This is a genomic window from Streptomyces thermocarboxydovorans (assembly GCF_039524635.1).
GTDB lineage: Bacteria > Actinomycetota > Actinomycetes > Streptomycetales > Streptomycetaceae > Streptomyces > Streptomyces thermocarboxydovorans.
On sequence record NZ_BAAAGU010000056.1, the window covers coordinates 1 to 42,923 of the forward strand.

Annotated in this window: 36 protein-coding genes and 7 pseudogenes; 29 read left to right on the forward strand and 14 right to left on the reverse strand. The window is 73.2% G+C overall.

Annotated features, from left to right (window positions below; translation table 11 throughout):
• The 5 genes and pseudogenes from ABD198_RS23995 to ABD198_RS24015 all read left to right on the forward strand — a co-directional run.
• Nucleotides 1-415 (forward strand): annotated as a pseudogene (locus ABD198_RS23995) (DUF3459 domain-containing protein); the annotation flags it as partial.
• Complete coding sequence (treS, locus tag ABD198_RS24000; RefSeq protein ID WP_344005561.1) at nucleotides 412-2,130, forward strand: maltose alpha-D-glucosyltransferase; 1,719 nt, start codon at nucleotides 412-414, stop codon at nucleotides 2,128-2,130. The pseudogene ABD198_RS23995 and the gene treS, both read left to right, overlap by 4 nt.
• A 28-nt stretch (nucleotides 2,131-2,158) precedes the next feature.
• Complete coding sequence (locus tag ABD198_RS24005; protein WP_344005563.1) at nucleotides 2,159-3,517, forward strand: maltokinase N-terminal cap-like domain-containing protein; 1,359 nt, start codon at nucleotides 2,159-2,161, stop codon at nucleotides 3,515-3,517.
• Between the two features lie 4 nt (nucleotides 3,518-3,521).
• The gene (gene glgB, locus ABD198_RS24010) at nucleotides 3,522-5,750 is read left to right on the forward strand and encodes a 1,4-alpha-glucan branching enzyme (RefSeq protein WP_344005565.1); all 2,229 of its coding nucleotides are present in this window, start codon (nucleotides 3,522-3,524) and stop codon (nucleotides 5,748-5,750) included.
• Nucleotides 5,751-5,855: 105 nt separating this feature from the next.
• Complete coding sequence (locus ABD198_RS24015; protein ID WP_344005567.1) at nucleotides 5,856-6,944, forward strand: glutamate--cysteine ligase 2; 1,089 nt, start codon at nucleotides 5,856-5,858, stop codon at nucleotides 6,942-6,944.
• A gap of 39 nt (nucleotides 6,945-6,983) precedes the next feature.
• Here ABD198_RS24015 and ABD198_RS24020 read toward each other — a convergent pair.
• A pseudogene (locus ABD198_RS24020) lies at nucleotides 6,984-7,216 on the reverse strand (DUF6480 family protein).
• Nucleotides 7,217-7,368: 152 nt separating this feature from the next.
• On the opposite strand from ABD198_RS24020, the gene ABD198_RS24025 reads away from it, so the two are divergent.
• Complete coding sequence (locus ABD198_RS24025) at nucleotides 7,369-9,270, forward strand: AMP-dependent synthetase/ligase (RefSeq protein ID WP_344005569.1); 1,902 nt, start codon at nucleotides 7,369-7,371, stop codon at nucleotides 9,268-9,270.
• A gap of 335 nt (nucleotides 9,271-9,605) precedes the next feature.
• Nucleotides 9,606-10,040: an ATP-binding protein gene (locus ABD198_RS24030; RefSeq protein ID WP_344005571.1), complete on the forward strand. Its 435-nt coding sequence runs from the start codon at nucleotides 9,606-9,608 to the stop codon at nucleotides 10,038-10,040.
• A 19-nt stretch (nucleotides 10,041-10,059) separates the two neighbouring features.
• Here the strand turns inward: ABD198_RS24030 and ABD198_RS24035 are convergent, their stop codons facing one another.
• Complete coding sequence (locus ABD198_RS24035; protein ID WP_344005573.1) at nucleotides 10,060-10,389, reverse strand: ATP-binding protein; 330 nt, start codon at nucleotides 10,387-10,389, stop codon at nucleotides 10,060-10,062.
• A 16-nt stretch (nucleotides 10,390-10,405) separates the two neighbouring features.
• The gene (locus ABD198_RS24040; protein WP_344005575.1) at nucleotides 10,406-10,777 is read right to left on the reverse strand and encodes a PRC-barrel domain containing protein; all 372 of its coding nucleotides are present in this window, start codon (nucleotides 10,775-10,777) and stop codon (nucleotides 10,406-10,408) included.
• A 289-nt stretch (nucleotides 10,778-11,066) separates the two neighbouring features.
• Between ABD198_RS24040 and ABD198_RS24045 the strand changes: the two genes are divergently transcribed.
• The 6 genes from ABD198_RS24045 to ABD198_RS24070 all read left to right on the forward strand — a co-directional run bounded on the left by ABD198_RS24045 (nucleotide 11,067) and on the right by ABD198_RS24070 (nucleotide 18,413).
• Nucleotides 11,067-11,459, forward strand: a complete 393-nt coding sequence (locus tag ABD198_RS24045; protein WP_344005577.1) for an STAS domain-containing protein — start codon at nucleotides 11,067-11,069, stop codon at nucleotides 11,457-11,459.
• Between the two features lie 233 nt (nucleotides 11,460-11,692).
• Nucleotides 11,693-11,848 carry a hypothetical protein gene (locus tag ABD198_RS24050; protein WP_344005579.1) on the forward strand — a complete coding sequence of 52 codons (156 nt, stop codon included), beginning with the start codon at nucleotides 11,693-11,695 and terminating at the stop codon, nucleotides 11,846-11,848.
• A gap of 9 nt (nucleotides 11,849-11,857) precedes the next feature.
• Nucleotides 11,858-12,910, forward strand: coding sequence for an anti-sigma regulatory factor (locus ABD198_RS24055; protein WP_344005581.1), 1,053 nt, complete (start codon nucleotides 11,858-11,860; stop codon nucleotides 12,908-12,910).
• Entirely contained in the window at nucleotides 12,907-14,685 is a 1,779-nt protein-coding gene (locus ABD198_RS24060) for a PP2C family protein-serine/threonine phosphatase (protein ID WP_344005583.1), read from the forward strand. Before ABD198_RS24055 ends, ABD198_RS24060 begins: the two co-directional genes overlap by 4 nt.
• A gap of 67 nt (nucleotides 14,686-14,752) precedes the next feature.
• A complete protein-coding gene (locus ABD198_RS24065; protein ID WP_344005585.1) occupies nucleotides 14,753-16,114 on the forward strand; it encodes an NAD(P)/FAD-dependent oxidoreductase in 1,362 nt (453 codons plus the stop codon).
• A gap of 55 nt (nucleotides 16,115-16,169) precedes the next feature.
• Nucleotides 16,170-18,413 (forward strand): FUSC family protein, encoded by a 2,244-nt coding sequence (locus ABD198_RS24070; RefSeq protein ID WP_425580537.1) that lies wholly within the window; start codon nucleotides 16,170-16,172, stop codon nucleotides 18,411-18,413.
• 39 nt (nucleotides 18,414-18,452) lie between these two features.
• Here ABD198_RS24070 and ABD198_RS24075 read toward each other — a convergent pair whose 3' ends face one another.
• From ABD198_RS24075 to ABD198_RS24095, 5 genes and pseudogenes are all read right to left on the reverse strand, one after another.
• The gene (locus ABD198_RS24075) at nucleotides 18,453-18,881 is read right to left on the reverse strand and encodes a hypothetical protein (RefSeq protein ID WP_344005589.1); all 429 of its coding nucleotides are present in this window, start codon (nucleotides 18,879-18,881) and stop codon (nucleotides 18,453-18,455) included.
• A 48-nt stretch (nucleotides 18,882-18,929) separates the two neighbouring features.
• Nucleotides 18,930-19,208: pseudogene (locus ABD198_RS24080) on the reverse strand (DUF1206 domain-containing protein); the annotation flags it as partial.
• 67 nt (nucleotides 19,209-19,275) lie between these two features.
• Nucleotides 19,276-19,434: pseudogene (locus ABD198_RS24085) on the reverse strand (DUF5133 domain-containing protein); the annotation flags it as partial.
• A gap of 100 nt (nucleotides 19,435-19,534) precedes the next feature.
• The gene (locus tag ABD198_RS24090) at nucleotides 19,535-20,389 is read right to left on the reverse strand and encodes a SigB/SigF/SigG family RNA polymerase sigma factor (protein ID WP_344005591.1); all 855 of its coding nucleotides are present in this window, start codon (nucleotides 20,387-20,389) and stop codon (nucleotides 19,535-19,537) included.
• Between the two features lie 193 nt (nucleotides 20,390-20,582).
• Nucleotides 20,583-21,026 (reverse strand): ATP-binding protein, encoded by a 444-nt coding sequence (locus ABD198_RS24095; protein WP_344005593.1) that lies wholly within the window; start codon nucleotides 21,024-21,026, stop codon nucleotides 20,583-20,585.
• A gap of 157 nt (nucleotides 21,027-21,183) precedes the next feature.
• Here ABD198_RS24095 and ABD198_RS24100 point away from each other — a divergent pair, with 157 nt between their 5' ends.
• The 3 genes from ABD198_RS24100 to ABD198_RS24110 all read left to right on the forward strand — a co-directional run bounded on the left by ABD198_RS24100 (nucleotide 21,184) and on the right by ABD198_RS24110 (nucleotide 22,848).
• Nucleotides 21,184-21,405: a hypothetical protein gene (locus tag ABD198_RS24100; RefSeq protein WP_344005595.1), complete on the forward strand. Its 222-nt coding sequence runs from the start codon at nucleotides 21,184-21,186 to the stop codon at nucleotides 21,403-21,405.
• An 87-nt stretch (nucleotides 21,406-21,492) separates the two neighbouring features.
• The gene (locus ABD198_RS24105; RefSeq protein ID WP_344005597.1) at nucleotides 21,493-22,125 is read left to right on the forward strand and encodes an Orn/Lys/Arg family decarboxylase; all 633 of its coding nucleotides are present in this window, start codon (nucleotides 21,493-21,495) and stop codon (nucleotides 22,123-22,125) included.
• A 267-nt stretch (nucleotides 22,126-22,392) separates the two neighbouring features.
• Complete coding sequence (locus tag ABD198_RS24110; protein ID WP_344005599.1) at nucleotides 22,393-22,848, forward strand: cyclic nucleotide-binding domain-containing protein; 456 nt, start codon at nucleotides 22,393-22,395, stop codon at nucleotides 22,846-22,848.
• An 89-nt stretch (nucleotides 22,849-22,937) separates the two neighbouring features.
• Here ABD198_RS24110 and ABD198_RS24115 read toward each other — a convergent pair whose 3' ends face one another.
• Entirely contained in the window at nucleotides 22,938-24,230 is a 1,293-nt protein-coding gene (locus ABD198_RS24115; RefSeq protein ID WP_344005601.1) for an MFS transporter, read from the reverse strand.
• A 166-nt stretch (nucleotides 24,231-24,396) separates the two neighbouring features.
• Nucleotides 24,397-24,660 (reverse strand): annotated as a pseudogene (locus ABD198_RS24120) (LysE/ArgO family amino acid transporter); the annotation flags it as partial.
• Between the two features lies 1 nt (nucleotide 24,661).
• Here ABD198_RS24120 and ABD198_RS30785 point away from each other — a divergent pair.
• Nucleotides 24,662-24,778, forward strand: a pseudogene (locus ABD198_RS30785) (ArgP/LysG family DNA-binding transcriptional regulator); the annotation flags it as partial.
• A 59-nt stretch (nucleotides 24,779-24,837) separates the two neighbouring features.
• Here the strand turns inward: ABD198_RS30785 and ABD198_RS24125 are convergent.
• Nucleotides 24,838-25,533 (reverse strand): annotated as a pseudogene (locus ABD198_RS24125) (TetR/AcrR family transcriptional regulator); the annotation flags it as partial.
• Between the two features lie 185 nt (nucleotides 25,534-25,718).
• Between ABD198_RS24125 and ABD198_RS24130 the strand changes: the two are divergent.
• The 3 genes from ABD198_RS24130 (at nucleotide 25,719) to ABD198_RS24140 (ending at nucleotide 27,712) form a co-directional block, all read left to right on the forward strand.
• Nucleotides 25,719-26,939, forward strand: coding sequence for a saccharopine dehydrogenase family protein (locus tag ABD198_RS24130; RefSeq protein WP_344005605.1), 1,221 nt, complete (start codon nucleotides 25,719-25,721; stop codon nucleotides 26,937-26,939).
• A 106-nt stretch (nucleotides 26,940-27,045) separates the two neighbouring features.
• The gene (locus ABD198_RS24135; RefSeq protein ID WP_344005607.1) at nucleotides 27,046-27,297 is read left to right on the forward strand and encodes a WhiB family transcriptional regulator; all 252 of its coding nucleotides are present in this window, start codon (nucleotides 27,046-27,048) and stop codon (nucleotides 27,295-27,297) included.
• A gap of 58 nt (nucleotides 27,298-27,355) precedes the next feature.
• A complete protein-coding gene (locus ABD198_RS24140) occupies nucleotides 27,356-27,712 on the forward strand; it encodes a DUF488 domain-containing protein (protein ID WP_344005609.1) in 357 nt (118 codons plus the stop codon).
• Nucleotides 27,713-27,874: 162 nt separating this feature from the next.
• Here the strand turns inward: ABD198_RS24140 and ABD198_RS24145 are convergent, their stop codons facing one another.
• Both ABD198_RS24145 and ABD198_RS24150 read right to left on the reverse strand, forming a co-directional pair.
• A complete protein-coding gene (locus tag ABD198_RS24145) occupies nucleotides 27,875-29,548 on the reverse strand; it encodes an FAD-binding dehydrogenase (RefSeq protein ID WP_344005611.1) in 1,674 nt (557 codons plus the stop codon).
• 17 nt (nucleotides 29,549-29,565) lie between these two features.
• Nucleotides 29,566-30,207, reverse strand: a complete 642-nt coding sequence (locus tag ABD198_RS24150; RefSeq protein ID WP_344005613.1) for a TetR/AcrR family transcriptional regulator — start codon at nucleotides 30,205-30,207, stop codon at nucleotides 29,566-29,568.
• Between the two features lie 202 nt (nucleotides 30,208-30,409).
• On the opposite strand from ABD198_RS24150, the gene ABD198_RS24155 reads away from it, so the two are divergent.
• From ABD198_RS24155 to ABD198_RS24170, 4 genes are all read left to right on the forward strand, one after another.
• On the forward strand, nucleotides 30,410-31,048 hold the full coding sequence (locus ABD198_RS24155) for an alpha-ketoglutarate-dependent dioxygenase AlkB (RefSeq protein ID WP_344005615.1): 639 nt from the start codon (nucleotides 30,410-30,412) through the stop codon (nucleotides 31,046-31,048).
• Nucleotides 31,049-31,148: 100 nt separating this feature from the next.
• A complete protein-coding gene (locus tag ABD198_RS24160; protein ID WP_344005617.1) occupies nucleotides 31,149-32,423 on the forward strand; it encodes an acyltransferase family protein in 1,275 nt (424 codons plus the stop codon).
• Nucleotides 32,420-33,178, forward strand: coding sequence for an MBL fold metallo-hydrolase (locus tag ABD198_RS24165; RefSeq protein WP_344005619.1), 759 nt, complete (start codon nucleotides 32,420-32,422; stop codon nucleotides 33,176-33,178). The genes ABD198_RS24160 and ABD198_RS24165 overlap by 4 nt, the downstream gene beginning before the upstream one ends.
• 42 nt (nucleotides 33,179-33,220) lie before the next feature.
• Nucleotides 33,221-34,453, forward strand: a complete 1,233-nt coding sequence (locus ABD198_RS24170) for a DUF4032 domain-containing protein (RefSeq protein ID WP_344005621.1) — start codon at nucleotides 33,221-33,223, stop codon at nucleotides 34,451-34,453.
• Nucleotides 34,454-34,491: 38 nt separating this feature from the next.
• Here ABD198_RS24170 and ABD198_RS24175 read toward each other — a convergent pair whose 3' ends face one another.
• Entirely contained in the window at nucleotides 34,492-35,364 is an 873-nt protein-coding gene (locus ABD198_RS24175) for a universal stress protein (RefSeq protein WP_344005623.1), read from the reverse strand.
• A gap of 80 nt (nucleotides 35,365-35,444) precedes the next feature.
• Here ABD198_RS24175 and ABD198_RS24180 point away from each other — a divergent pair, with 80 nt between their 5' ends.
• The 5 genes from ABD198_RS24180 to ABD198_RS24200 all read left to right on the forward strand — a co-directional run bounded on the left by ABD198_RS24180 (nucleotide 35,445) and on the right by ABD198_RS24200 (nucleotide 42,821).
• Nucleotides 35,445-35,801, forward strand: coding sequence for a VOC family protein (locus ABD198_RS24180; protein WP_344005625.1), 357 nt, complete (start codon nucleotides 35,445-35,447; stop codon nucleotides 35,799-35,801).
• 129 nt (nucleotides 35,802-35,930) lie between these two features.
• Entirely contained in the window at nucleotides 35,931-38,891 is a 2,961-nt protein-coding gene (locus tag ABD198_RS24185; RefSeq protein ID WP_344005627.1) for a helix-turn-helix transcriptional regulator, read from the forward strand.
• A 246-nt stretch (nucleotides 38,892-39,137) separates the two neighbouring features.
• Nucleotides 39,138-39,815, forward strand: coding sequence for an AIM24 family protein (locus ABD198_RS24190; RefSeq protein WP_344005629.1), 678 nt, complete (start codon nucleotides 39,138-39,140; stop codon nucleotides 39,813-39,815).
• 92 nt (nucleotides 39,816-39,907) lie between these two features.
• Nucleotides 39,908-40,867, forward strand: a complete 960-nt coding sequence (locus ABD198_RS24195; RefSeq protein WP_344005631.1) for a threonine/serine dehydratase family protein — start codon at nucleotides 39,908-39,910, stop codon at nucleotides 40,865-40,867.
• 355 nt (nucleotides 40,868-41,222) lie between these two features.
• Nucleotides 41,223-42,821 (forward strand): serine/threonine protein kinase, encoded by a 1,599-nt coding sequence (locus ABD198_RS24200; RefSeq protein ID WP_344005633.1) that lies wholly within the window; start codon nucleotides 41,223-41,225, stop codon nucleotides 42,819-42,821.
• The last annotated feature ends 102 nt before the right edge of the window (nucleotides 42,822-42,923 follow it).

Here is a 42,923-nt window from a genome sequence, read left to right on the forward strand (position 1 = left end):
CCGCGACTGGGAGGCCGCCGAACGCGAGGGCCGCACCATCACCCCCCTGATCACCCGGCTCAACACCATCCGGCGCGCACACCCCGCGCTCCAGCGACTGAGGAACCTCCGCTTCCACGGCACGGACAACGACGCCGTCATCGCGTACAGCAAGCGCAGCGGATCCGACGTGGTGCTCGTGGTCGCCAACCTCGACCCCCACCACACCCAGGAGGCCACGGTCTCGCTCGACATGCCGCAGCTCGGCCTGGACCGGCACCGGACGGTTCCGGTGCACGACGAGCTCACCGGCGAGACCTACCACTGGGGCAGCGCCAATTACGTGCGCCTGGAGCCGGGGCGGGCTCCCGCGCACGTGCTGCACGTCCAGCTGCCGCCCGCCGCACAGCGAGACGGAGGGCCCACGACGCCATGACCGTGAACGAGCCAGTGCCGGACACCTTCGAGGACACCCCCGCCAAGGACCGGGACCCGGAGTGGTTCAAGCGCGCCGTCTTCTACGAGGTGCTGGTCCGCTCCTTCCAGGACAGCAACGGCGACGGCATCGGCGACCTCAAGGGGCTGACCGCCAGACTCGACTATCTGCAGTGGCTCGGCGTCGACTGCCTGTGGCTGCCGCCGTTCTTCAAGTCCCCGCTGCGCGACGGCGGTTACGACGTCTCCGACTACACCTCCGTGCTGCCCGAGTTCGGGGACCTGGCCGACTTCGTGGAGTTCGTGGACGCGGCCCACCAGCGGGGCATGCGCGTGATCATCGACTTCGTCATGAACCACACCAGCGACCAGCACCCGTGGTTCCAGGAGTCCCGCCGCGATCCCGACGGGCCCTACGGCGACTTCTATGTGTGGGCCGACGACGACAAAGGCTACCCGGACGCGCGGATCATCTTCGTCGACACCGAGGCGTCGAACTGGACCTACGACCCGGTTCGCAAGCAGTACTACTTCCACCGCTTCTTCTCGCACCAGCCGGACCTCAACTACGAGAACCCGCGCGTGCAGGAGGAGATCCTGGCCGCCCTGCGCTTCTGGCTCGACCTGGGTATCGACGGATTCCGGCTGGACGCGGTGCCCTACCTCTACGCGGCCGAGGGCACCAACTGCGAGAACCTGCCCGCCACCCACGAGTTCCTCAAGCGCGTCCGGCGCGAGATCGACGCCCAGTACCCGGACACCATGCTGCTGGCCGAGGCCAACCAGTGGCCCGAGGACGTCGTCGACTACTTCGGTGACTACAGCACCGGCGGCGACGAGTGCCACATGGCCTTCCACTTCCCCGTCATGCCGCGCATCTTCATGGCGGTGCGACGGGAATCGCGCTACCCCGTCTCCGAGATCCTCGCCAAGACCCCGCCCATCCCGTCCGGCTGCCAGTGGGGCATCTTCCTGCGCAACCACGACGAGCTGACCCTGGAGATGGTCACCGACGAGGAACGCGACTACATGTGGGCGGAGTACGCCAAGGACCCCCGCATGCGCGCCAACATCGGCATCCGCCGCCGCCTCGCCCCGCTGCTGGACAACGACCGCAACCAGATCGAGCTGTTCACCGCCCTGCTGCTCTCCCTGCCCGGCTCCCCCGTCATGTACTACGGCGACGAGATCGGCATGGGCGACAACATCTGGCTCGGCGACCGCGACGCGGTGCGCACCCCCATGCAGTGGACACCCGACCGCAACGCCGGCTTCTCCACCTGCGACCCCGGACGGCTCTCCCTGCCCGCCATCATGGACCCGGTCTACGGCTACCAGGTCACCAACGTCGAGGCGTCCATGGCCTCGCCGTCCTCACTGCTGCACTGGACCCGCCGGATGATCGAGATCCGCAAGCAGAACGCGGCCTTCGGACTCGGCACCTACACCGAGCTGCCCTCGTCCAACCCGGCGGTCCTCGCCTTCCTGCGCGAGTACGAGGACGACCTGGTGCTCTGCGTGAACAACTTCTCCCGCTTCTCCCAGCCGACCGAACTCGACCTGCGCGAGTTCGACGGACGCCACCCGGTCGAGCTGTTCGGCGGTGTCCGCTTCCCGGCCATCGGGGAACTGCCGTACCTGCTGACCCTCGGGGGCCACGGCTTCTACTGGTTCCGGCTCACCCGAGTCGCATCCCGCATCGGCCGACGACTGTGAGCGTGTGCCGGCGAGAGGAGGCGTCACCATGACCAAGACCGCGTTCCTGCGCCCGAGAAGCGCGCCCGTCGAGCCGCTGGAGTCGCTCGCCGGGCTGCTGCGCGAGTGGCTGCCGCGGCAGCGCTGGTTCGCCGGCAAGGACCGGCCCGTCACCGACCTGAGCCTGCTGTCGATGACGGAGCTGTTCCCGGACTGTCTGCATGTGCTGGTCCACGCCGGTCATGGAGGCGTCCCGGCTCCCGGGGGCGACCCCCCGGCCGGTGACTGCTACCAGCTGCTGCTCGGAGTGCGCGAGCATCCCTCGCCGCGCCTCGGGCGGGCCCTGATCGGCAGGGTGCAGAACGGCCCGCTGGCCGGACGGACGGTCTACGACGCCCTCTACGACCCCCGTTCGGCCCAGCTGCTGCTGGAGCGGCTGCGCCACCCCGGCACGGCGGGCCCGCTGCGCTTCGAGTGCCACGCCGGGCAGCCGCTGCCCACGGGGCTGGTGCCCCGGCTGCTGGACGCCGAGCAGTCCAACTCCTCGCTGGTGTACGGCGACGAGTACATCCTGAAGGTGTTCCGGCGCATCCAGCCCGGCGTCAACCCGGACCTGGAGGTGCCCGGCGCGCTGGCCCGGCAGGGCTGCCACCGGGTGCCCGCGCCGGTGGCGTGGTTCCGCACCACGGACCCGTTCAAGGCGACGCTCGGCGTGCTCCAGCCGTATCTGCGCGACGCCTCCGACGGCTGGACCCTCGCCCTCGGCGCCCTGGCCGCCGGTGACGACTTCACCGCGCAGGCGCACGCCCTGGGGCGGGCCACGGCCGATGTGCATCTGGCGCTGGCCTCCGCGTTCCCCGTGGGCGAGCCCGGCGAGATGCGCCGCACCGCCACGGCCATGACCGAGCGGCTGACGGCCGCCGCGCACGCCGTGCCGGCGCTCCAGCCGTTCGTGCCGGGCCTGCGGACCGCGTTCGCCGCGCTCACCGCCTGCGACGCCGGACCGCCCGCCCAGCGCATCCACGGCGATCTTCATCTGGGGCAGGTGCTGCGGGCGGGGCGCGAGTGGTTCGTCATCGACTTCGAGGGCGAGCCGTCCCGGCCCCTGTCCGAACGGCGCAGCACCCACTCCCCCGTGCGGGACATCGCCGGGATGCTGCGCTCCTTCGACTACGCCGCCCGGCAGCGCCGCCCCTGGCGCCCCGAGTGGGCGTGGCGCTGCCGGGAGGCGTACTGCGCAGGCTACGCCTCCCGGGCCGGGTGGGACCCCCGCAAGAAGCACGGTCTGCTGCGCGCGTACGAGACCGACCGTGCCGTGTACGAGGTGCTGTACGAGGCCCGGCACCGACCCGACTGGCTGCCCGTACCCATGGCGGCGATCGAGCGCCTCGCCGTGAGAGGAGACTGAAGCCGTGGCCCTGCGTGACACGCCCCTGCCCGGATCCGCCGGGCCCGTCCCGTCCGCGTCCGTCGCCGGGGGCACACCCGCCCCCGCCCTGGACGACACCGACCGGGGGCGCCTGCTGGCGGGCGCCCACCACGACCCGCACGCGCTGCTCGGCGCGCATCCCGTCCCCGGCGGGATCGCCTTCCGGGCGCTGCGTCCCTTCGCGCGGGAGGTGAGCGTCGTCGTCGGCGGCGAGCGCTTCCCGCTCGTGTCGGAGGGCGACGGGCTGTTCTCCCGCGTGCTGCCGCTGGAGGCGATCCCCGGGTACACCCTGGAGGTGGCCTACGGGGACGACGAACCGGTGGAGGTGCACGACCCGTACCGGTTCCTGCCCGCGCTCGGCGAGTTCGACCTGCATCTGATCAGCGAGGGCCGGCACGAGGAGCTGTGGACGGCGCTCGGCGCCCGGATCATGACGCACCAGGGGGTGACCGGCACCCGGTTCACGGTGTGGGCGCCCAACGCGCAGGGGGTGCGGCTCGCCGCGGACTTCACCTACTGGGACGGCACCGCCTTCCCGATGCGCTCGCTGGGCTCGTCCGGCGTGTGGGAGCTGTTCCTGCCGGGCGTCGGCGAGGGCACCCGCTACAAGTTCGAGATCCACTCGCGGTACGGGCACCGCTTCCTCAAGGCCGACCCGATGGCCCGCCGGGCGGAGGAGCCGCCGGACACCGCCTCCGTCGTGACGGCCTCGCACCACGAGTGGCGCGACCAGGAGTGGATGGAGCGCCGGGGTGCGACGCCGGCGCACCAGGCGCCGATGTCGGTGTACGAGGTGCATCTGCCGTCCTGGCGGCCGGGCCTGACCTACCGTGAGCTGGCCGAGGTGCTGCCCGCGTACGTCAAGGATCTCGGCTTCACCCATGTCGAGCTGATGCCGCTCGCCGAGCACCCCTTCACGCCCTCCTGGGGCTACCAGGTCACCGGCTTCTACGCGCCGACCGCGCGGCTCGGCGCCCCCGACGACTTCAAGTGCCTCATCGACGCGCTCCACCGGGCCGGCATCGGTGTGATCATGGACTGGGTGCCGGCGCACTTCCCGAAGGACGACTGGGCGCTGGCCCGCTTCGACGGGGAGCCGCTGTACGAGCCCGGGGACTCGCGGCGGGCGGAGCACCCGGACTGGGGCACGTACACCTTCGACTTCGGCCGCATCGAGGTGCGCAACTTCCTGGTGGCCAACGCCGTGTACTGGTGCCAGGAGTTCCACATCGACGGCCTGCGGGTCGACGCGGTGGCCTCGATGCTGTACCTCGACTACTCGCGCGAGGACGGCCAGTGGGAGCCCAATGTGTACGGCGGCCGGGAGGACCTGGCGGCGATGGCGTTCCTGCAGGAGATGAACGCCACCGTCTACCGGCGCTGCCCCGGCGTGATGACGATCGCCGAGGAGTCCACCGCGTGGGGCGGGGTGACCCGGCCCACCGACGCCGGCGGTCTGGGCTTCGGCTTCAAGTGGAACATGGGCTGGATGCACGACTCGCTGCAGTACGTCTCCCACGAGCCGGTGCACCGCAAGTACCACCACAACGAGATGACCTTCTCGATGGTGTACGCCTACAGTGAGAACTATGTGCTGCCGATCTCGCACGACGAGGTGGTGCACGGCAAGCAGGCGCTGGTGTCGAAGATGCCGGGCGACTGGTGGCAGCGCCGGGCCACTGTGCGCGCCTACCTGGGCTTCATGTGGGCCCACCCCGGCAAGCAACTGCTGTTCATGGGGCAGGAGTTCGCGCAGGGCGCCGAGTGGTCCGTGGAGCACGGCCCCGAGTGGTGGCTGCTGGACGGCACCTACCACTCCGCGGGCGACCACCGCGGGGTGCAGGACCTGGTGCGCGACCTCAACACCCACTACCGCGAGACGCCGGCGCTGTGGCAGCACGACACCGACCCGTCGGGCTTCAGCTGGGTCGCGGTGGACGCCGCCGACGACAACGTCTTCGCCTTCCTGCGGTCCGACGGGGAGGGCCGGCCGCTGCTCGCGGTGTCGAACTTCTCCCCCGTCGTCCGGCACGACTACCGGCTGGCCGTCGGGGACGAGGTGATCGCCTGGCAGGAGGTCCTCAACACCGACGCGGCGCGCTACGGCGGCAGCGACGTGGTCAACCCGGACCCGGTCAAACCGGAGGACGGCTGTGTGCGGATCACGCTGCCGCCGCTGGCGACCGTGTGGCTGACGCCGGCCGCTCTGTGACACTCCCCTCCCGGCGCCAGGTGTTCCGCGCCGGGAGCGGGGCATCCGGGCCGTACGGCCGAGGACCCTTCGGCGTCGCGGCGGGTCACAGAAGGGCGGCATCAGGTGCGCACCGTGGGAGTGGAGGAGGAACTCCTCCTCGTCGATCCGGAGACGGGTGAACCGCGGGCACTGTCCGCTCCGGTGCTGGCCCGCGCCACCCGGGAGGATGCCGACCAGCAGGTCTTCGAGAAGGAACTCCACGAGCAGATGCTGGAGTTCGCCACCCATCCGCAGTCGTCGATGGAGAGCCTGCACACGGAGATCGTCCGCTGCCGCGAGGAGGCCGCCGGGCATGCCGGGGGCATCGGCTGCACGGTCGCCGCGCTCGCCACCTCCCCGCTGCCGGTCAGCCCGGCCGTCGGCGTCAACCGGCGCTACCAGTGGATGGAGGAGCAGTACGGCATCGCCACCCGCGAGCAGCTGGTCCTCGGCTGTCACGTGCATGTCTCGGTCGAGTCCGACGACGAGGGCGTCGCCGTGGTGGACCGGCTGCGGCCCTGGCTGGCTCCGCTGACGGCGCTCAGCGCCAACTCGCCGTTCTGGCAGGGCACGGACTCCGGTTACAGCAGCTACCGCAGCCGGGTGTGGCAGCGCTGGCCCTCGGCCGGCCCCACGGAGATCTTCGGCTCGGCCGAGCGGTATCACCGCCGGGTCGCGGACATGGTGGCGACCGGCGCCGTGCTGGACAAGGCGATGATCTACTTCGACGTGCGGCTGTCCGACCGGTACCCCACGGTGGAGCTGCGGGTGGCGGACGTGTGCCTGCACGCGGAGACGGCGGTGCTGATCGCCGCGCTCGCCCGCGGCCTGGTGGAGACGGCGGCCCGCGAGTGGCGGGCGGGGCAGGAGCCGGCCGATCACAGCGTGAGCCTGCTCAGGCTGGCGGCCTGGCGGGCGGCGCGGGCGGGTCTGACGGGCGATCTGCTGCACCCGGAGACCATGCAGCCCCTGCCGGCCAAGGCGGTGCTGGAGGATCTGGTCGAGCATGTCGCCGAGGCGCTTCAGGCTCACGGCGACCTGGAGCTGGTCCGGGAGGGCTGCGCCCGGCTGCTGCGCGAGGGCAACGGGGCCCAGGTGCAGCGCGAGCTGCTGGAACGCACGGGCAGCCTGCGGGACGTCGTCACCGAGTGCGTGCGGCACACCCAGCGCTGAGACGTCCGGGACTGGACGGCCCCGTACGAAGGGGCGGTCTCACAGGATCAGGACGAGGGCGTAGGCCAGGAAGAAGGCCGCGGTCAGGGCGGCGACGAGCAGGGTCACGATCAGGGCCCCCTGGACCAGCCCCTGGTCGGATTGTGGGTCTCCTGGGGGCCCGCCTCGGGCAGGCTGCTCTCCGCGGGCGGGGTCTCGCCCGGGGGAACGCCGCCGCCCGGTTCCAGGCCGGTGCTGCGTTCCGGTTCGGGGTCGGGATTGATGTGACTCATGCTCTGCGGGTCCCCCGAACCACGGAGATCAACAGTGCGGCCACACTTCCGGTGATACCGGCGCCGTATCGCTCCGGTTCGGCTACATTCAGGCACCGCCGATGACTCTACTCATCGGCCGAGTCACCCCCCGTACACGTCAGGAGCAGTGCATGCGTGACCTCGCTCTGGCTCCCCCGTCCGCTCCGCCCCTGACCGGCGGCCTCGCCGACAGCCTCTTCGACATGGCCGAGGCGAACCCCACCCTGCCCATGCTGGCCCGCCGGCCGGACCCGTCCTCCCAGACCTGGGAGGAGGTGACCGCGGTGGAGTTCCGCGACGAGGTCGTCGACCTGGCGAAGGGGCTGATCGCGTCGGGGATATCGCCGGGCGCGCGGGTCGCCGTCATGGCCCGCACCCGGTACGAGTGGACCGTCCTGTGCTACGCGCTGTGGACGGTCGGTGCCGAGGTCGTCCCGATCTACCCGACCTCCTCGCGGGAGCAGGTGGAGTGGATCCTGAAGGACGCCGGCTGCGTGGCGGTCCTGGTCGAGGACGAGCAGGGCGTGATGACCGTCGGCTCGGTGTGCGCGCAGCTGCCGTCGCTGCAGCACGTCTGGCAGCTGGACGCGGGGGCGCTGGGGCAGCTGGTGGCGCAGGGCGAGCAGGTCCCGCTGGCGACGGTGGACTCGATGCGCCGGATCGTGCTGCCGGACTCCACCGCCGTCGTCGCCTACACCTCGGGCACCTCCGGGCAGGCGCTGGGCTGCGCCCTGAGCCACCGGGGTCTGGCGATGGTCTGCGACACGCTGCTGGCGGGCTGGAAGCACACGGTGGCGGCGCCGGGCGAGCAGGGTGCCGTGCTCGCGTTCCTGCCGCTGTCGCACGTGTACGGATTGATGATCCAGTGTCTGTGCGTGCGCGGCGGACTGCTGATGGGGCACGAGCCCGACATGAGCGCCGAGGCGCTCTCCTCGGCGCTGCGCTCGTTCCGGCCGACCTATCTGTACGCCGTGCCGTCGCTGCTGGAGAAGATCTACAAGAATTTTCTGCGGGCCTCTCAGCAGGCGGGCCGGGGCGCGCTGTTCGAGCGGGCGGCCGAGACCGCCCGTGACTTCGCCGAGGCCGTGGAGCGGCAGCGTCTGGGCCGCGGCCCGGGGCCGGGCTTCGACCTGCGCCTGCAGCACGCCCTGTACGAGCGGACCGTCTACCGCCGGCTGCGGGCCACGCTGGGCGGCCGGGTGCGCCGGGCCACCTCGGGCGGCTCGCCGCTCAACCGTGACCTGTCCCTCTTCTACGAGGGCATCGGCATCTACGTGCACGACGGCTACGGGCTGACCGAGACCAGCGGCGGGCTGACCATGCAGCCGTACGGCCGGGAGAAGTCGGGCACCGTGGGTCAGGTGCTGCCGGGCATGGAGATCCGGCTGGCCGACGACGGGGAGATCCTGGTGCGCGGTCCGGCGGTGTTCCAGGGCTATGTGGGCGACGAGGCGGCGACCCGGGCGGCGCTGCGCGACGGCTGGCTGGAGACTGGCGATTTGGGACGGCTGGACGAGGAGGGCTATCTCACCATCACCGGCCGCAAGAAGGACATCATCATCACCAGCAGCGGCAAGAGCGTGGCCCCGGCCGCGCTGGAGCAGCGGCTGCGGATGCATCCGCTGGTGCACCAGGCGGTGGTGGTGGGCGACAACCGGCCGTGCGTGGGTGCCCTGATCACCCTGGACCCGGAGTTCGTGGCGCACTGGCGGGCGGCGCTGTCCCTGCCCGGGGACGCGCCGACCCGTGAGGCGCGGGAGGAGAACGCGCTGCGGGAGGAGCTCGGCCGGGCGGTCGCCGCGGCGAACAGCAGCGTGTCGCGGTCGGAGTCGATCCGGGTGTTCCGGGTGCTGCCCGAGCCGTTCGAGGTGAGCAACGGACTGCTGACGCCGTCGATGAAGCTGCGCCGGGACGAGATCGTGCGGCGTTACGCGCTGGAGATCGACGCGATGTACCAGTCGCGTTCCCGGCGCAGAGCGGGCACGGAGGAGCCGTCGTCGATCTGGGACGACCCGGACAACGTGTTCCGCTGACGGGGTCTCTGCACGCGCCGAGGGGCGCCCACCCGCTCGATCCGGGTGGGCGCCCTTCGGGCTCGTCGGCCTGGTCGGATCACCGGCGCGCCGCCCCGTGCGGCTCGACCGGTGGCGTGTGCCGCACCGGGTTCCCGTCAACGCCCGGCACATGCCTGGGAATTCGCGGGCCCCGGCGGGCGGCGCGCACGGGTGTGACGTGTCCGTCACCGTTCTCCCGCGGGGTACCGGCGCGTAGGCTGCGCCAGCACGGGAACTCACGGAGCTAGGAGACAGACGGGGGAGGGACGAAAGGACGATCGCCCCGCGCCGTACCGCGGGGCCGGGAAGGCGAGATGGCACCCGAGCCGCATGAGGACAGGACACTGGCTGCCGAAGAGATCACGAGCCGCATCGCCAGCTTCCCCGGGGAGCTGCACGACGTGACCGACGCACGGCTGGTCGCGGAGGAGTTTCTCTTCGATCTGGCCCGCGTGTCGGCGCCGGCCGCGCCGGAGCACTGGGACGACATACTGCTGGTGGTGACCGAGCTGGCCGCCAACGCGGTGCAGTACGCGCCGGGTCCGTTCGAGTTGCGGCTGCGGAGAACGTTCGACGGGGTGCATGTGGTGATGCACGACACCAGCACGGTCGAACCGGCTCCCCGGCCCTTCCATCCGAGCCGCGGCGACGGCGGTATCGGCTGGCATCTGATCCACACCCTCGGCGACCAGGTGAGTGTCGTCCGCAACGACACCGGCAAGGACATCCACGTGTTCCTGCCCTGGTGAGGGCCGCCGCCAGCCGCCGCTAGCCGTCGGCCGGTGCGGGCGCGTCGCCCATGGGGAGCAGTACGGCGATGGTCTTGCCGCCCGCGGGGCGCCTGCGGGCGTCGATCCGGCTCGTCAGCCCGGTCACCAGGGGCCAGCCGTAGCCGTTGCCCTGGTGCATGGGCGGCAGGTCGGCGCCGCCCAGGGCGGCCTGAGGGATGACGTCGCTGTGGTCGTGCACGGCGATCCGTACCCCGTCGGCGGTGGTCATGACGTCGAACCCGGTCAGCCCGCCACCGTGCCGGATGGCGTTGGTGACCAGCTCGGAGACGACGAGCGAGAGTGTCCCTGGATCTCCTCGGCGCGGCACCGGTGCGGCCCGCCCTTCACCCGGTCTCGGTCCCGCGCGGCGGCAGCCCCTGGTAGTAGGCGCCGACCTGGGTGAGATACGCGGCGTCCCGGGTCTGGCTGTCGGTCTGGAAGCGGGGTGCCGCCTTCACCTCCGCCCTGGTGCAGGCCAGCGTCACCTTCCGCTCCCCGGTGTCGATGCCGGTGACGGCGCCCACCGGTACCAGCAGGCTCCGGCCGAACACCCAGACGCCGGTGTCCACGACGAGATGGCACAGGCCGTGCGGGTCCGCCTGCCGGTCCACATGGCCGATGGTGCCGTCGTCGGCGACGACGGTGTATCCCGTGAGGTCCTGCCGCAGTGCGGGACCCAGTTCCGGCGCGTACGACCAGATGCTGTCGAAGGGCACGCTGCTCCTTGCCTCCCCGATGAGTGAGTGGAACGACGAAGCCGGCGGGAACTGTGGGCGGCCCGTCCGGCTCCACCTCATCGGTTACCCGCGCGCGGCGGGCGCATTCGGCCGGCTTCGGCGGGCCGGCACGGACGGAACAGTTCGCGCCGATCGGCATCCGCGTCGGCCGATCCGGCGGGACGTGAAGGCATGACAGGAGGAATAGGGGGTACGCGCGGCTGCGCGGTGACCCGGCCGAGTTCGATCACCCCCGTGCCCTGGCCGTCAGTATTCGTTGGAGGTACTCGTGCCCATTGCCCAGAACCCGCTGTCCGTCGAGGTGACGCTGCCACGGGACGACACCGCCCTTCTGACGGTGCAGGGATACCTGGACATCGACACCGCGACCGAGTTCCAGCACCACCTGGCGAACCAGCTGCACCACGGTCGCCGGCACTTCCTGCTCGACCTGTCGGCGGTGCCCTTCATGGACTCGTCCGGGATGAACATCATCCTGCGCGTCTACCAGGAGGTGCGTGAGCTGCCGGGGAGCGTGCACATCATCTCCCCCACCCCCGCGGTGCGGCGGATATTGGACCTCACCGGTGTGAGCATCACCGTCCCGGTGTCGGAGAGCGTCGAGGAGGCGCTTGAGCGGGTCGACCCGCCCCAGGAGCCCGCGACGGAAGGCGAGGACTGAGCACCCGGGGCGACAACCGCAACCTGCCGGACCGGGGGCGGTGAGCGCCGCGCGGCCGAAGGCCGCCCGTCGCCGGCCGCCGCACTGTCCGCGCACGCCCGCCCGGGCCGCCCCGGCTTCCGTCCGGGTGCGCCGGGTGGGGCCGTCGCCGGTGGGCACCCGGCGAGATCACGTCGTCGTCCCGTCACCCGGAACGGGTTCGGCGCGACGCAACAACCATGAGGAGACAACAGGTGCCGGAGCACGAAGCCGACGGTTCGCCGCACACAGCCACGCCCGAGGTGGCGGACTTCCTGCGCCGCCGCAGGGAGCAGATCGCTCAGCAGCCCGGGGTCGGGCACCACGGTGCGGGTGACCTCCTGGGTGACGCGTCCGCCGCGGCCGCGTGAGGAGTCCTGATGCCGCGGGTGAGGTACGTACCCGTCCAGGACTCCACCCGGGTCCGGGACGTGCGGGTCGCCGCGGAGGACGCGGCGGCCGGGGCCGGCCTGGACGTGCGGCGGACCGCGGCCGTGTCCCTGGTGGCGACCGAGCTGGCCACCAATCTGGTCAAGCACGCGCACGGCGGCCAGGTCGTCATCGAGGTCGTCGACGCCGCCGTCCCCCGGGAGCCCGCCGGGCGGTCGGTGCAGATCACCGCGATCGACCACGGGCCGGGGATGGCCGATGTGGCGGGCGCGATGCGGGACGGCTTCAGCACCACCGGGTCGCTCGGCGCGGGCCTCGGCACCTGCCGGCGGCTGAGCGACGACTTCGGGCTGCACAGCGTCCGGGGCCGGGGCACGGTGGCGGTGGCCCGCATCGCCGGCGCCGCGCCCGCCGCCGGCGTCTCGCCGGCGCCGGGCGTGCGGGCGGGAGGGGTGAACATCCCGTTCGCGGCGGCCGAGGAGTCGGGCGACGACTGGGCGTGGGTGCGGTCCGGGGACCTGTACACGCTGATGCTGGCCGACGGGCTCGGGCACGGCGCCGCGGCGGCCGGTGCCTCGGCCGCGGCGGTGGAGGCGGTGCGCCGCGCGCCGCATCTGCCGCCCGCGGAGGCGCTGCGCGCGCTGCACGACGCGCTGGGCGGCACCCGGGGCGCGGCCGTCGCGGTGGCCCAGCTCGATCTGCGGGCGGGGCGGCTGCGGTTCGCCGGGATCGGCAATGTGGGCGCGCGCCTCAGGGACGGCGACCGGTGGCGGGCACTGCTGTCCCGGCCCGGCATCGTCGGGGCGCACCGGCCCGGCACCCTCCGCGAGGACGAGATGCCCTGGACTCGCGACAGCCTGCTGATCCTGCACACCGACGGGCTGCCCAGCCGCTGGTCGCCCCCGTCCGGCGACGGCCTCACCGCGGCCGACCCGGCCGTCACGGCCGCGGTGACGATCCGTGACGCCGGGAGTTCCGCACGGCCGGTGCGGGACGACACCGCCGTGACCGTCCTGTCCCCGACCCCGCCGGACCGACCATGACCCGTACCTGGCGCATCACCTCCGTCACCGACGCGGCCCGTGTCCGGATAGCGCTCGCCCGGCTGGCCGGGGAGCGGGGCCTGCCGGCCGTCGAGCGCGCCCGGCTGGCTACGACGGTCAGCGAGCGGCTGCGGCAGTGCCTCACCAAGGGCGGCACCTGGCTGCTCACCCTGGACACGGCCGGCCCGGCCGGATCGGCACGGCTGCACCTGGTGCTGACGCCGCCTCAGGAGGCGCGCGACGGCGGCGAGCCGCCGTGGGAGGTCACGGTGGCCTGCCCCGGCGGGGACGCGACGGCCGGTGCGGTGCCGGCCGGCACGGCAGAGCCGTCGGCGCTGGCGGAGGCGCTGCTGGGCGCCGACGAGGACACCGCCGTGGTGCTGGACCGGCTCAGCGAGCGGGAGGAGCTGGTCGCCTTCCACCGGGAGGAGCTTGAGCAGACCAACCGGGGCGTGCTGGCGCTGCACGCCGAGCTGGACGCCGCCGGCCGGGCGCAGCGGGAGGCGTTCGCCGCCGAGCGCGCGGCGCGCACCGAGGCGGAGAACGCCCGCCACCGGCTGACGTTCCTGGCGGACGCCAGCGCGGCGCTGAACGCCTCCCTCAACCAGGAGGAGATCCTGCGCCGGCTGCCGGAGTTGCTGGTGCCGGCGTACGCGAGTGAGGTGGACGTCTGGCTGTTCGACGACGAGGACGACCTGCGCGGGCCCTCCTCCCGGCCGGCCGCGGCCGTGCGCGCGCTGCGCACCGGGCGGCCCCAGTACGCGGCGGACCACCCCGGCGGGCTGCCCGGCGTCGACGACCATCCCGCCTCGGCGCTCTCCCCGGGGCGGGCCCTGCTGTGCGTGCCGCTGCTGACCCGGCGGGCCCCGCTGGGTGTGCTGACGCTGTCGCCGCCCGGCGCGTGCTGGGACGCGGACGACGCCGTGATGCTGATCGAGCTGGCCCGGCGGGCCGGGATCGCCCTGGACAACGCGCGCCGGTTCGAGCACAACCGGGACATCGCCGAGACGCTGCAGCGGGCCCTGCTCACCGAGTTGCCGGTCACCCCCGGCCTCACGCTCGCCGCTCGGTATCTGCCGGCCACGCACGGCCTGAACATCGGCGGTGACTGGTACGACGCCTTCCGCCAGCCGGACGGCAGCCTGATCACCGTCATCGGCGACGTCACCGGGCACGGGCTGCACGCGGCGGTGATGATGAGCCAGCTGCGCACCGCGCTGCGGGCCTACGCGGTGGACGGCGGCAGTCCCGGCCGGCTGCTGACCCGGCTGCACGGGTTCCTGCACCATCTGCAGCCCGATCTGTACGCCACCGCGGTCATCACCCGCGTCCACCCCGACGAGCCGACGCTGACCTGGGCGGCCGCCGGGCATCCGCCGCCGGTGCTGCGGCTGCCCGACGGGCGGGTGCGGGTGCTGGACGCCAAGCCGGGCGCGATGCTCGGCATCCCGCTGCGGCAGGACATCGCCGACCACACCGAGCGGCTCGAGCCGGGCTCGACGCTGGCCCTGTACACGGACGGTCTGGTGGAGCGGCGGGCGCGGGGCATCGACCCGGGGATCGCCCGACTGGCGGCGGCGCTCGGGGCGTTCGACCCCGGGGAGCTGGAGGCGGACCTGGAGGGCGCGGCGGACCGGACGCTGCACCCGCTGCTCAGCGACTCCGAGCGCGACGACGACGTGTGCCTGCTGCTGTGCCATCTGCACGAGCGATCGATTCCCGGTGCGCTCCGGCCCGTGGGCGGGCATCGTGGTGCTGAGCAGGGGCACGCGTAGGGCGTCGGCGTTCCGGCGCATCGCGGCCGCCGCCGGGGCGCCGCCGGCCGCAGAATGGGAGAACACCGTGACTCGACCCAGGATCCTCGTGGTGGGTGCAGGCTTCGCCGGTGTGGAGTGCGTGCGCCGGCTGGAGCGCAGACTCACCCCGGACGAAGCCGACGTCACCCTGGTGACGCCGTTCTCCTATCAGCCGTATATGCCGCTGCTGCCCCAGGTGGCTTCCGGCGTGCTGACCCCGCAGTCGATCGCGCTGTCCCTGCGCCGCAGCCGGAAGTACCGCACGCGGATCATTCCCGGCGGTGCCGTCGGGGTGGACCTGAAGGCCAAGGTGTGCGTGATCCGCACCATCACCGACGAGATCGTCAACGAGCCGTACGACTACATCGTGCTGGCCCCCGGCAGCGTCACCCGCACCTTCGACATCCCGGGACTGGTCGACCACGCCTTCGGCCTGAAGACCCTCGCCGAGGCCGCCTACATCCGCGACCACGTCATCTCGCAGCTCGACCTGGCCGACGCCAGCCCCGACCCGGCCGAGCGTGCCGCGCGGCTGCAGTTCGTGGTGGTCGGCGGCGGCTACGCGGGCACCGAGACCGCGGCCTGTCTGCAGCGGCTGACGCACGCCGCGGTCAAGCGCTACCCGCGGCTGGACCCGCATCTGATCAGGTGGCATCTGATCGACATCGCGCCGAAGCTGATGCCCGAGCTGGGCGAGAAGCTGGGGCGCAGCGCGCACGAGATCCTGACCCGGCGGGGCATCGAGATCTCGCTGAAGACCTCCATCGAGAAGGCCGGCCCGGACGAGGTGACCTTCACCGACGGCCGGGTGGTGCCGACGCACACCCTGATCTGGACGGCCGGCGTCGTCGCCAGTCCCCTCATCGCCGCGCTGGGCGCGGAGACCGTCAAGGGGCGCCTCGCCGTCACCGCCGACATGGCCCTGCCCGGTTACGACGGTGTGTTCGCGCTCGGTGACGCCGCAGCGGTGCCGGACCTGGGCAAGGGCGAGGGCGCCGTGTGCCCGCCGACCGCGCAGCACGCGATGCGGCAGGGGCGGCACGTCGCCGAGAACGTCATCGCCACGCTGCGCGGGGAGCCCAAGCGGCCCTACACGCACAAGGACTTGGGTCTTGTGGTGGACCTGGGCGGCAAGGACGCGGTGTCCAGGCCGCTCGGCATCGAGCTGCACGGCCTGCCGGCGCAGGTGGTGGCGCGCGGCTACCACTGGTCGGCGCTGCGCACCAATGTCGCCAAGACGCGGGTGATGACCAACTGGCTGCTGAACGCGGTCGCCGGCGACGACTTCGTGCGCACCGGGTTCCAGGCGCGCAAGCCCGCGAAGCTGCGGGACTTCGAGTACACCAACGAGTACATGACGCCGGAGGAGGTGCGGGCCCACGTGGCGGCGAGCCGCGCGGCGCAGTGAGACGCCGGCCTCGGGTCCGGTACGGGCCGGCGGCGTGAGGTCAGGGGGGCGGTCGGTGCGGTCCAGGCTGCGGGACCGCATCGCGGCGTCCGATCCGGGGCTGCTGCGGCTGACGTCGGGGCTGCGCACGGTCGGCGCCATCGCGCTGACCCTGGCGGCCTTGGCCCCCTTCGGCCCGGGCATCACCCGTCTGGTGGCCGGGGCGATGACGTCGATGGTCGCCACGTTCGCCATCCGGGAGAAGCAGCGCCGGGCGCAGGCGGTGACGCTGGCTCTGGGTCTGCCGGTGGCGCTGGTGTCGGTGTCGCTGGGTGCGCTGCTGAGCCAGCGGCCGGTCGTGGGCGACGTGTTCTTCGTCGTGCTGATCTTCAGCGCGGTCTACGGCCGCCGGTTCGGCGAGCGCGGCACCACGCTGGGGTTGATCGCCTTCCAGACGTACTTCATCTCCCTGTTCGTCGGGGCCTCCCCCGAGGGGCTCCCCGGGCTGTGGGCGGTGGTGGCCGTCGCCTTCGCGTGCAGCGCGCTGGTGCGGTTCGTGCTGGTGCCGGTGACGCCCACGGCCCTGCTGGGGCGGCTGCGGGAGGCGTTCCGGGCCCGGCTGGCGCAGCTCGTCTCGGCCCATCTGGCGCTGCTGGAGGCGGATCCGGACGCCCCGGACGCCGTCGACAAGGCGCTGGAGGAGGTCCGCGAGGGCACCTCGCGGCTGCACGAGACGGCGCTGATGATCCAGTCCCGTCTGGAGGAGGGCACCCGGGACGAGGCGACGGCGCGGCTGGTGCAGCGGCGCATCGCGGACGCGGAGATCGCCGCGGAACGGCTCGGCCTGGTGCTGCTGTCGGCGCGCAGCGCCGAGCGGGCGGACACGCTGACGCTGCATCTGCCGGGCGCGCCCGCACCGGAGATGGGCCGGCTGCCGGGTCCCGAGGAGTCCACGGCGATGGTGCGGCGCGATCTGATCGCGCTGCGCGCGCTGGTGCTGCGCTCCGGCGGCGAGGCCGCGGAGAACGTGCTGAGGCAGGTGCGCAACCGGCTGCTCGCCTACCGGGAGGAGGAGAACCTCCCGGCGGCGTCCCCGGCGGTGCAGGACGTGTTCCGGGCGATCGGCGAGACCGCGCGCGCCGTGCTGGGGCTGCGGATCGCGCTGGAGGGTGCGCCGGAGGAGGCGGACGAGTCACCGGAGACGACGCGGTCCCGCGAGGAGCTGGACGCCGAGGACGCCGCCATCGACGCCGAGAAGACCGAGCCGGAGGAGGAGCAGAAGGGGCTGCGGCGTCCGACGACCCGGGCGGCCGTGCAGGTCGCGGTGGGGTCGACGCTGGCCATCCTGGGCGGGGAGCTGATCTCCGCGGACCGCTGGTACTGGGCGGTGCTCACCTGCTGGATCGTCTTCCTCAACACCTCCTCGACGGGCGAGATCCTGGTCAAGGGCTACCGCAGGCTGCTGGGCACGGTCTTCGGCGTCGTGGCCGGCATCGTGCTGGCCGGGCTGGTGGGGCAGCACACGGTGGCGGCGTTCGCGCTGGTGCTGGTGCTGATCTTCGCGATGTTCTACTCGGCCCCGCTGTCCTACACGCTGACGTCGTTCTTCGTGACGGCGATGCTGGGCCTGCTCTACACGCTGCTGCACACCTACAGCTGGGAGGTGCTGGTGCTGCGGGTGGAGGAGACGGCGCTGGGCGCGGCGTGCGGGGTGGTGGCGGCGGCGTTCGTGCTGCCGGTGAAGACGGACCGGCGCACCAACGAACTGCTGGGCACGGTGCTGGAGCGCCTTGCGGAGGTCACCGAGGCGGCGGTGGGACAGCTCAGCGGCGGCCCGGCGGACGACCTGCTGGACAAGGCGCGGGACCTGGACCAGGCGCTGGGCGATCTGCGCGGGGCGGTCCAGCCGCTCACCCACCCGGTGACCCCGCTGCGGGCCCGCCGCAGCACGGCCCAGTACGTGGTGGCGCTGCTGGAGACCTGCGCGTATCACGCGCGGTCGCTGGCCGCCACGGCCGAGCTGCTGCCCGCCCACCCCTCCATCGCGGCGGACCCGCGGCTGCGGGGGGCCGCCGCCCGTACGGTGCGCAACATCCGGGCGATCGCGGCCCGCGTCGAGAACGAGCAGGCGGACCGGAAGTCGGACCGGCGGGTGGAGACGGGTGCGAGCATCGCCTCCCTGCTCAGCGGCTCGGGCGGCGACACCGCGGCCCGCTACGGCCGGATCACCACCCGCGTGCTGCGCCATCTGGAGCGCCTGGACGAGGCGGTGGTGGGCCTGGCCCGCCCCTTGGGCGTGCGGGTGGCCACCAAGGACTGACGCCAAGGGCCGAACCGGCGAGCCCGGGGCACGGAGGCGTCAGAAGTCCGTGGGCAGACCGCTCGCCCTGGCGATTCCGCGGAGTTCCTCGTTCTGCTGGTGCCGCTCTCTGATGAACGCGGCGATCTCGTCGAGCCGCGACGGGTCGTTGGCGGTGGCCGCGTCGGTGACGACCCGGACCGGTCCGCTGTCGTCCACCTCCAGCTCGACCACCTCGTTGTCCAGGCGGCCGGTGACGGCGGTGGCGATGACCAGCGCGGCCTCGTCACGGATCTCCTGCGGCAGTTCGTCGTCGCCGCCGTCCAGGGCGACGTCGAGTCCGGACAGGCGGTGTTCCTCGATCGCCTTGAGGACCGGCTCCACCACGCGCAGCAGAAGCCGGTAGTCCTCGGTGTCCATCCGGATGCGCAGCAGGTCCAGGTAGACGTCCACGGGCCGGCCGTCCGGGGGGATCTCGGATTCACTCATTGGTCCCGTGTTCCCCCGATACGGCCGGCCTATCCGGAATCCGGTGTCTCAGACGCGCCGCCAGCGGGCCAGCGCGAAGGAGAACACGCCGAACAGCACCAGGCCCGCGGCGACGCAGGCCGGCAGCCACGGGCCCAGCGGGGTTCCGGCGAGGCAAGGCAGGATGTCGTCCATGCCCTTGGCCTCGTCCGGCTCGTACGCGATCACGGCGCGCACCGCGAAGACACCGGCCGCGGCGAAGACCAGGCCGCGCGCCACGCCGCCGACTCCGCTCACGTCGAGCAGACGGCGGGCGCGGGGGCTCAGCTCTCCGGGCTTGAGCTTCTGGGGACGCGGTGGTCAGCGGACCGGGCGTCGCCGCGGACGGGGCGGCGGCCGGCCAGCGGTGCGCGGTCTTGAGGGCCTGATGCACGTCGCGGGTGCCGGTGGTCACGCACAGGGTGTAGGCGAGGTCGCGGGCCCGCGCGCTGGACGTCTCCGGGGTGCTGCCCGGGGGCGGCTGCTCGTACTCGTCGACGAGGCGGCGCAGCACGGCGGGGTCGGGCTTGAGCATGTGTCTCTTCCGGTGCGGTTCTGGGGTGAGGTTTCCGGTGCGGTTCTGGGGTGAGGTGAAGGGGGTTGGTGCAGGGGTGAAGGGGTGACGCCGGTGGCGCTCAGGCGGAGGGCGCGTGGCCGCCGCGCGGCCTGCGCTCCTCCATCGCCTCGGCGCGGATGCGGGCGCAGCTGCGGCTGATGAGGCGCGAGACGTGCATCTGGGAGATGCCCAGGCGGTCGGCGATGCGGCTCTGGGTCATGTCCTCGAAGAACCGCATGTAGAGAATGGCGCGCTCGCGCTCCGGCAGCCGGCGCAGTCCCGCCTTGGCCGACTCGCGGTCGACCACGACGTCGTAGGAGGAGTCCGGGGCGCCGAGGGTGTCGGCGAGGCTGTAGCCGTCGTCGTCGGAGTTGAGTTCCGCGTCCAGGGAGAGGGTGCTAAAGCTCTCCAGCGCCTCCATCCCGGCCGAGACCTCCTCGTCGGTGAGCCCGGTGTGGGCGGCGATGTCCGCAACGGAGGGCTCGGGGCTGCCCGGGTGCTGGGTGAGTTCGCGGCGGGCGACGCGCACCTTGTTGCGCAGCTCCTGGACCCGGCGGGGTACGCGCAGCGCCCACATGCGGTCCCGGAAGTGGCGCTTGACCTCGCCCGTGATGGTGGGCACGGCGTAGCTCTCGAAGGCTCCGCGTTCCGGGTCGAAGCGGTCGATGGCCTTCACCAGGCCGAGGGCGGCCACCTGACGCAGGTCCTCGACGGACTCGCCGCGGTCGCGGAAGCGACCGGCTATGCGGTGCGCCATGGGGAGCCAGGCGGTGACCAGTTCGTCGCGGACGGCGTCCCGTTCGGGGCCGTCCTCCAGGGAGGCCAGCCGCGTGAAGAGGACGGCCGTGTCGGGGGCGTCGTCGTGCCGCCGGCGCGTGGTGGCGGCCGTCGCGGTCGTGGTGTCGGGGCGGTCGGTGGGCGTGTCGATCAGCATGCGGTTTCGCTCCCGAGCGGTGGTATTGGGGGTTTGCCGCGGGACGGGGCCGCAGGAGGCTCAGAGGCCCTCAGCGGTCATACCGGTCCCGCCGGCGCGCCTCCGGTCCGAAGCACGAAAGTCCGGTTGCCCTGGGTTCCGGGGAACAAACTCCGCTTTGTATGGCAATCCACCGCGAGCCCCTCGGCACCGCTCAGGACAGGGGCACCACGGCGGTGATGCACTTGCCGCCGGAGGGCAGGTCGGACACCCGTACGTCGCGGGCGAGCCGGCAGACGATGGGCCAGCCGTGGCCACCGGGGCGGCTGCCGCGCCGCTGTTCCGGATCCGGTTCGGCGGTGGGCAGCCGGTCGCTGCGGTCGCTGACCGAGACGCGTATGCCGGGGCCGGTGACGTCGATGCGGACGTCGGTGACCCCGCCGCCGTGCACGATGGCGTTGGTGGTGAGCTCGGACGCCACCAGCAGGGCGTCGGCGAGCGCGTCGGTGTCGCAGGGAGAGTGCAGGGTGCGGCAGCGGTCGGCCACCGCCTGCCGCACGGCCTGCCGTACGTCGCACGGCCGGTAGTCCGCCCGCGGCGCGGCCCGGCGTGCGCCGGGCGGTGCGGCAACGGGGTCGATCGGGGTCTCCTCGCACATCCTTCGGCTCCTGTCAGCAGCAGACGGACCTCGCCACGGGCGGCCGGTCCACCCCTTCCGGCTCACCTGCCCCCGCACCGCCAAACCTCGCCGCGCCGTTCACCTGGGTTTCCCCGGCGCATGTCATCCGGGTGGCGGACAGGGGTACGCGGTGCACATGACCGACGTTGTGGACTCGGACGAACTGCTCCGGCGGATCCAGCGGGCGCGGGCCTTCGCGGCGCGCGAGGAGCGCGAGTGGCGGGCCAGGGGCGAGGAGGCGGCGCGGACCGATCCCCGTGCGGCCGGCGAGGCGGAGACGCGGCGGGTGGCGTACGAGGTGGTCCGCGAGGTGCTGGACGAGATCGTGCGGCCGGGCAAGCACCCGGTGCGGGGCTGACGCGGCAGGGCACCGTCGTCGTCCCGGGCCGCACCGCGCGCCGGGCGCCGGCTGGTTGACGCGGTGGTCTCCGGGCACCCGGTGGTCATGAGTGCCGATCACAGCAGGGCGCCGGTGCTGGAGGCGCTGGAGGAGTATCACCGCCACGGACGCCTCGGGTTCACGCCGCCCGGTCACAAGCAGGCGCGGGGTGCCGATCCGGCCGCCCGCGAGGTCCTCGGCGACGCGGTGTTCCTGGGCGATGTGCTGGCCTCGGGCGGTCTGGACGACCGGCTCACCCGGGGGCGCGTGCTGGAGCGGGCGCAGGAGCTGATGGCCGACGCGGTGCACGCGGAGCACACGTTCACCCACGGCGACGACCGGGAGACCACCGGGGAGCTGCTGTCGGCGCTGCGGGACCTGGCCCGGGCGGCGCGGGATCTGCCGCGGACGCCCGAGGTGGAGGTGCCGGTGCCCGGGGAGCTGCGGATGGAGCAGGCGCTGCTGCCGCGGGACGCGTTCTTCGGCCCGGCGGAGGATGTCCCGCTGTCCGAGGCGGCCGGGCGGGTCGCCGCCGAGATGATCACCCCGTATCCGCCGGGGATCCCGGCGGTGCTGCCGGGCGAGCGGCTCACCGGGCCCGTGCTGCGCTATCTGCGGACCGGTCACGACGCGGGGATGAACCTGCCGGATGCGTCCGACCCCGGGCTGAACACGGTGCGGGTGGTGGCGCGGACGTGAATGCGGGTGGTGGCACGGAAGTGAAACAGGTCACGTGACCCGGTTCCGGTTCCGAACCACCCCCGCCAATGGTTTATCGTTCATACATACGTGGTGATGGGGTCGACGCGCAGGTCCCCCGTACACCACCGTTTGCCGCCCTGGCTGGTTTCCCCCGTCCAGCCAGGGCTTTTTACGTCCTCCCGGATGCCACGAACGGCGGCAGCGGCTGAAATGGGGCGTAGGGGAAGCACCGGAACCGACGGCCCCGGCGAGGAGCTGCGCCTCATGACCAAAGCCATCAAACTCCTGACCGCTCTGCCCCCACCGCAACGGGAGCGCCTGATGGCGCTCGCGCGGGAGGTGTCCTTCCCGGAGGACACCCGGATCTTCGAGGCGGGCGGCACCGCGGACCGGTTCTGGGTCATCCGTTCCGGCGCGGTCACCCTCGACCAGCAGGTCAACGAGCTGCACCGGATCACCGTCGCCAGCCTGGGCGCCGGTGACCTGCTCGGCTGGTCCTGGCTGTTCCCGCCCTACCAGTGGGACTTCGGCGCCCAGGCGTTCACCCCGGTGCGCGCCTACGAGTTCGAGGCGGCCGCCGTGCTCCGGCTGTGCGACGAGGACCCGCGGCTCGGGCTGACGCTGGTGCGCAATGTCGCCGAGATCCTGGCGCACCGGCTGGAGATGACGCGGGGCCAGCTGCTGGAGCAGTACGCCCTGCACCGGCGCGGGGCGCTGTAGGTCCGGCCGCCGGACCCCAAGGGTGGATCACACGCGGTAGCGGCGCAGCGGCGGGAGTCGACGGGGGCCACGAGCGGGCAGGCCGTGGATCACACGCGGTAGCGGCGCAGCGCGGGCATCGCGGCCGCCAGGGCGAGCATCACCACGACCACCAGGACCCCGCCGCCCACCACGGCCGCGCGCGGGCCGAAGGCGGAGCCCGCCGTGCCGTGCAGCAGGTCGGCCAGACGCGGCCCGCCCGCCACCACCACGGTGAAGACGCCCTGCATCCGGCCACGCATCTCGTCGGTCGCCGCGGAGAGCAGGATCGCGCCGCGGAAGACCATGGAGACCATGTCGGCGACCCCCGCGACGGCCAGGAAGGCCACCGCGAACCACAGGCTGCCGCTCAGCCCGAAGCCGGCGACGGCAAGGCCCCAGACCACCACCGACCAGATGACCATCCACCCGTGCCGGCGGGCCCGGGAGAACGTGCCGGAGAACAGCCCGCCCGCCACCGCGCCCGCGGGGATCGCGGCGAACAGCAGCCCCAGCGCGAAGCCCTCGCCGTAGGGCGCGAAGGTCTCGGAGGCGAGCTGCGGGAAGAGGGCGCGCGGCATGCCGAGCACCATGGCGACGATGTCGGCGAGGAACGACAGCAGCAGCACGGCGTGCCCGGCCATGTAGCGGAAGCCCTCCGCGATCTCCCGCAGTCCGGCGCGCCGCGACACCACGGCCTTCAGCGGCGGCAGCGCGGGCAGCCGGTACACCGCCCACACGGTGACGCAGAGCGCGAGGGCGTCGATCAGGTACAGCTCGGCCAGTCCGATCACCGGGATGAGCGCACCGGCCAGCAGCGGTCCCGCGATCTGCCCGGTCTGCATCACGGTGGAGCCCAGCGCGTTGGCCGCGGGCAGCTCGTCGGCGGGCACCAGGCGGGCCACGGAGGCGCTGCGGGCCGGGGCGTTGAGTCCCCAGAACGCCTGCTGGAGGGCGAGCAGCACCATCAGCACCGCGACCGACTCCGTTCCGGTGACCGCCTGGAGCCAGAACAGCAGCGAGGTGACGGCGATACCGGTGTTGGTGATCAGCAGCAGTCTGCGGCGGTCCATCGCGTCGGCGATCGCGCCGCCCCACAGCGCGAACACGATCAGCGGCAGCAGGCCCGCGATGCTGGCGGTGCCGACCCAGGCGGAGGAGCCGGTGATGTCGTAGATCTGCTTGGGCACGGCGACCGCGGTCAGCTGGCTGCCGACCGCCGTGACGACGGTGGACGTCCACAGCCGGCGGTAGGCGGGGCGGCGCAGCGGCCGGGTGTCCATCGCCCAGCGCCGCCGCCGGGTCTCACGTCTCGGTGCGGGCTCCTCCGCCCGGCGTTCGGCTTCGCTCTCGCTGGTGTCCACGACCGTCCCGTTGGGGATTACATCTACCTGGCCGGGGATCAGTCTCGCAGCCCCCCGTGCCGGCGTGGTGCCGGGCCCCGTCGATGCGGTCGAGCCGCCGCGTCAGGCACCGGTGATGAGGCCGAGCACCCGCGTCAGGCCCCGGCGATGAGGCCGAGCACCCGCGTCAGGCCCCGGCGATGAGACCGATCCCGAGGACGATCATGGTGGCGGCGACCACTCCGTCCACCACCCGCCAGGCGGCAGGCCGGGCCAGCCACCGGCTGAGCAGCCGGGCCCCGAAGCCGAGCGCGGCGAACCAGCAGACGCTGGCCAGCACCGCACCGATGCCGAAGGTCCAGCGCAGCGAGCCGTGGTCGGCGGCGACCGAGCCCAGCAGGAACACGGTGTCGAGGTAGACGTGCGGATTGAGCCAGGTCAGGGCGAGGCAGCCGGGCTGCTCGGTGCGCCACCTGGGGCGCATGCGCTACCTCCCGGTCGCCAATCCGCGGTTCGCCGAGCGGTACTTGTCCGGCCCGCTCGCCGAGGTGGTGCCCGAGGCGCCCGTGGCCCGGTCGGCGGGACCGGAACCGCGCGGCCGGTGCGCCTCCTTGTCCGCTACGGCCTGCCCGTCGAGGCGGCGGGCCGCGCTGTCCAGGAGCATGTCCAGGGCCGTCGGGTAGGCGCTGGTGACCATGCGGGTGGCGAGGAGGGGGGCCGCCTCGGCGATGCGGGGGTGGGTCTCGGCGGGGAGGCGGGCGTAGGTCGAGCGCCACATCTCCTCGTCGGAGCGGAGCGCCGCGCTGGGCAGGGCCAGGGAGGCGGCGTCGAGGGCGGCGAAGGCGAGCGTGGTGTCGATGAAGGCGTGGTAGATCCGCACCGTCTCCGGCAGGGGAAAGCCGGCGGTGCGCAGCACGTCCAGCACCGCCTCGTCCGCGGCGAGCTCATGGGCGCGGCCGGTGACCCGGGAGGCGGTCAGCACCGCCGCCTGCGGATGGGAGACGTAGGCCTCGTGGATGCGCAGGCCGATGCTGCGCAGGTCCTCGCGCCACTCCCCCGTGCGCCGCCAGCCGTGCAGCGCGCGGCCGATGAGGGCGTCGCCGATCGCCAGGGTGAGGTCGTCCATGCCGCGGAAGTAGCGGTAGAGCGTGCTGGGGTCGCAGTCCAGGGCGAGGCCCAGCCGGCGGGCGGTCAGGCCGGTGCTGCCGTGCTCGCGGAGCAGGCGCAGCGCGGTCTCGACGATCAGTTGCTCCGACAGCACCCGTCCGCTCCTGGTGGGCCGGCGCCGCCGCCGCTTCTCCTCGGGCACCACCGGTTTCGCCATCGCGTCCGCCTCCCGTCGTCGCGGATCGGTTTCCGGGCTCCGGTCCTCGAGGGCCGGAGCCCGGAGCGCCCTTACGCCAACGCCATTGACCTTACGACACCACCGGGCGTTGGATCTGGCTCGAGGGGCCCCTCGGCGCAATCGGCGTTTTTATGAGACGAGGACAAGGAAAGGGAGTGCGCGTCATGCGTGTACTGCTCGTGGGCGCGGGCGGCGTGGGTACGGCGATCACCCGGATCGCGGCCCGGCGGCCGTTCTTCGACCGGATGGTGGTGGCCGACTACGACCCCTCGCGCGCCGAGGCGGCGGTCTCCGCCCTCGGTGCCGAGGCCGGCCGGTTCCAGGCCGAGCGGGTGGACGCCGGGGACGAGGCGCAGGTGGCGGCGCTGCTGGCGAAGCACGAGTGCGATGTGCTGCTCAACGCCACCGACCCCCGGTTCGTGATGCCGCTGTTCCGGGCCGCGCTGGGCGCGAAGGCCACCTATGTCGACATGGCGATGTCGCTGTCGAAGCCGCACCCCGAGCGGCCGTACGAGGAGTGCGGGGTGAAGCTCGGCGACGAGCAGTTCGAGCGGGCCGCCGAGTGGGAGAAAGCCGGCGCGCTGGCCCTGGTCGGCATGGGCGTGGAGCCCGGCCTGTCGGACGTCTTCGCACGGTACGCCGCCGATGAACTCTTCGACGAGATCGAGGAGATCGGCGTCCGCGACGGGGCCAACCTCACGGTGGAGGGCTACGACTTCGCACCCTCCTTCAGCATCTGGACCACCATCGAGGAGTGCCTGAACCCGCCGGTGGTGTACGAGGCCGGCCGCGGCTGGTTCACCACCGAGCCGTTCAGCGAGCCGGAGGTGTTCGACTTCCCCGAGGGCATCGGCCCTGTGGAGTGCGTGAACGTGGAGCACGAGGAGGTGCTGCTGGTCCCGCGCTGGGTGAACGCGCGCCGGGTCACCTTCAAGTACGGGCTGGGGCAGGAGTTCATCGACACGCTCAAGACGCTGCACCTGCTGGGCCTGGACCGCACCGAGCCGGTGACCGTGCCGAGCGCGCGGGGGCCCGTCCAGGTCTCCCCGCGGGACGTGGTCGCGGCCTGCCTGCCCGACCCGGCGACGCTGGGCGAGCGGATGCACGGCAAGACCTGCGCCGGGACCTGGGTGCGCGGAACGAAGGACGGCGCGCCGCGCGAGGTGTACCTGTACCACGTGGTCGACAACCAGTGGTCCATGGCCGAGTACGGCTGCCAGGCGGTGGTGTGGCAGACCGCGATCAACCCCGTGGTGGCGCTGGAACTGCTCGCCACGGGCGAGTGGTCGGGGACCGGCGTGCTCGGTCCGGAGGCGTTCCCGGCGAGGCCGTTTTTGGACCTGCTGAACGCCTACGGCTCGCCGTGGGGCATGCGGGAGCAGTGACATGCCCTGTTTCGCCCGTGGCCGGCAGGTCACCCGGAAGGGAGCAGAGCATCCCCGAGGGGGGCTTGAGGGATGCGTTCCCGACTCCGGACACAGGTGACATTCCATGGACAACTGGCGTGCCCGCGCTGCCTGTCGGGACGAGGATCCCGACCTCTTCTTCCCGATCGGCACCACCGGCCCGGCCCTGGTGCAGGCCGAGCAGGCCAAGGCGGTGTGCCGGCGCTGCCCGGTGCGGGAACAGTGCCTGGAGTGGGCGCTGGAGACCGGGCAGTCCATCGGAGTGTGGGGCGGCACGAGCGAGACGGAACGCCGTGCGCTCGAGCGGCGCACGGCCGCACGACGCGGTTCCGGCTGAGCGGGCGGAGAGCACCGGCCGCCCGTTCGGCCGGACTTCACCGGAAGAGGGCCCGAGGATGAGTGTGCGGTTGCGGCGGGTGTACGAGCCGCCCGAGGCGGACGACGGGGTGCGGGTGCTGGTCGACCGCCTGTGGCCCCGGGGGCTGGCGAAGGAGGCGGCCCGGATCGACGAGTGGCCCAAGGGGCTGACCCCGTCGACCGAGCTGCGCCGCTGGTATCACGCGGGCAAGGGGTCGTACGAGGAGTTCCGCGAGCGCTACGAGGCGGAACTCGACGTCCCCGAGGCGGCCGAGCTGCTCGAGCATGTGCGTGAGCTGGCCGCCAAGGGGCCCGTGACGCTGCTGACCGCCGCCAAGGACCCGGAGCGCAGCCATGCGGCCGTGCTGGCCGGGTTGCTGGAGGAGGAGGACTGAGCCCCTCCGCACCGTCCGGGGCGCCCCGCGCCGACTCCCGCTCCCCTCCCGGGCGGCGGCCGGCTCCGCCCCGCCTTCGGGCGGCCCGCACCGACTCCGGGCCGCCCGCACGCGCCTTCAGGGGCCGCCTGTATGCGCCTTCAGGGGCCGCCTGATGCGCCTTCAGGCCGTCTGCTGTGCCGCCGCCCGGCCCGCGGCGCGGCCGGAGAAGAGGCAGCCGCCGAGGAAGGTGCCCTCCAGGGCGTTGTAGCCGTGGACGCCGCCGCCGCCGAAGCCGGCGACCTCGCCGGCCGCGTAGAGGCCGTCGACCGGGCTGCCGTCGGTGCCGAGGGCGCGGGAGTCGAGGTCGGTCTGGATGCCGCCCAGGGTCTTGCGGGTGAGGATGTGCAGCTTGACGCCGATCAGGGGGCCGGCCGCGGGGTCGAGGATGCGGTGCGGGGTGGCCACCCGGCCGAGCCGGTCGCCTATGTAGCGGCGGGCGTTGCGGATGCCCTGCACCTGGGCGTCCTTGGCGTAGGGGTTGGCCATCTGCAGGTCGCGGGCCTCGATCTGGCGCCGGATGACAGACGCGTCCAGCAGGGGCTTGCCGGTGAGGGCGTTCATCTTGTCGACGAGCTGTTCCAGGGTGGGCGCGGTGACGAAGTCCGCGCCGTTGCGCAGGAAGGCGTCCACCGGGCCGGGCGCGCCCTTGCCGAGCAGCCGCTCGCGCAGGAAGCCGGCGCGGTCCTTGGCGGTGATGTCCGGGTTCTGCTCGGAGCCCGACAGGGCGAACTCCTTCTCGATGATCTTCTGGGTGAGGATGAACCAGGAGTGGTCGTACCCGGCGATGTCCTCGGTGGTGCGCAGGTGCTTGAGGGTGCTCAGGGTGTCGTAGCCGGGCAGGCAGGGCTCGGGCAGGCGGCGGCCCAGGGCGTCGAACCACATCGAGGAGGGGCCGGGCAGGATGCGGATGCCGTGGCCGGGCCAGATGGGGTCCCAGTTCTGCAGGCCCTCGGTGTAGTGCCACATGCGGTCGCGGTTGACCAGGCGCACCCCGGCGCGGGCGCTGATGTCGAGCATCCGCCCGTCGACATAGGCGGGGACACCGGTGACCATCTCGGCGGGCGGGGTGCCGAGGCGTTCGGGCCAGTAGCGGCGGACGATGTCGTGGTTGCCGCCGATGCCGCCGCTGGTGACGATCACGGCCTGGGCGGTCAGCTCGAACTCCCCGACCGTGTCCCGGTTGGAGGCGACGCCGCGCGGGGAGTCGTCGGGGGCCAGCACGGTGCCGCGCACACCGCGGGCGGCGCCGTTCTCCATGACCAGTTCGTCGACGCGGTGGCGGTGGTAGAAGGTGAGCAGCCCGTCGCTCGCCGCCTGCTTGGCGTACCGGACGAAGGGTTCGACCACGCCGGTGCCGGTGCCCCAGGCGATGTGGAAGCGGGGCACGCTGTTGCCGTGGCCGTCGGCGCGCAGGTCGCCGCGCTCGGCCCAGCCGACGGTGGGCAGGAAGGTGATGCCGTGCCCGTCGAGCCAGGGCCGCTTCTCCCCGGCCGCCCACTCGACATAGGCGCGGGCCCAGCGCACCGCCCAGGAGTCCTCGTCGTCCAGCCGGTCGAAGCCGGCGCTGCCCTGCCAGTCGCTCCAGGCCAGGTCGAAGGAGTCCTTGATGCCGAGGCGCCGCTGCTCCGGGGAGCCGACCAGGAACAGCCCGCCGAAGGACCAGAAGGCCTGCCCGCCGAGGTTGGCGGCGTTCTCCTGGTCGACGAGCGCGACCCTGCGGCCCCTGCTGGTCAGTTCGTGGGCCGCGACCAGGCCCGCGAGCCCCGCTCCCACGACGACGACATCGGCGTCCATGGCCTCCCCTTCCCTACTCAGTCACGCCCGCGCGGGGCCGGTTCGGCGCTGCCCTCGGTGAGCAGCGCGGTCAGCAGTTGTTTCAGCCAGGCCCGGGCGCCGGCGACGTCCCGGTCCAGCAGCAGTCGGGTGGTGACGCCGTCGTACGCGGCGACCACGGCGTGCGCGGCGCTGTCGGCGTCGCCGAGCACGGCGGGCAGCGCGGTGTGACCCCGGGCCCTGGCCAGCCGCTCGGCGATGGCGCCGCGCAGTCTGGCCCGGTGTTCCAGCAGGGTGCGGGCGACCTCCGGGTCGCGGGCGGCGTGCACCAGGAAGTCCGTCTTCACCAGCAGCCAGTCCCGGTCGAGCAGCAGCACACCGGTGACCCGGTCCACGGCGGCGGGCACGTCCAGGTCGGGGCCGTCCTGGGCGAGGGCCTCGGAGACCTGCCGGGCGATCAGCTCGGCCCGCTCCTCGTACAGGGCGAAGAACAGCTCGTCCAGGCTGGAGAAGTTGGAGTAGAAGGCGCCCCGGCTGTATCCGGCGGCCTCGCAGATCTCCTCGATGGAGACATGCCCGAAGCCCTTGGCCGCGAAGACGGAGAAGGCGGCCTGCAGGAGGCTGGCCCGGGTGCGGGCACGGCGTCTGGTGATCTGCCCCGTCGTGCCGCCGGTCCGCATCACTGCCCCACCTCCGTTCGATACGCGAACGTATTCGATACACCGGTGTATCGGAAGGGGTCGGAGGGGCCGGTTGTCTCCGAGGTTCGTGGCGAGGTTCTGCATCCGAGGTCCGTGGCGAGGTTCATGGCCCGGCACCCCGTGGAGCGTGCCCGAGGACTCTCCCTAGAACGCATTTTCGAATACGAGGTACGCTGGTGCCATGAGCACGCACCGGCCCGCCGCCCTTCAGGGGTCGCTCTTCGACCAGGCCGACGAGCCGCGGCTCGGTCCGCTGGACGGGCTGCGCCGCACGCATCTGGGGTCCGGCGCCTGGATCGACGTGCTGCCGGGCTGGCTCAGCGGCTCGGACGCGCTGTTCGAGCACCTGGCCGCCGAGGTCCCCTGGCGGGCCGAGCGGCGCACCATGTACGACCAGGTCGTCGATGTGCCCCGCCTGCTCGCGTACTACCGCGAGGACGATCCGCTCCCCCATCCCGTCCTCGCCGAGGCCCGGGACGCGCTGAGCGCGCACTACGCCGACGAGCTGGGCGAGCCGTTCGCCACGGCCGGGCTGTGCTACTACCGGGACGGCCGGGACAGCGTCGCCTGGCACGGCGACCGGATCGGCCGGGGCGCGCGGGAGGACACGATGGTCGCGATCCTCTCGGTGGGCGCCGCCCGTGACCTGCTGCTGCGTCCGGCCGGTGGCGGCCCCGTCGTCCGCCGGCCGCTGGGCCACGGGGATCTGATCGTGATGGGCGGTTCCTGCCAGCGCACCTGGGAGCACTCGGTCCCGAAGAGCACCCGGGCCGCCGGGCCGCGCATCAGCATCCAGTTCCGCCCGCGGGGCGTGAACTGAGCCGGTCCCCGCTGCCGGAAGCAGCCCGCCCCACTGCCGGAAGCCTGTCCTCCCCTCTGCCGCTCGCGCACACTGGGCGCACCCAGGAGCGGGAGGGCCGATGGGAGCGAACAGCGGGCGACCGGGAGCGTACGGCGGACGGCGCGGCGAGCTGGACGTACTGCGCGCGCTGGTCGTCCTCGGCCTGGTCTTCTTCCACGCCGCGCTGGTGTTCTCCCCCGATGACGACTTCTACGTGAAGAATCCGCAGACCACCGGGGCCGTCACGGTGCTCGCCGGGTTCGGCGTGGTGTGGGCGATGCCGATGCTGTTCCTGGTCGCAGGGCTGGGCGCCCGGCACTCGATCCGCCGGCGCGGCCCCGGCGGCTTCGCCCGGGAGCGGCTGCTGCGGCTGGGCGTCCCGCTGGTCTTCGCGACCGCTGTGCTGTGCCCGCTGCCGCAGTGGCTGCGCCGGCGGGCCGCCGCCCCCGGCTACGACGAGCCGTACCCGAGTTTCTGGGGGCGGTTCCTGACCGTCCGGCCGGATCTCGCGGACTTCCCGTTCGTGCTGGACGGCGAGTACTTCGAGACCGGGCATCTGTGGTTCGTCGTGCTGCTGCTCGCCTTCAGTCTCCTGCTCGCCTTCTGTCTGCTGCTCGCGCCGGTCGCCGCCGCGCTGGCGGCCGCCTCCGGGCGGCTGGTCCCCGTGCTGAGCCGCCGTCCGGTGCTGCTGCTGGCGCCCGCGCTGCCGCTGGCCGCCGTGAACGCGCTGCTGGGCATGGAGGAGGGGTTCGCGGGCTGGAACCGGTGGGCGTATCTGCTGTTCTTCGCCTACGGGTTCGCCCTCGCCGACGAGCCGCGGGTGAGGGAGGCGACCAGCCGGGCGGCGGTCGCCGTCGGGGTGCTCGGGCTGATGCTGTTCGCCGGTACGGCCCCCGGTTTCGTCGCCGGTGACGACCCGTTCACCGCGTGGGACCCCCTGGCGCTGGCCACCCGGGCGCTGTTCGGGGCGGCCGGCTGGTGCTGGGTGCTGGCGATCCTCGGCCTGCTGGACCGGCGGCGGCAGCGCTCCGCCCCGGACGGGCCCGCTCCGGACACCCCGGCCACGGACAAGGGGACAACGGGCAGGCCCGCGCTGCTCGGCTATCTGGCGGTCGCCGCCCTGCCGTTGTACGTGCTGCACCAGCCGGCCGTGGTCGCCTGCGCCTACGGCGTGGTCGGCTGGCAGGCGCCGATGGCGGTCAAGTACCTGGTGATCGTGGCCGCTTCGCTCGCGACCGTCCTCCCGGTGTACGAGTTCCTCGTGCGCAGGACCGCGGTGACCCGCCTGCTGTTCGGCATGCGTGGTTGCCTGGTCTCCGGCAGGCGGCACGGCGAGAGTGCGAGGCGGGCATGAGAGCGGACGTACAGCAGGCGGCGGACGGTGTGTTCCTGGTGCACGGCACCCACACCAACTGGGTGATCCTCACCGAGGGGGACGCCGTCACACTGATCGACACCGGCTACCCCGGCGACCGGGCGCTGCTGCTGGCCTCCCTGGCACAGGTGGGCGCGGCGCCTGAGGCGGTGAGCGCCGTGCTGCTCACCCACGCCCACAATGACCACATCGGGTCCGCCGAGTACCTGCGGGCCACCTACGGGACGCCCGTGTACGCCCACGAGGCCGAAGTCCCGCACGCGCGGCGTGACTTCCTGCACCAGGTGAGCGCGGGACGGGTGGCGCTCGAGGCCTGGCGTCCGGGCGTGCTGCGCTGGGGGCTGCGGGCGCTGCGCTCCGGCGGCACCGCCCATGTGCCCGTCCTGGAGCCCCTGGCGTTCCCGGTGACGGGCGCGGAGGCGGGCCCGCTGGACCTGCCGGGCAGGCCCCTCCCGGTCCCGACGCCGGGGCACACCGACGGGCACTGCGCGTTCCACCTCCCGCAGGCCGGGGTGGTGGTGTCGGGCGATGCGCTGGCCGGCGGTCACCCGACCTCGCGGCTGGCGGGGCCGCAGTTGCTGCCGCGCATGTTCCACCACGACACGGCCGCCGCGGTCGCCTCCCTGGACGTGCTCGCCGGGCTGGACGGCGACCTGCTGCTGCCGGGGCACGGTCCGGTGCACCGGGGCCCGGTGCGGGAAGCGGCCCGCACGGCTCGAGCGTTTGCCCCATAGGGTGAACAGGACGATCACACGCAAGACGAGGACACTCGAGGCATGGCCCTGCAGATCAACGCGACCAACCCGGAGCATCCCGCGCTCCTGTTGGAGCTGCCGTGGCACCTGCCGCTCGAGGAGTGGCCCGAGGAGTACCTCGTGCCGCTCCCGCGCGGCATCTCCCGGCACGTGGTGCGCTACGCCCGTGCCGGTGACGAGGTGATCGCGGTCAAGGAGCTCGCCGAGCGGCCCGCGCTGCGCGAGTACGGGCTGCTGCGCGATCTGGACCGCCTCGGCATCCCGGCGGTGGACCCGCTGGCCGTGGTCACCGGCCGCACCGACATCTCCGGCGAACCGCTGGAGAGCGTGCTGATCACCCGGCACCTCGGCGGCTCGATGCCGTACCGGTCGATGTTCGAGACGACCCTGCGCCCGGCGACCATGCACCGGCTGATGGACGCGCTCGCGGTGCTGCTGGTGCGGCTGCACCTCGCCGGTTTCTTCTGGGGCGACTGCTCGCTGTCCAACACGCTGTTCCGGCGGGACGCGGGTGCGTACGCCGCCTATCTGGTGGACGCCGAGACCGGTGACCTGCACCCCGAACTGACCCGGGGGCAGCGCGAGTACGACCTCGACCTGGCCCGCGTCAACATCAGCGGCGAGCTGCTCGACCTGGAGGCCTCCGGCGCCCTGCACCCCTCGGTCGACCCGATCGACTTCGGCACCGAGATCTGCGGCCGCTACCAGGACCTGTGGCAGGAGCTGACCCGCACCTCGGTGTACCCGGCGGGCAAGTACCACCACATCGAGCGCCGGATCCGGCGGCTGAACGAGCTCGGGTTCGACGTGGCCGAGATGCAGATCGAGCACGCCTCCAACGGCGACGCGGTCACCTTCGTGCCCAAGGTGGTCGACGCCGGTCACCATCAGCGCCAGCTGCTGCGGCTGACCGGCCTGGACACCGAGGAGAACCAGGCGCGGCGGCTGCTGAACGACCTGGAGAGCTGGATGGTCACCCAGGAGGACTACGCGCCGGGCGATCCGATGGGCGCCCGGCCGGAGGTGCTCGCCCACCGCTGGGTGCGCGAGGTGTTCCGGCCGACCGTGCGGGCGGTCCCGCCGGAGCTGCGCGACGGGATGGACGCGGCGGAGATCTACCACGAGATCCTGGAGCACCGCTGGTACCTCTCCGAGCGGGCCCAGCACGACATCGGGCTCGACACGGCGGTGCAGGACTACATCGAGAACATCCTGCCGAAGAGCCGGGACGCCCTGCAGACCGCAATCGACTGAGCCAGGCGGTCCGAGGCGGGCCCGCCGGAGGGCGGGCCTCAGGTGTGCGGCACGACGGCCACCGGGCAGCCGGCGTGGTGCAGCACGCCGTGGGCCACCGAGCCGATGCGGGCGCCGACCGCCGTGCGGTGGGCGCGGCGCCCGACGACCATCAACTGGGCGGTGCCGGCCACCGACAGCAGCACCTGGCCGGCGCTGCCGATCTCCACGTGCTCAACGACCCGCACCTGCGGGTAGCGCTCCCGCCACGGGGCGAGCGCGGCCGCCAGCGCCTTCTGCTCGTACGGCTCCAGGCCCCCGGCCCCGTCCATGAGCCGCAGCGAACCGGGGCTGTAGGCGAAGACCGGCGGCAGGGTCCAGGCGCGGACCGCGCGCACGGTGGCGCCGCGCGCGGCGGCCGTGGCGAAGGCGAAGCCCAGCGCGGCGGCGCTGTCCTCCGGGTCGCCCTGCTGGCCGACGACGATCTCACGCCCGGCGGCCTCGGCGGACGGCTGGTCCCCGGCGCGGACGAACACCACCGGCCGGGTGGCCTCGACGACGACCTGCTGGCCGACCGAGCCGACCAGGAAGCCCATGATCCGGCCGTGCCCGCGCGAGCCGAGCACCAGCATCTCCGACTCTCCGGCGACGCGCACCAGGGTCTCCACGGCGTCGCCCTGGAGGATGTCGGTGGTCACCTCGACGTCCGGGTGCCGCTCGAGGACCTGGCGGACGGCCTCGCCCACCGACTCGCGCACCCATCCCTCCTGGGTGGCGGGGTCGCCGGCGTCCATCGCGTCATGGCTCTGGAAGCGCCAGGCGTGCACCACCCGCAGCGGCAGCCCGCGGCGGACCGCCTCCCTCGCCGCCCAGGCCAGCGCGGCGAGGCTCTCCTCGCTTCCGTCGACCCCTGCCGTGATCGGGCGCGTCATGCGGTTCCTCCAGGTCTCGTGTCCCGTACGTGTGGTCTCGTGCCCCGTACGCGCCGTCCAGTCTTCCCTACGCTGTGGTCATGACGCTTCAGTGGGAACAGGTGGTGATGGACGCGGCCGATCCGGTGGCCCTGGGGCGCTGGTGGGCCGAGGCCCTGGGATGGGTCGTGGTCAACGACGATCCGGACGAGTTCGAGATCCGGCCGGAGCCGGACCGGCTGCCGGGGATCATCTTCGAGCCGGTGACGGACCGGAAGAGCGGCAAGAACCGGCTGCATCTGGACTTCCGGCCGGAGGACCAGCAGGCGGAGGTGGAACGCCTGCTCGCGCTGGGCGCCCGGCACGCCGACATCGGCCAGGGCGAGCAGTCCTGGGTGGTCATGGCCGACCCCGAGGGCAACGAGTTCTGTGTCCTGTCCGGGCGGGGCGGCGGCTGAGGCGTCCGGCGCACGATGACGCGGCGTCCGCCGCGGGGTGACACGGCGTCCGGCGCAGCGTGACACGTCGTCCGGTGTCCGTGATCGCCCTGCGGTCCCGGTGTCCTCGGCGCGTGCCAGGATGGAGGCGTGTCGCAGGTGTTCACCGGGAGCCCGCTCATCGGCCGGGACCACGAACTCGCCCGGCTCGCCGGTGTGCTGGAGCGCTCCCGGCGGGGCGAGGCGCGCGCGGTGCTGGTCGCCGGGGACGCCGGGGTGGGCAAGACCCGGCTCCTGGACGAGGCCGCCGCACGGGCGGAGCGGGACGGCTTCACGGTCCTCACCGGGCACTGCGTGGACGTCGGCGACGTGGGTCTGCCGTATCTGCCGTTCACCGAGGTGCTGGGGCGGCTCGTCGCGGACGAGCGGTTCGCCGCGGTCGTGGCCGACCGTCCCGTGGTGGGCCGGCTGCTGGGCGAGGGCCCCGATGCCGTGCGGGACGTGGACGCGCGGGCCCGGCTGTTCGAGGGCATGGCCCGGCTGCTGGCCGACGTCGCCGCGATCGCGCCGCTGCTGATCGTCCTGGAGGACTTCCACTGGGCCGACCAGTCCTCCCGCGACCTGCTGCGCTTCCTGCTCAGCCGCGGCATCCTGGAGCGTTCCGCGGGCGGCGGTCCGGCGCCCCGGCCGGCCGTGTGCGTCTCGTACCGGGCGGACGATCTGCACCGCCGCCACCCGCTGCGGCCGCTGCTGGCCGAGCTGGTACGGCTGCCCGCCGTGGAGCGGCTGGAGCTGCGGCCGCTGCCCGACGCCGATGTGGCCCGCCTGGTGCGCGCCCTGGATCCCCGGCCGCTGCCGGACGCCACGGTGCACCGGATCGTGGAACGCGCCGAGGGCAACGCCTTCTACGCCGAGGAGCTGCTCGCGGCCACGGACACGGCGGACGGCGGGGTGCCGAGCGCCCTGGCCGACGTACTGCTCATCCGGGTGGAGCAGCTGTCCCGGACCGCCCAGCAGGTGCTGCGCACCGCCGCGGTGGCCGGCCGGCGGGTGGAGCACGAGCTGCTGCGGGAGGCGGTCGGCATCCCGGAGGAGGAGCTGGAGGCCGCGCTGCGCGAGGCGGTCGGACGGCAGCTGCTGGTCGCCGGGGACGACGACACCTACGCCTTCCGGCACGCGCTGACCCGGGAGGCCGTGCACGACGATCTGCTGCCGGGTGAACGGGCCCGGCTGCACGGCGTGTTCGCCCGGCTGCTGACCGAGCGCGGGCGGCGCCCGGAGACGGCGGCGGAGCGCGCCCACCACCACCGCGAGAGCCACGCCCCGGCGGAGGCGCTGCTCGCCTCGCTGGAGGCCGCCGACCACGCCCAGCGTCTGGGGGCGCCCGCGGAGGAGCTGCGGCATCTGGAGGCGGCCCTCGACCTGTGGCCGGCGGTGGGCCCGAAGGGGCTGCCCGCCGGTTCCGGCGTCGACCCGGTGGCGCTCACCCTGCGGGCCTCCGCGGCCGCCGCGCACGCCGGTGAGCTGCACCGGGCGGTCGCCCTGAGCCGGTCCGCGCTGGCCGACCTCGGCCAGGACGCCGACCTGGAGCTGGCCGCCCGGGTGCGGTACACCCTGGCCGGAAATCTGCTGCAGGTCGACAACCTGTCCGCGGCGTTCGCGCACAGCAGCGAGGCGCTGGCGATGATCCCCGCCGAGCCGGTTTCCCCGACCTGGGTGTGGGCGGCGGCCACCCATGCGATGACGGCCCGTTTCGTCGGCGAGGGCGGTGCCGCGCTGGAGGTGGCCCGCCGGGCGCTGGAGGTGGCCCGCCGGGCGCTCGAGGCCGCCGAGCAGCTGGGCATGCCCGACGCGCAGGCCGATCTGCTGATCTCCCTGGCCGGCCTGGACGGGCAGCACCGGCGCTCCCCCGAGGGTCGCGAGCGCCTGACCCGGGCCCGGGAGCTGGCACGGGCCGCGGGCCATCCCCCGGTGGAGCTGCGGGCGCTGTTCAACCTCGCCATGGGCTCCTACGAGTCCGGGGAGCTGGATGCCTGTCTGTCCTGGGTGACGGAGGGTCTCGCCCTGGCGCGCCGTGCCGGGTTGCTGTCCTCGCCGTATCCGCTGGAGATGCGGCACCTGCGGCTGACGGTGCTGTATGTGCTGGGCCGGTGGGACGAGTGCGTGCGGGCGGCCGAGGCGGATGCGGAGGCGCTGTCCGCCGCGGGCGGGTACACCATGGCGCCGGCGCTGTACATCGCGCTGGCGCGCGGTGACCTCGCTGCGGCCGACCGTGCCCGGCGCCTGCTGGAAGGTCCGTTCGACTGGATGGCGACGCTGGTCGCCGGCATCGCCCTGACCGAGGCGGCCGCGCTGCGGGACGATCCGGAGGACGCCGTGCGGTGGATGCGGTCCACCGTGCGGGCGCTGTCGGACAAGGCCGGTACGCCGGATGTGACGGTCCGGCTGGCGGCGCTCGCTCTGGCCCCGGTGGCCGACGCGGCCGTCCGGGCGCGCACGCTGGGCGACGAGGCGGAGCTCGCGCGCTGGACCGGGACGGCGACCCGACTCGTGGAATCGGCGCGGGAGTCGGCCGCGCACAGCCACGACGGCGCCCCGCAGGGTCCGGAGGGGCAGGCGTGGCTGGCGCGTGCGGAGGCGGAGTGGCGGCGGGCCGTGTCGGGTCCGGATGCCGCGGCCTGGGAGCGGGCGGTGGACGCCTTCGCCTACGGGGACGCCTATGAGCGTGCGCGGTGCCGGCTGCGGCACGCCGAGGCGCTGCTGGCCGCAGGAGCGCGCGAGGAGGCGGCACGGGAGGCGGACGCGGTGCGCGAGACCGCCGACCGGTTGGGCGCCACGGTGTTGCGGCAGCGGCTGGACGAGCTGGTGAGCCGTGGCCGCCTGGCGCGGACGCCCCGGAACGGGGACCGGCCGTCGCTGCTCACCGCGCGCGAGCGCGAGGTGCTGCGGCTGCTGGCGAAGGGACGGAGCAACCGGCAGATCGGTGAGGAGCTGTTCATCACCGGCAAGACGGCGAGCGTCCATGTGTCCAACATCCTCGCCAAACTGGGCGCCTCCAGCCGTACCGAGGCGGTGGCCATCGCGCACCGCAAGGGCCTGCTCGACACGTAGGGCCTGTCTTTCCAAAATCTAGGCATTCGGCCTTTCCGTGGGCACGCGCGCCCGGCGGTCGGTTTGAACGCCTATCGCAGTAGTAATGTGACCCGACCCGGCAACGCTACGTGACCATGTGGTCACAGTGTGCGCTGCCGTGGTGTCAGGGCTGAGGGGTGTCATCGGGCCAACTGACAGGGCCCAAGCAGGTCTTGTGCTGCCCCGGCCCTGGCCCGGTGCGGCCCGCCGGGTGAGGATGCCGGTATGAAGGGTGACCTGTTTTCCAGCCGGCACATGGTGCAGCCGGCCACCGCGCCGGGCATGACGGTCGAGAACGCCAAGTGCGTCCGCTACGTGGTGAACGGCGAGATGCTCGCCCGGCAGGGCGCGATGGTCGCCTACCGCGGCAACCTCGCCTTCGAGCGCAAGAGCCAGGGTGTGGGCGGCATGCTGAAGCGCGCGGTGACCGGTGAGGGGCTGCCGCTGATGACGGTGCGCGGCCAGGGCGAGGCCTGGTTCGCGCTCGAGGCGCAGAGCTGCTTCATCGTGGAGGTCGCCCCCGGCGAGGAGTTCACCGTCAACGGCCGCAATGTGCTGTGCTTCGACGCCACGCTGTCGTACCGCATCGCGACCGTGAAGGGCGCCGGCATCACCGGCGGCGGCCTGTTCAACAGTGTCTTCACCGGGCACGGCAAGCTCGGCCTGGTGTGCGAGGGCGACCCGCTGGTGATCCCGGTCTCGCCGCAGTACCCGGTGTACGTGGACACCGACGCCGTGGTCGGCTGGACGGCGGGGCTGGCCACCTCACTGCACCGCTCGCAGTCGCTGGGGTCGATGCTGCGCGGCGGCTCGGGTGAGGCCGTGCAGCTGATGCTGCAGGGCGAGGGGCATGTCGTGGTGCGGCCCAGCGAGGCGCCCCCGCACCGGCCTCAGCAGCACTGAACCCGGTTGACCGGGGCCGTCGCCCCGGGTGAGGGTCGTGGTGGCGCGGACCCCATGCCGACGACCTGCCGCGCCGGGGAGGAACAGGACACGTGATCGGGATCCAGGAGATCGAGGACGCCGCCGGGCGGATCGCGGAGCATGTGGTGCGCACCCCCACGGTGCCGAGCCCGGGGCTGTCGGCACTGCTCGGTGTCCCGGTCACGGCGAAGCTGGAGCTGCTGCAGCGCACCGGCTCGTTCAAGGCGCGCGGCGCCGCGGCGAAGCTGCTGTCGCTGACCGAGGCGGAGCGGGCCGCGGGTGTGGTGGCGGTGAGCGGCGGCAACCACGGCATCGCGCTGGCCGTCATGGCCTCGGCGCTGCAGGTGAAGGCGACGGTGGTCATGCCGCGTTCGGCGCCCGCGCGGGCCGTGGAGATCGCGGAGTCGGCCGGTGCGCTGGTGCGGCTGACGGACGACATGGCCGGGGCGTTCGCGCTGACCGAACGGCTCCAGCAGGAGGGGCTGACCCTGGTCCACCCCTTCGACGACCCGGTGGTGATCGCCGGTCAGGGCACGGTGGGGCTGGAGTTCGCCGAGGACGCCGGTGAGCTGACGGACGTGCTGGTGAGTATCGGGGGCGGCGGGCTGATCGCCGGGGTCGCGGCGGCGCTGCGGGCCCGGCGGCCCGGGGTGCGGATCTGGGGCGTGGAGACCGAGGGCGCCGAGGCGATGTCCCGGGCGCTGGCGGCGGGCGGGCCGGTGCCGGTCACGCTGTCGTCGATCGTGTCCACACTCAGTGCCCCGTCCGTGTCGCAGCTGACGTACGAGCATGTCGCGGAGCTGGTCACCGAGGTGCTGGTGGTGCCGGACCGGGAGGCGGTGGCGGGCTCGCTGGAACTCGCCGAGCACGCCAAGGTGTGGACGGAGCCGGCCGCCGGCTGCCTGCTGCCCGCCGCGCGGCGGGTGCTGGAGCGGGTGGGCGACGGGGCCCGGCTGGGGCTGGTGGTCTGCGGGGGCAACGCGACCACCGGCGACATGATCGACTGGGCGTCCCGCTTCGGTCTGCGCTGAGCGCCGCGCGCGGCCCGGAAAACCGCCCGCCGAATTCCGGCCGGGACGGCACCCGGGCCGCCGCTCGGCCCGCCGCCGCATTTACCGCGGGTTACTACCAGGTGGGGGCGGGAATTCGGTTCCGCGCGGGCCGGAAAACGCAATTGGCTCTCCGGCCTGACGGGTGCACATGCCGCAGGTGAGGGGCGAACCCACCCTCTGGCTGTTTTCCCTCGCACACGCGCTCGCCCCTTTTGAAGCGGAGCCCGGATTCCCGGAAAACCCCGGGATTTCTCGCCGCCCATTGAACGGACCCGGCCCGGTCCCTCGTATCTCTGGCAAACGCGGGACACAGTGGTTCGACGAGGGATGGGTCATGGGCAGGGCGCGCGCCTCCACGAACGAGTCGGTCGCCGGACGCTACCGGCTGGTCGAGGTCCTCCATCGTGAGACCAATCTCCGTTGCTGGTACGCCGACGACACCCGGACCGGCCGGCCCTGCCTGGTCATGGAGAGCCGGCTGCCCGAGGATCCGGCCGGCGAGCTCCTGCCCCATGTCCCCGACCGGGTGCTGCGCACCACCGAGGACGTGACCCGGCTGTGCCCGGGGCAGATGGCCACCGTCATCGAGGCCGTCGCCGAGGCCGGCTGTCTGTGGACCGCCACCACCTGGATCGACGGCTCGTCGCTCGGTGCCCTCCTCGCCGAGCAGGGCACCTTCAACTACGTACGGGCCGCCCGTATCGGCCTGGAGCTGCTGGACGTGCTGGACGCCGCGCACACCGTGGGCATCACGCACGGCGAGCTCGGCCCCGGCCATGTGTTCGTGCGCGACACCGGACCGGTGGTCGTCACCGGCTGGGGCCTGGCCGGCGCGACCGACGCCCCGCGGCTGACGGCACCGTCGTACGCGTCGCCGGAGCAGGCGCGCGGCGAGCGCATCGGCCCGGGCACCGATCTGTGGGCGCTCGGCGCGCTGCTGTACACGATGCTCGAGGGGCGGCCCCCGTTCCGTGACCGGGGACGGCCCGAGGCCACGCTGAAAGGGGTGGACCGGCTGCCGCTGCGCACCCCGCTGCGGGCCGGACCGCTCACCCAGCTGGTGCAGGGCCTGCTGCGCAAGGACCCCCGCGAACGGCTCAACCACGAGGTGGCCCGGGAGGTCCTCACCCGGGTGGTCAGCGAGGATTCCGCCTCGATGTCGGCCGCCGCCATGCCCGGCCCCCGGCTGCGCGACGCCGCCGCCGCGCTGCGCGGCGTGGGCCGGGAGTGGAGCCGCAGAACGATGGTCGTCGGCACCACGCTCGCGGTGATGACCGTGGCGGTCGCGGTGCTGGCGGCGACGCAGGGCCTGCCGGGCGGCGACTCCGAGCCCGAGGCTGCGGACACATCGCCGCCCTCGGCCTCGTCGCCGGACGCGCCCGGCGGTCCCGGCGCACCCGGTGACGACCCGTCGGCCCCGCCGTCCTCCGCCGCCCCGAGCCCCTCCCCCTCGGACACGGACAAGCTGCCGCCGGGCTTCGAGCTCTACCGGGCGCCCGAGGGTTTCTCGGTCGCGCTCCCCGAGGGCTGGCAACGGCTGGACACCTCACGCGCGGGCGACGTGGCGTACCGGGTCACCTTCGGCGCCGAGGAGGACCCGCGCACCCTCGCCGTCACCTACAGCGAGCGCGTCGGCCCCGACCCGGTGGCCGTGTGGCGGGAGGACGTGGAGCCGAATCTGAAGCGCGACGACGACTACGACCGAATCGGCGAGATCCGCGCGACGACGTACCAGGGCCGCCAGGCGGCCGACATGGAGTGGACCGAGGAGAAGAACGACACCAAGGTGCGCACCTTCGGGCGCGGTGTCCTCCTCGGCGGCGGCCGGGGCTTCTCGCTGCGCTGGACGACCCCGGCCGAGGACTGGGACGACGCGGAGAGCAGAGAGGCGCTGGAGACGTTCCTGCGCACTTTCCGTCCGGCCGCGGCCTGAGCACGGGGGTCCGGGTCCACGCTCAACTAGGGTCCGTCTTCAAAGATCGCTAGATGGTGGATCATGGTGGTGTGGTACGTCGTCATGAACTCACCGACCAAG

What these genes read in the sequence shown, in the direction of transcription:
- treS (WP_344005561.1), top strand. Translation starts at nt 412, where the DNA reads ATGACCGTGAACGAGCCAGTGCCGGACACCTTCGAGGACACCCCCGCC.
- ABD198_RS24005 (WP_344005563.1), top strand. Translation starts at nt 2,159, where the DNA reads ATGACCAAGACCGCGTTCCTGCGCCCGAGAAGCGCGCCCGTCGAGCCG.
- ABD198_RS24025 (WP_344005569.1), top strand. Translation starts at nt 7,369, where the DNA reads ATGCGTGACCTCGCTCTGGCTCCCCCGTCCGCTCCGCCCCTGACCGGC.
- ABD198_RS24030 (WP_344005571.1), top strand. Translation starts at nt 9,606, where the DNA reads ATGGCACCCGAGCCGCATGAGGACAGGACACTGGCTGCCGAAGAGATC.
- ABD198_RS24055 (WP_344005581.1), top strand. Translation starts at nt 11,858, where the DNA reads ATGCCGCGGGTGAGGTACGTACCCGTCCAGGACTCCACCCGGGTCCGG.
- ABD198_RS24060 (WP_344005583.1), top strand. Translation starts at nt 12,907, where the DNA reads ATGACCCGTACCTGGCGCATCACCTCCGTCACCGACGCGGCCCGTGTC.
- ABD198_RS24075 (WP_344005589.1), bottom strand. Translation starts at nt 18,881, where the DNA reads ATGAGTGAATCCGAGATCCCCCCGGACGGCCGGCCCGTGGACGTCTAC.
- ABD198_RS24090 (WP_344005591.1), bottom strand. Translation starts at nt 20,389, where the DNA reads ATGCTGATCGACACGCCCACCGACCGCCCCGACACCACGACCGCGACG.
- ABD198_RS24095 (WP_344005593.1), bottom strand. Translation starts at nt 21,026, where the DNA reads ATGTGCGAGGAGACCCCGATCGACCCCGTTGCCGCACCGCCCGGCGCA.
- ABD198_RS24100 (WP_344005595.1), top strand. Translation starts at nt 21,184, where the DNA reads ATGACCGACGTTGTGGACTCGGACGAACTGCTCCGGCGGATCCAGCGG.
- ABD198_RS24105 (WP_344005597.1), top strand. Translation starts at nt 21,493, where the DNA reads ATGAGTGCCGATCACAGCAGGGCGCCGGTGCTGGAGGCGCTGGAGGAG.
- ABD198_RS24110 (WP_344005599.1), top strand. Translation starts at nt 22,393, where the DNA reads ATGACCAAAGCCATCAAACTCCTGACCGCTCTGCCCCCACCGCAACGG.
- ABD198_RS24130 (WP_344005605.1), top strand. Translation starts at nt 25,719, where the DNA reads ATGCGTGTACTGCTCGTGGGCGCGGGCGGCGTGGGTACGGCGATCACC.
- ABD198_RS24135 (WP_344005607.1), top strand. Translation starts at nt 27,046, where the DNA reads ATGGACAACTGGCGTGCCCGCGCTGCCTGTCGGGACGAGGATCCCGAC.
- ABD198_RS24140 (WP_344005609.1), top strand. Translation starts at nt 27,356, where the DNA reads ATGAGTGTGCGGTTGCGGCGGGTGTACGAGCCGCCCGAGGCGGACGAC.
- ABD198_RS24145 (WP_344005611.1), bottom strand. Translation starts at nt 29,548, where the DNA reads ATGGACGCCGATGTCGTCGTCGTGGGAGCGGGGCTCGCGGGCCTGGTC.
- ABD198_RS24150 (WP_344005613.1), bottom strand. Translation starts at nt 30,207, where the DNA reads ATGCGGACCGGCGGCACGACGGGGCAGATCACCAGACGCCGTGCCCGC.
- ABD198_RS24155 (WP_344005615.1), top strand. Translation starts at nt 30,410, where the DNA reads ATGAGCACGCACCGGCCCGCCGCCCTTCAGGGGTCGCTCTTCGACCAG.
- ABD198_RS24160 (WP_344005617.1), top strand. Translation starts at nt 31,149, where the DNA reads ATGGGAGCGAACAGCGGGCGACCGGGAGCGTACGGCGGACGGCGCGGC.
- ABD198_RS24165 (WP_344005619.1), top strand. Translation starts at nt 32,420, where the DNA reads ATGAGAGCGGACGTACAGCAGGCGGCGGACGGTGTGTTCCTGGTGCAC.
- ABD198_RS24170 (WP_344005621.1), top strand. Translation starts at nt 33,221, where the DNA reads ATGGCCCTGCAGATCAACGCGACCAACCCGGAGCATCCCGCGCTCCTG.
- ABD198_RS24175 (WP_344005623.1), bottom strand. Translation starts at nt 35,364, where the DNA reads ATGACGCGCCCGATCACGGCAGGGGTCGACGGAAGCGAGGAGAGCCTC.
- ABD198_RS24180 (WP_344005625.1), top strand. Translation starts at nt 35,445, where the DNA reads ATGACGCTTCAGTGGGAACAGGTGGTGATGGACGCGGCCGATCCGGTG.
- ABD198_RS24190 (WP_344005629.1), top strand. Translation starts at nt 39,138, where the DNA reads ATGAAGGGTGACCTGTTTTCCAGCCGGCACATGGTGCAGCCGGCCACC.
- ABD198_RS24200 (WP_344005633.1), top strand. Translation starts at nt 41,223, where the DNA reads ATGGGCAGGGCGCGCGCCTCCACGAACGAGTCGGTCGCCGGACGCTAC.